Genomic DNA, 57,671 nt, shown 5'->3' with positions numbered 1-57,671 from the left:
GGACGCGCGGGTTCGCGCGGAGGACCTGCGCGGCGAGGGACGGCGGGAAGAACGTGAACACCTGCGGGTCGCCCGCGAGCACGAGCGCGGGCGCGCGCAGGGCCGGGACGTCGGCGAGCAGGTCCCAGGGGTCGTTGTCGTCGACGGTCGCGGCGACGGCGGCCGGGTCGGCGGCGTGCGCGGCGCGGAGCTTCTCGGCGCGGTCGCGCTCGTCCCAGTGCGGCTCGGCGGCGGCGAGCTCGTCCGCGGTGACGGCGAGGCCGGCGAGCTCGCCGGCGCGCACCTCCGCCCGCGACTCGGTCGCCAGCTGCAGCACGGGGTCGAGCAGCACCAGCCGGTCGGCCCAGCCGGCGTCGCGCGCCGCCGCCCGGACCGCCACGGCTCCGCCGAGGGAGTGGCCGACCACGAGGTCCCAGGTCCCGGACGGAGCGCGCAGGGCGAGCACGTCGTCGGCGTAGTCGTCGTGCCGGGACGACCCGCCGCGGGCGCCCGCACCGTGTCCGCGCAGATCCGGAGCGGTCACGCCCCAGCCGGCGCCGGTCAGCGCCTCGGCGACCCGCCACCAGGTGCCGGAGGCGCCGCCGAGGCCGTGCAGGAGGAGAGCCGCTCTCGTCTCCGGGGATCGCGTCGTCATCCGGCCAGGCTAGGGCGGATCAGTCGAGACTCGGGTCGCGCCCCGTGCGCTCGCCGGTCGCGAGAGCGCGGATCCCTGCCAGATCCTCCTCGTCGAGGGCGAAGCCGAGCACATCGAGGTTCTCCCGGATCCGCGCGGGCGTCACCGACTTCGGGATCACGACGACCCCGAGCTGCACGTGCCAGCGCAGCACGACCTGCGCGGGCGAGACGCCGTGCTTCGCGGCGATCGAGGCGAGCACGGGCTCGTCGAGCAGCCGGCCACGGGCCAGCGGCGACCAGGCCTGGGTCACGATGCCGTGCGCGGTGTCGAAGGCGCGCAGCTCGTCCTGGGGGAGCCGCGGGTGCAGCTCGACCTGGTTGATCGCGGGCACGACCTCGGTCTCGCCGAGCAGCCGCTCGAGGTGCTCGATCGCGAAGTTCGAGACGCCGATCGAGCGCGCCCGGCCCTCCTGACGGATCCGCTCGAGCGCGCGGTAGGTGTCGACGTAGCGGTCGCGGGAGGGGATCGGCCAGTGCACGAGGTAGAGGTCGACGTAGTCGGTGCCCAGGAGTTCGAGGCTGCGGTCGAAGGCCTCGAGCGTCTCGTCGAAGCCGTGGTCGTCGTTCCAGACCTTGGTGGTGACGAAGACCTGCTCGCGGGGGAGGCCGCTGGCGCGGATCCCCTCGCCGACGCCGCGCTCGTTGCCGTAGAGGGTCGCCGTGTCGATGTGCCGGTAGCCGGCCTCGAGCGCCGTGGCGACCGTGCGGGCCGCCTCGTCGTCGCCGATCTTGTAGACGCCGAGCCCGATCTGCGGGATCGCCCGCCCGTCGTTCAGGGGAACCAGGGGAACGCTCATCCCCCCATTCTTCCCCCTCCGCGAGATGCCACTTGTGCGCACGACACGCCGAGAAAGCCGGTCACAAGTGGCATCTCGCGGAGGGGGTCAGAGGTGCCGGGGGTCAGAGGTGCCAGTGCAGCTCGCCGTGCGGGCCGACGCGGACGGTGTCCTCGATCAGGGCGGCGAGGCCGGCGACGCCGAAGAGGAGGCGGCGGTCGTCCCGCGCGGCCTGGCTGGTGTGCACGAAGCGGCGGACGGCGAAGTAGTCGTCGTGTCCGGGCTGCAGTCCGTCGACGAGGCCCTGCTCGCCGAGGGCGCGCAGGCCACGGCCCGGCCGGCGGGCGGGCCCGAGACCGAGCCAGAGCGTGCCGGTCTCGAGCAGGACGACGGTGCTCGGCACGATCGCGCCGGCCCGCAGACGCCGGGCCGTGATCTGCCAGCCGAAGCCGAGGTGGTGCACCCGGATCGGATGCGGTCCGCGCCAGGCGTGCGAGGGGTCCTCCGCGCGGTAGTAGACCGGGCTGGGGCGGAACGAGCCCTGCCAGAGCGCCGCGGCCAGCTCGCCGGCCCACTCGGGCGTCTCGGGGTCGGCCCAGGGGTCGAGGACGTGCGCCTCCTCCGCCTCGCGCTGATGCTGGCGGACGAGTTCCTCCGCGTCGTCGCGCAGTGCCATCGGCAGCCCCTCCGTCCCGTGCGAGCCCCACCCTAAGGGGGACAGCCTGGGAGCCTTAAGGGAGCCGAGTCGGAGCCGAGTGGGAGACGCCTCCGCGCGAGGGCGTCGGAGGACCCCGACTCAGGTCGGCAGCTCCACCGGCTCGGTGTCCGGCAGCGGGCTCGCGTCGCGGCCGCGGAGGTCCGGGTGGAAGCGGCGGCCGAGCGCCGGGACGACGAAGCCGACGAAGGCGAACACCGCGGCGACCACGATCGCGGCCGTCGGGCCGGATCGGTCGATCTGCACACCCGCGATCGCCGAGCCGAGCGCCGCTCCGATCAGCTGCCCGGTGCCGACCCAGCCGTAGGCCTCCGCCGTGTCCGAGAACTTCACGCTCGCGGCCGTGATCGTGAAGAGCGCGGCCAGCGCCGGCGCGATGCCGACACCGGCCAGGAACAGCGTGATCGAGAGCCACCAGAAATCGGTCGAGAACGCCGCGAGGCCCATGCCGACGGTGACGATCAGCATCCGCCGCGCGGTCGCCCAGCGGCTGATCGGGATGTGACCGAGGGTGAGGCCGCCGAGCAGCGAGCCGGCCGCGAAGATCGCCAGGACGACGCCCGACTCCACCCCGCCCTCCCCGAAGACCGCCACGACGCCGGCTTCGACCGCGGCGCAGGCGCCGACCAGCAGGAAGCCGACCACGGTCGCGAGCAGCACCGGCGGCTTGGTCAGCACGACGCCGAGCTTCCGACGCGAGCGCGGGATGCGCACCCGGCCGACCTCGGGTGACGCGATGAACCAGATGCCGCCGCCGACGAGGAAGAACGCGGCGGTGAGGATGCCCGCGACGGTCGAGATCTGGATCGAGACGAACGTCGTCAGCACCGGGCCGAGCACCCAGATGATCTCCTGCGCCGACGCGTCGAGGGAGAACAGCGGGGTCAGCTGCGAGCTGGGCACCATCTTCGGGTAGATCGTCCGGACCGCCGGCTGCACGGGCGGCATGCTGAGGCCCGAGACGAAGCCGATGACGACGAACTGCCAGATCTCCAGCGGCAGCACCGCCATCGCGATGATCGCTGCCGCGCAGACGATGAGGGTGGCGGTGAGCACCCGCCGCATCCCGAGCCGGCCCATCAGGCGGCTGGTCAGCGGGCCGGCGATCGCCTGGCCGATCGACATCGACCCGAGCACCAGGCCGGCCGCGGCGTAGGAGTCGTGCACGCGCTCCACGTGCAGCAGGAAGGCGAGCGAGAGCATCCCGAACGGGAAGCGCGCGGTGAGCTGGGCCGCGATGATGCGACCCACGCCGGGGGTTCTCAGGAGTTCGGTGTAGCTGCCCACCGGACGACACTAGCGGCCCGCGGCGGCCGGTCGGCGTCGTCCGCCGAACCGGCCGGCGGCGGCCCCGGTCAGCCCGCGAGGACCTTCCGGATTCGCTGCAGCGAGACGCTCTCGACGGTGCCCAGGCTCTGCGCGAAGAAGCTGATCCGCAGCTCCTCGATCAGCCAGCGGGCGCGCACCAACCGCTCCGGCGCGTGCGGCGGCAGCGGGATCGTGCCGCCCGTGGAGCGGTAGAGCTCCTGCGCCGCCTGCACCTCGTTCAGCCAGACCCGGTCGCGGCCGACGTTCTCGCCGATCTTGCCGAAGCGCTCGGTGATGCCGGCGAGGTAGCGCGGCAGGTGCCGGAGCCGCTCGAGTCCCGTCGCGGAGACGAAGCCGGGGTGCACGAGCCCGGTCAGCTGCTCGCGGGCGTCGGTCAGCGCGGGGAGCAGCGCCATGCTCGTGGAGGCCTTGAGCGCCTTCTCGACGCCGCGCGCCGTGGTCAGGATCGTGGTGACGGTCTTCACGGTCTCGAACATCGAGTCCATCACGCTGCCCGAGACCCGGTCGCGCACCGCGTCGAACTCGGCGCGGAGGAAGAGCATCCCGTCCGGCTTCATCCGCCAGAGCACCGCGTCGACGCAGGCGAGCAGGCAGTCTCCGAACAGCGCCGTCGTGTTCTGGTACGGGCTCTGCGCGAGCACGAGCTTCTCGTTGGCGGTCAGGTACTGCTGCACGTAGGCGACGGGGCTGGGCGTCGCGAGCAGCAGCAGCCGGCGGACGCCGCGCGGGTGCTCGCGCGCCTGGTCCTCGGCGGTCGCGAGCAGGCGGATCGAGACGGAGTCGCCGTCGTCGATCATCGCCGGGTAGGCGCGGATCGTGTTGCCGCCCTGGCGGGTGTCGGTGACGCGGGGCAGCTCCGCCATGTCCCACGTCCTGATGCCGCGGCGCTCCAGGGCGTCGGGCACGCGCGCCTCGACGACCCGGGCGACCTCGTCGCGGACCCGGCCGCGCAGGCGCTCGGCCAGCGGCGCGAGCTCCTTGCCGGCGGCGACGGTCCGGCCGCGCTCGTCGGCGATCGCGAAGGTGACCCGGAGGTGCGCGGGGATGCGCTCGAGGTCGAAGTCGGAGGCGTCGATCACGACGCCGGCCTCGCGGCGGATCGCCCCGGCGAGGGTTGCGGCGAACGACTCCGTCGGCGGGTTCGGCACGTCCTGGGGGAGCGCGGCGGTGAGCTTGCGCGCCCAGTCGTTCGCCGGGACGACGTTCCGGCGCAGGTGCTTGGGCAGCGCCTTGATCATCGCGGTGACGAGCTCGGCGCGGAGCCCCGGCACCAGCCAGTCGAAGCCGAGCGGCGTGACGCGCGGCAGCAGCGCGAGCGGCACGTGCACGGTGACGCCGTCCTCCTCCGTGCCCGGCTCGAACCGGTAGGAGAGCCGGAAGCGCTGGTCGGCCTGGCGCCACTGGGTCGGGAAGGCGGTCTCGTCGATCTGCTCCGCATCCTCGGGCAGGAGGGTCTCCTGCGTCATGGTCAGCAGGTCGGGCTCGTCGTGCTGCGCGGTGCGCCACCAGGAGTCAAAGGAGCGCACCGAGGTGATGTCGCGCGGGACGCGGCGATCGTAGAAGTCGAAGACGGCCTCGTCGTCGACGAGCAGGTCGCGGCGGCGGGTGCGCTCCTCGAGGCGCTCGAGCTCGGCGCGCAGGGCCCGGTTCTTCCGGTCGAAGGCGTGCCGCGCGTCCCACTCGCCCTCGACGAGGGCGTGCCGGATGAACAGCTCGCGGGCGTAGCCGGCGTCGATCCGGGAGAACTGCACCCGTCGCCGGGCGATGATCGGCACGCCGTAGAGCGTGACCTTCTCGTAGGCGACGGCCGCGCCCTGCGCCTTCTCCCAGTGCGGCTCGCTGAACTGCCGCTTCACCAGGTCGCCCGCGATCGCCTCGGCCCAGGCCGGATCGATCGCGGCGTTGGAGCGGGCGAACAGCTTGCTGGTCTCGACCAGCTCGGCGCTCATCAGGGCGTCGGGCTGCTTCTTCGCCAGCGCGCTGCCGGGGAAGATCGAGAACTTCGCGTTGCGGGCGCCGACGTACTGGACGCTCTGGCGCTCGCGGTTCTTCGCCGCACGCTGCGCCTGCTGCGAGGTGGTGTCCTTGATGCCCAGGTGCGAGAGCAGGCCGGCGAGCAGGCTCCGGTGGATCCCGTCCGGGTCGACCTTCGGCTCGCCGAGCTCGAGCTTCAGCGGGCGGGCCAGCTGGCGCAGCTGGCGGAAGACGTCCTGCCACTCGCGCACGCGGAGGTAGTTGAGGTACTCGGCCTTGCAGAGCCGGCGGAAGGCGCTGGAGGAGAGCTCGGCCTGCTTCTCCTCCACGTAGTTCCAGAGGTTGAGCAGGGTGAGGAAGTCGCTGGTCGGGTCGACGAAGCGGGCGTGCTGCTGGTCGGCCTGCGCGCGGCGCTCCAGCGGCCGCTCCCGGACGTCCTGGATCGTCAGCCCGGCGACGATCGCCATCACCTCGCGGCTGACGTCGTGCTTGCGCGACTCGATCACCATCCGCCCGAAGCGCGGGTCGATCGGCAGCCGCGCGAGGTCCCGCCCGATCCTGGTCAGCTGAGGCGCCTTGTCGGCCCCCGTTCCCCGCGAGATGCCACTTGTGACGGGTTTCTTCGGCGTGTCGCCCTCATAAGTGGCATCTCGCGCGGGGGAGTCGGCGGGGGCGGCGGAGGAGCGGAGGGCGCCGAGCTCGGTGAGGAGGTCGAGGCCGTCCTTGATGCCGCGGGAGTCGGGCGGGGTGAGGAACGGGAAGCCGGCGATGTCGCCGAGGCCGAGCGAGATCATCTGCAGGATGACGGCGGCGAGGCCGGTGCGCAGGATCTCCGGATCGGTGAACTCGGGGCGGCGCTCGAAGTCCTCCTCCGAGTAGAGCCGGATCGCGATGCCCGCGCTGGTGCGGCCGGAGCGGCCGGAGCGCTGGTTCGCCGACGCCTGCGAGATCGCCTCGATCGGCAGGCGCTGCACCTTCGAGCGGGCGCTGTAGCGCGAGATGCGGGCGGTGCCGCCGTCGATGACGTAGCGGATGCCGGGCACGGTGAGGCTGGTCTCGGCGACGTTGGTCGCCAGGACGACCCGGCGGCGTACGCCCGGGGTGCGCCCGCGCTCGAAGACGCGGTGCTGGTCGGCGGCCGACAGCCGGCCGTAGAGGGGGAGGACCTCGGTGCCGGGGAGGTTCCGGCCGCGGATCGCGTCCTCGGCGTCGCGGATCTCGTTCTCACCGGAGAGGAAGACGAGGACGTCGCCCTGGTCCTCGCGGGCCAGCTCGGCCAGCGCGTCGGCGATGCCGGTCATCAGGTCGCGGCTGCCGCTCGTGGCGTCGGGGACGTCGGTGTCGTCCTCCTCCTCGGGCTCCTCGGCGACGAGCGGGCGGTAGCGGATCTCGACGGGGTAGGTGCGGCCGGAGACCTCGATGATCGGCGCGGGCTCGCCGGCGGCGTCCCGGAAGTGCTCGGCGAAGCTCTGCGGGTCGATCGTCGCGGACGTGATGATCAGCTTGAGATCCGGGCGGCGGGGCAGCAGCCGGTGCAGATAGCCGAGCAGGAAGTCGATGTTGAGGCTGCGCTCGTGCGCCTCGTCGATGATGATCGTGTCGTACCGGCTCAGCATCCGGTCGTGGTTCATCTCGTTGAGCAGGATGCCGTCGGTCATCAGCTTGATCCGGGTCGACGCGCTCGCCTTGTCGGTGAAGCGGACCTGGTAGCCGACGATCCCGCCGACCTCGTCGTCGAGCTCCTCCGCGATGCGCTCGGCGATGGTGCGGGCGGCGATGCGGCGGGGCTGGGTGTGCGCGATGCTCTCGCGGCCGAGCTCGAGGCAGATCTTGGGCAGCTGCGTCGTCTTGCCGGAGCCGGTGGCGCCGGCGACGATCACGACCTGGTGGTCGCGGATGGCGGCGGCGATGTCGTCCCTGCGCGCCGAGACGGGGAGTTCGGGAGGATACCGGATGCTGAGGACGTCTGACATGAGCCCTCCATCCTACGGCGCCGTGACATGATGCCCAGGTCTCCCGGCGGAATCCCGCGGGCGGCCACCCGCGCCGTGCGGGCCGAGCAGAGAGCCGAGTGTGAACACGCAGTCCCTCCTCGTGATCCTCAACATCGTCCTGCTGATCCTCGCGATCCGGGGAGTGCTGGCGAACGGGCGGCTGTCGAAGGTCGCGAAGGTCGGCTGGGTGGCGCTGATCGTGATCCTCCCGTTCGCGGGGAGCATCGCGTACCTGGTCTTCGGCCGGCGGGCGAGCGGCGGCGGGTCGTCGTCGGGGCCGCAGCGGCCGACCGGGTGGTTCTTCGAGCGCTGACGGCCGGCACTGCCGAATCGGGACGTGCTTAGTGCTAGCGGCGTCGGTTGATGTGCACCAGCAACTAACTGATCGCTAAACGGTAGGTGCGCCGCAACGCAAAATCGGCGTTTAAAACCGAAGATTCTTCAAATCGTGCAATTTATCGGCCTCGCTTTCAGGCAGGCGTCGGATGCAAGCCGGAAGCGGCGCGAGGAAAGCGCGGTGTTTGTTGTCAGGGGTGCAGACTCGTGAAATGCGCGTCATGAAGTGACGGTGCCTCATTATTCGCTGCATGTAGTGGGGGGCTCTCGCGTCCACGCAGGCGTCCGAGCTGACTTGAGCTATCTTCAGTAGTGAGCTCGGTGCTGGAAGCCATAGGATCGCGACATGGAGCCAATTGACCGTCTTCGAGCTGCCTTTCAGAACAGCAATGTCGTCATCGTCGCCGGGACAGGCGTGACTATGAGCGTATCTGGAGGAACCGCCACAAGCACTTGGGCTGGTCTGATCCAGAACGGGATTGACCAGATTGATGCTTCGGATCCCAATCGCGCCGCTCTGCTTCGAATGCAGATGGAAGTGGCTAAAGATGCGGACGACCTGATTGACGTCGCCCAGGCCGTGCGGCGTCGCATGGGTGAGAATTACGGGCGCTGGCTGGACCAGTCCATCGGTGCGATTCCCGTCAAGCAGCCCGCCGTAGCGAAGGCTCTCGGTGCGCTGAATGTGCCCATCCTCACCACAAATTATGACACGCTCCTCGAACAAGCTCTCGGAAAAACGACGGCTACATGGTCGTCGCCCGATTTGATGAGAAGAATCATCGTGGACGGATCTGGCTCAATCGGGCACCTGCACGGCGTTTATAACGAGCCGAACGACGTTGTCTTCTCTCAGTCTGACTACACGAGGGTGACAGAAAATGTGGATGCTCAAATGGTACAAAATTCAGCATTCACCATGAAGACTTTTCTGTTTGTCGGCTGTGGCTCAGGCTTGAATGACCCAAACTTTGACCCGATGATCGAAACTTTCTCCGCAAGGTTCACAGCTACGGCAAATACGCATTTTCGACTTTGCCTGGACGGCGAAGTGGACTCTAGTACTCTATTTGGTGCGGTCGTTGACATTGGTTACGGGCAGTCGCACGAGGACCTTTCAACGTTTCTACAGGGCCTTGCTTCAATGCCGCAGAATACGCGAATGGTCGACCCAATCGTGAGTAGTCGACTAAATCTTCTTAACAGGCTTCGGGATAACTCGACATTGTGGCGGGACGCCGATACTCTGCAGAAAAAATCACTCGCAGAACTCGTTGTCACACCAATCTTCCTCCCCGAACCCCACGATCAGTACGCGACCAATTCAGTAATTGACGCGGAAAAGGACCGCGTAGACCCCATTGATGTAAAGGAGCTCATCGATGCCGGAGGTATAGTAATAATCGCGGGTGAAGAAAACTCGGGAGTAAGCACAGCAGTAACCTGGCTTCTCGATGAGGCAATGAATCGGCGGCCTGGCGAGCATGCCGTCTTTGTCGAGGATCCGCTACTGCCGGGCATTCAGCCTGTCACGCGAAGCATCGACCGAATCTACCAGAACTGGGGATTTGCTCCGGATGAGGTGTCGGAACGGACGCGGGGCATTCTCGGCATTGACAATCTCAAGTTTGAAGGCAGCCAGAGATATAGCCGCGCTATCGATGACGTGAGTAAATCTGAACATCCTCTTATCGTTTTAGGCGTTCGTCAAGCTGATGCTCTCGAAGTAGTGAACTCGCTGTCGGAAAAAGGAGTACTGGGAGTTCGCGTCGTCTATCTTGGCCGCTTCAGTAGGGAGGAAGCGAAAGAGCTAGCGCGACGCGTGGCACCCGGTCGAGAGGACAACGTCGCGCGAACGGTGATGATCGTCGTGCGCAAAAAGAATCTTCCTCGAACTCCTTTCACTATAACGCTCCTAGTTGAGCTTGTGAGAAGTGGGACGCTCCTGCAAAAAGAAGACTCTGACATTGCCGTTCTCGATCAATATATCAACCTGCTGCTCGGAGCCGAGTTCCTTCGGACCCGCACCTATGTAGAAATGAGCTTCAGAAATAAGCGGGTCGTGCTCGAAACGCTTGCCAGGAAGCTTGTTGAAAACCGAGAAGACAAGGCACCGCAGTCCAGCGTGTTGCAGTGGATTACGGAACAGTTTGAAGAATTAGGCTGGGGTTTTGATGCTCTCGCCTGCCTGAATGACTTGATCGATCGTCGGATACTGTCGCGCGATGATGAAAACACTATTCGGTTTCAGCGCTCCGCGTACCTGGAGCTTATGGCTGGTACGGCTGCTCGAGATGACGAGACTTTCAGGATGCTCGTGTTCGAATCGCCGCTACAACTCGCAAGCATTGTCAGGACTTATGCTGCGATGACCAGGAATGACGAAGCCGTTCTTCATCTCGTTGAGGTTGAACTGGAGCGTATTGCTACCGCAACACCTGTCGGCTCCGTCTTCGGTAGCATTCGTCGATTGGATGCTCCTAAAAATCTATTCAGTGATCCCGTCGAGAGTAGCGAAACTTCCCACGAAGAGAAGCGCGATGCTGTGGAAAGAGCGGGAATTAGTAAGGCTTACTACGACGATTCGGACGACTCAGATACTCCGGCATTTCTTACTGCACGACTGGAGGATCTCTCAGAAGGTCGAATTGCAATGTTAGTGGTCGATCTGGCGAGTCGCGTGTTGCGGGATTCCGATGAGGTTCGTGACCAAGAGCTTAAGTCGAGGATCCTGAAGAAGCTCCTTGCGGCCTGGGCGGCCTTCACTGATCTCTACGAGGCCGAGCTTGCTGCCGCCCCTGACCTTGACGAAGCTTCTCGTGCATTTCATCCTGATGAGAATCCGTCTGAAGAAGATGTCGAAAAATTTAAGTCAGCGATTCTTCGCATCGTACCTTGCTTCATCACGCTTAGTGGCATTCGAGCCTGCCTGAGTTCCCCTAGTTTGGTTACGCGCCTAAGCGACATCGATACTGGCGACCTAGAGAATGGGTCCTACGCAGCGCTCATCAGGACTCTTACTTTGCATACGACGAGATCGGTAAAGTGGATTGACACCCTCAAGGACATCGACGAAAAAGCAATTAAGTCTTTCTTTGCAGCCTCGTTCCTCTCGTCGCTAGCGCGTTATTCCTACATAGTGGATGAGCGACTGAATGACGAACAGCGAGGGAAAATCCGCGAATTTCTTAGACGAGTGGTGAGCGAGCGGTACAACTTCCGAGACGTAACGCACCGGGTTGAAATTCTAAACTCCTTTGAAGATAAGCTGCGCAGGAGTCGGCTTGACGAGGGGCGCAAAGATAGGCCAATGGCCATTGACGTGTGACTGCAAAATCAGTATGCGTGAGTTGTGTCCTGACTGACAGACTGCTTTTGCGCGGACCGAGCGTATAACATTTCCGGATTGTGAAAAGAGAAGTCAGGCGGGCGGGCATTCGTTCGCTCGCTCGCAAATGTTCAGGCTGCAATGTACACATATTCGCCTGGGGCCGGGTGCATCGCCAGCTAACGCGCCGGCTTTAGTTTGGTGTGCCTGTAGAAGAAAGGCGAGCTCTCTGCAAGTACGGTAGTAGGTGTGGCGTTCAAACGGCCACCAGAAGGGGCAAGAGCGTACGTCTGACGGATTCAGGGACAGGCTTGGGGACGATTGGCACCGGCAGGAAGCTGTCAACGCCCCGGACGGCGGCGGGCGGCGCGTCTAGCGTGGAGGGCATGGCCGAACGACTTCGCTCCAGTGTCAGTCCGTACCTCCGCTCGCACGCCGACAACCCGGTGGACTGGTGGCCGTGGGGGGAGGAGGCGTTCGCCGAGGCGGTGCGCCGGGACGTGCCGGTGCTGGTGTCGATCGGGTACGCGACCTGCCACTGGTGCCACGTGATGGCGCGGGAGTCGTTCTCGGATCCGGTGCTGGCGGCGCGGCTCAACGACGGATTCGTGGCGGTCAAGGTGGATCGCGAGGAGCACCCGGACGTCGACACCGCGTATCTGACGGCGGCGAGTGCGTTCACGCGGAATCTGGGCTGGCCGCTGACGGTGTTCACGACTCCGGCCGGGGAGACCTTCTACGCGGGGACGTACTTCCCGCCGCGGGCCGTCGGCGGGGTGCCGGCGTTCTCGGACGTGCTCGACGCGGTGTCGGAGGCGTGGCGGCTGCGGCGCGACGAGGTGCAGACGACGGCGGGGTCGCTCAGCACCGCGCTGCGGGAGGCGACCGCGGTGGTGCCGTCGGGAGACGCGCTCCCGGACGACGCGGCGCTCGCGGCGGCCGTCGGGGCGCTCGCTGCCGAGGAGGACCGGGTGCACGGGGGATTCGGCGGGGCGCCGAAGTTCCCGGTGGCGCCGGTGCTCGGGTTCCTGGCGTCACGGGACGACGGCGCGGAGCTGGCCGAGCGGACGCTGCTGACGCTGGCGGGCTCGCCGCTGCGGGATCGCGACGGCGGCTTCTTCCGCTACGCCACCCGACAGGACTGGAGCGATCCGCACTACGAGCGGATGCTCTACGACAATGCGCAGCTGCTCGACGTAGCGGCGGTGCTGCTCGGGCGCGAGGGCACCGACCGGGAGGCGCTCGCCGGGGTGGCGGAGGGCGTCGCGTCGTTCCTGCTCGCGACGCTGCGGCGGCCGAGCGGCGGCTTCGCCAGTGCGCAGGACTCCGAGAGCGTCATCGACGGGCAGCGCTCGGAGGGCGGCTACTACCTCGCCGAGGACCGCACGGATCTGGCGCCCCCCGCGCTCGACGAGAAGGTCGTCACCGGCTGGAACGGGCTGGCGATCGGCGCACTCGCCCGGGCGGGGCGCGCGCTGGGCAGGGAGGACTGGATCGCGGCAGCGCGGGACGCCGCCGATCTGCTGCTCGAGCGGCACCTGGTCGACGGGCGCGTGAGCGTCCGCGCCTCGCTCGGCGACTCCGTCTCCGCCGCGCGCCCGGCGCTGGAGGACCTCGGCATGCTCGCCGGCGGGCTGCTGCAGCTGGCGCTCGCCGAGGGGACGCCCCGCTACGCGCTCGTCGCCCGGACGCTGCTCGACGGGGCGCTGGACGTGGCCCCGTCCTGGCCGCCGTTCGCGCTGCCCGGCGGCGGGGACCCGGCGCTCACCGCGCGCGGGCTGCTGCTGGCGGCCGACCCGTCCGAGGGTGCCTACCCCTCGGGGCTGTCCGCGGCGGCCGAGGCGGCCCACGGGCTGTACCTGCTGACGGGGGAGCGGCGCTACCGGGAGGCGGCGGAGGCCGTGGTCGCGGGCATCGGTCCGGGGGCGCTCGGGCAGCCGATGGGGTTCGGCGGAGTGCTCGCGCTCGCCGGGCGCCTCGCGCGCCCGGTCACGCAGCTGGTCGTCGTCGTCCCGGACGACGGTAGTCGGGCACCGCTGCAGCGCGGCGCCCGGGAGACCGGGCTGGGCGTGCTCGCGGTGGTGAGCGACGACGCGGCGGCCGAGTGGGCCCGCGCGGGCTTCGAGCTCTTCGAGGGCCGGACGTCGCGCGACGGCCTGCCGACGGCCTACTCCTGCGAGGCGTTCGTCTGCGCGCTGCCGACGACGGAGCTGCCGGAGGAGCTGCTCACGCGGCCGTGACGACGAGCGGGGCGTCGGGATCGGCGGCCCACTCGTTCAGCGAGCCGTCGTAGACGACCGCGGTGTCGACGCCGAGGACGGCGAGCGCGAGCGCGTCGGCCGTCGCGGCGATCCCGCCCGCGCAGTAGAGGACGATCCGCTCGGCCTGGAGCGTCTCGCCGAAGAGCGCCCGCAGCCGCTCCGGCGGGAGGAGCGTGTTGTCCTCGCGGTCGACCAGCCGCACGGCCGGGACGCTCACCGAGCCGGGGAGGTGGCCGAGGCGCGGCCGTCGCCCCTGCTCGCCGGTGAACTCCTTCGGCGGCACGGCGCAGACCAGGGCGCCCGGCTCCTCGCCGCGGACGACGCGCTCGACGCCGGCCTTGTCGATCCAGAGCGGGCGCTCGGGGCGCACGGTGATGCCCGAGGCCGCGCGCGGCTCCACGTGTCCGGTCTCGATCGGGCGCTCCTCTCGCCGCCAGGCGCTGAGTCCGCCGTCGAGCACCGCGACCGCGTCGTGCCCGGCGGCGCGCAGGAGCCACCACAGGCGCGACGCCCACTGGCCCACCGCGGAGTCGTAGACGACGACCACCGAGTCGTCGTCGATGCCGAGCGCGGCGGTCGCCGCGGCGAAGCGCTCGGGGGCGAGCCGGGTGAAGGGGAAGGCCGCCTCCGGATCCGAGAGCTGCGCGAGCAGGTCGCCGAACACCGCACCGGGCACGTGGCCCTCGAGGAGGTACTGCTCGTCGCCGCCGAGGTAGCCGGGCCGGCCGTCGAAGCCGGTCACCAGCAGGACGCTCGCGTCGACCACGACGAGGTGCTCGCGGCCGAGCTGGTCGGCCAGCCACTGGGTCGAGACGATCGGCCGGGCGAGGTAGGGGGCTGCAGTGCTGCTCACCCGCACCACGCTAGGCGCGACCCCCGACGCTCCGCAGGCCGGTGCGTCATCGTGGTTCATCCGGCGTCACAGTCCGCTCGGCGCGGCCGTCCCTCCGGCGGCACCGACCGACCCGCTCAGCACTCGATGACGTTGACCGCGAGGCCGCCCTCGCTGGTCTCCTTGTACTTCGAGGACATGTCGATGCCGGTCTGCCGCATCGTCTCGATCACGGTGTCGAGCGAGACCCGGTGCGTCCCGTCGCCGTGCAGCGCCAGCCGCGCCGCGCTGACCGCGGTCGACGCCGCGATCGCGTTGCGCTCGATGCACGGGATCTGCACCAGTCCGCCGACGGGGTCGCAGGTGAGCCCGAGGTGGTGCTCCATCGCGATCTCGGCCGCGTTCTCCACCTGCCGCGGGGTCCCGCCGAGCACCGCGCACAGCGCGCCCGCCGCCATCGCGCAGGCCGAGCCGACCTCGCCCTGGCAGCCGGCCTCCGCGCCCGAGATCGACGCGTTGGTCTTGCAGAGCGAGCCGATCGCCGTCGCGGTGAGCAGGAACCGCCGGATGCCCGCGCGGTCCGCCCCGGGCACGAAGCGGAGGTAGTGGTGCGCGACGGCCGGGATGATGCCCGCCGCCCCGTTCGTCGGCGCGGTGACGACGCGCCCGCCCGCCGCGTTCTCCTCGTTGACCGCGAGGGCGAACGCGTGCAGCCACTCCACCGAGGTCGCCCGCGCGCGGTCCAGCGGGTCGTCCTCGAAGGCCTCAAGCCGCCCGCGCAGGACGGAGGCGCGGCGCTGCACGCCCAGACCGCCGGGCAGGACGCCCTCGGTCGCCAGGCCGTGCTCGACGCAGGCGGCCATCGCGTCCCAGATCGCGTCGAGCCGCGCGTCGACGTCGAGGCCGGGGTGCAGCGCCCGCTCGTTCGCGGCGGCGATCTCGTCGATGCTCGAGCGGGTCCGGTCACAGGTCGCGAGCAGGTCGAGCGCGGAGACGAAGGGGTAGGGGTGCGGAGCGAGCGAGGCCAGCTCGGCGCGCTCGCCGGCCCGGCGGATGAAGCCGCCGCCGATCGAGTAGGAGGTCTCCTCCCACTCGGGCAGCGCCGCGTCGCCGAGCCAGACGCTGAACGTCAGGGCGTTGGGGTGCTCGGGGAGCCGGGTGCGCGGCTCGAAGGCGATGTCGTCGCGCGTCATCGGCAGGTGCGCCTCGCCCGCGAGCGCGATCGCGCCGTCCTCGTCGAGCCGAGCCCACGCGCCGCGGACCTCCGCCGGATCGCAGGTCTCCGGGTGCAGCCCGGACAGCCCGGCGACGATCGCGTCCGGGGTCCCGTGGCCGATGCCCGTGGAGCCGAGCGAGCCGTAGAGCGTGCAGACCACGCGGCTCACCCGGTCGAGCAGGCCGGCGTCGCGCAGCCGCTCGGCGAGGGCCAGGGCCGCCCGCATCGGGCCGACCGTGTGCGAGCTGGAGGGGCCGATCCCCACGCTGAACAGGTCGAAGGCGGAGACGTATGCACTCATCTCCCGAGACTACGCCTCGCGCACGGAAGGGGGCGGGCGCCCGATCGAGCGCCCGCCCCCTGTCGTGCCGAGTACCGGGACCGAGGTCCCGAGGGTCAGAACTCGCAGTGCACGTGGTCCGAGTGGCCCGCGTCGCCGGGGCCGAGCGTGAGCGTCGCGCCCATCTCGGCGCAGGCGTTCTGGATCGCCTGGTGGTCGGCGCCCTCGTAGACCCGCACGCCGTCGATCAGGTCGATGTCGACCGCGTCGCCGGTGTAGTGGCCGGAGCCGGTGGAGTGGTCCTCACCCGCGATGGAGGTGACCCGCAGGGTGTGGCCGTACTGCGTGTTCAGCTTCAGCAGCGCGTCGAGCATGGCCGGGTTCAGCGCGACCGAGGTCACACCGGCGTCGCCCTCGGGGCTCGTCTTGGCCGGCTGGCCGGCGGCCGTGTCGCGGATGTTCGCGAGCGAGGTGGAGGCGGCGTCCGAGCCCAGCTCGTAGAGCTCGATCCCCGGGTTGTCGAGGATCGCCTGCGCGGTCGCGGCGGCGTCGCCCGACGGGGGAGGCGTCGTACCGCCGCCGGTCCCGGCGACGAGCGCCTTCCAGGTGGCCGGTCCGACGATGCCGTCGGCGGTCAGTCCGGCACTGCCCTGGAAGCTCTGCACCGCGGCGGTGGTCGCCGCGCCGAACGCGCCGTCGACCGCGACGGACGCGCCGTTCGCGTTCAGCTGCGTCTGCAACGCGCTGACCGCGTCTCCGGAGGCGCCGCTCTGCACGGTCACCGTCAGCGCACCCCAGGTGGCCGCGCCGATCACGCCGTCGGCAGCGAGGCCCGCGCCGGACTGGAAGGAGGTGACCGCCGACTGCGTGCCGGCGCCGAACGCGCCGTCGACGGCGAGCGACTGGCCCGACGAGCGGAGCAGGTACTGCGCGGTGGTCACGTCCTCCCCGGTCGAGCCGGAGGCGAGGACGGGCCAGTCGGCCGCCTGAGCGCTGGTCGCGGTCCCGACGCTGACGCCGAGCGCGAGCAGCAGGGCGGTGACGATCGCGAGGGCGCGGGCGCCGAGGCTCCGTCGGCGCCGGTTCTCGGGGGCCGTCGTGGTGGTGCCGGTCGTGCCGACCTCTGTCGTGCTGATGTCCGTGGTGCTCATGATCCTCATCCCTCGCTCTCGACGGCCTCGCGCGCCAGGGTCTCCCACTGCGCGTAGGCGTCCGGGTAGGCGGAGACCTGGACGGCCTGCGCCGCCTCGGTCACCGACATCGACTCCCAGCCGGTGATGTCCGTCAGGCCGGTGTTCGTGGTGGGGCTGTTCGCCGCCCCGTAGAACGCCCTCGAGGCGTAGACCGGGTCGACGAGGTCGGCCGGGTCGCCCCAGCCCGCCGACGGGCGCTGCTGGAAGAGGCCGACCGAGTCGCGGTCGCCGCCGGAGAGGTTCCGCAGTCGCGACTCCTGCATCGCCGTGGCGATGGCGACGACCCAGCCGTACTCGGGGACGCCCGCCGTCTTGCCCTCGGCGATGATCGTGCGGACGTTCGCGAGCTGCTCCTCGCTGAGGGTCGCGAAGGTCTCGCCCGGCTGGCCCGGGTCGGGCGTGGTGCCCGAGCCGGCGCCGACGAGCGACTGCCAGGTCTGCGGACCGACGACGCCGTCGACCGTGAGCCCGGCCGCCGACTGGACGCTCTTCACGGCGGCGAGGGTCGCGGCGCCGAACGCGCCGTCGACCGTGAGGCTCGCGCCGACCTTGTTCAGCTGGACCTGGAGCGCGCTGACCGCCTCGCCGGAGTCGCCGGAGGACACCGTCGTGATCAGGGCGGCCCAGGTCTGCGCGCCGACGATGCCGTCGGCGGAGAGGCCGCGCGCGCTCTGGAAGGAGGTCACCGCGGCGGCGGTGGCGGGGCCGAAGACGCCGTCGGCGTCCACGGAGGCGCCGGCGGCGTTCAGCAGGTGCTGCACGGTCCGGGCGTTGGCGCTGTTCTCGCCCTCGGCGACGACGGGCCAGGCGGCGGCCGACGCGGCAGCGGCGCTGACCGGCGCCTCGGCCGCGAAGACGGCCGGGGCTGTGGCGACCGACCCGAAGGCGAGGGCGCCGCAGGCGATCCCTGCGATCAGGAGGCGCCTCGGGCGCTGGGCGATTGGAGTGGGACGGGTCGTTCTCATCGTTTCGTACACCTCTTCGTGGCCGCCGGGCGGCCGGATTCGTTGTCACGATCGGCGGAGTTCGCTTCTCCCTTGCCCGTCCTGCCTACTCCTGTCGCTGTCACGGATCCGGGGACACGGAGGGGTCGCCCAGAGAGCGCCCACGCGATGCGGAGGAGACTCCGCCGGGAGGGGGAGGTGCTCAGCGGACGGCAGGAGGATCCTTCGCCGCTGGGCTCCGACGTCCCGCGCCACGCGACACGCCCGGGTTGCACGGCTCCATCGGCACTGCTAGCTTCGGCGGGCGCGCCACCGGAGTGCGCACCCCCGACGCCCGGAAGGAGCAGCCCGTGACCGCGTCTCGATCGACCCGCGACGAGCTGCTCGTCGCCGATCGCCCCCGCGCCCTCGTCGGCGCGGTCGAGCTCGAACGCTCGAAGCGCGATCTCGCGAACCTCCAGCCCGGCGTCGTCCGGCACCCCTAGGCATCCGCCGCGGGCTCCCGGACGACGTCGTCTCGGGCCCTCGTGCGTCGGCACTCCTCTGCAGGGGAGGGGCCTCGCGGTCGGCTCGCGGCATCCCGCCGCCCCGAGCGCGTCCCACCCCGATCCCGGCGTCCGCCGGGCCTTTCACGAGAGGAAGGACCATGCAGAGAATCACCGAGCGGCTCGTCTCCTGGGCGAGCATCCTGGACGACAACGCGCGGCAGCAGGCGCTCACCGCGTCCGAGATGCCGTTCATCCACCCCCACCTGGCGCTGATGCCCGACGCCCACCTCGGACTCGGCGCGACGGTCGGCTCGGTCATCCCGACCCTCGGCGCGCTCATCCCGGCGGCCGTGGGCGTCGACATCGGCTGCGGCATGATCGCCGTCCGCACGCAGTTCTCCCGGAGCGACCTCGCCGGCCGCGACCTGGGCGAGCTGCGGCGGCAGATCGAGCGGGCGGTGCCGCTGTCGGCGGGCGCGGCGAACCGGAAGATCGTCGCGACCGCCGAGCCGCGGGTGGCCGAGCTGGAGGCGCTCGCCGTCGAGGCGGGCTTCGACCCGGCGCGCTCGGCGAAGCACTGGCGGCTGCAGGTCGGCTCGCTCGGCAGCGGCAACCACTTCATCGAGGTGAGCGTCGACGAGACGGACGCGGTCTGGCTGTTCCTGCACTCCGGCTCGCGGGGCGTGGGCAACCGGATCGCGACGGCGCACATCCGGGTCGCCCGCGAGTACTGCGAGCGGCACTGGATCGCGCTGCCGCACCCCGACCTCGCCTACCTGGTCGAGGGGACGGAGCAGTTCGACCGCTACGTCGCCGAGCTGCGCTGGGCGCAGCGGTTCGCCCTGCTCAACCGCGAGGAGATGATGGACCGGGTGATCCGCCAGCTCGCCGAGTGGAGCGGCGTCGCGGTCCAGGAGCGGGAGCGGATCAACTGCCACCACAACTTCACCGAGAAGGAGCGCCACTTCGGCCGCGACGTCTGGGTGAGCCGGAAGGGCGCAATCCAGGCCGACGCCGGACGGCCGGGGCTCATCCCCGGCTCGATGGGGACCGCCTCGTACGTGGTGGTCGGGCGCGGTGACGCGATGTCGCTGAACTCGTCGCCGCACGGCGCCGGCCGCGAGTACTCGCGGTCGGCGGCGCGGAAGGCCTTCAGCCGCGAGCAGCTGCGGGAGGCGATGGCCGGCATCGAGTACCGCGACACCGACGCCTTCCTCGACGAGATCCCGGCGGCCTACAAGCCGATCGACCGGGTGATGGCCGACGCGGCCGACCTCGTCGAGATCCGGCACACCCTCCGCCAGCTCGTCAACGTGAAGGGCGACTGACCCCCTCCGCGAGATGCCACTTGTGCACGCGACACGCCGTGGAAAGCGTGCACAAGTGGCATCTCGCGGGGGAGGCGGGGCGGTGTCAGCGCAGGGTCTTGCGGGAGGTGATCTGGCCGGTGTCGAAGCCGAGGAGGTGCAGGCCGCCGTGGAAGCGGGCGTGCTCGACCTTGAGGCAGCGGTCCATCACCACGGTGAGGCCCTTCGACTCGCCGTACTCGGCGGCCTCCTGGTTCCAGATGCCGAGCTGCACCCAGACCGTCGGCGCGCCGATGGCGACGACGTCGTCGATGACCGAGGGGATGTCGCTCGCCTTGCGGAAGACGTCGACGATGTCCGGCACGACGGGGAGGTCCGCGAGGCTCTTGTAGACCGGCTGCCCCAGGATCTCCTTCGCGTTGGGGTTCACGAAGTACAGCTCGTAGTCGCTCGACTGCTGCAGGTAGGTCGAGACGAAGTAGGAGGAGCGCGCCGGGTTCGGCGAGGCGCCGACGATCGCGACGGTCTTCGCGCGGCGGAGGATGTCGAGTCGCTTCTTCGCGTCCGGCCCGACCCAGGTGCGCTGCGACTTGAGCAGCTTCGCCAGGGGCGAGTTCGTCGGCACGGAGCAGCTGAGCCCGTTGGACAGGTGCGCGACGACGGTGTCGTCGGCCTCGGTGGTCGCGGCGGTGTCGGCAGCGGTGGCGGTGTCGCTCATGGTCAGACCTCCACGGTCGGGGAGTCGATGGTCACCGAGACGTCGTCGGGGAGCTCGGTCGGTGCGTCCGGCGTGCCGTGCTCCTCGACCGCGCGGGTGAGCGCCTGGTCGAGGTCGTAGATGATGTCGTCCGCGTCCTCGATGCCGACCGAGAGCCGGACGAGGCCCGGAAGCACCCCGGCGTGCAGCAGCTGCTGCTCGGTGAGCTGCGCATGCGTCGTCGAGGCGGGGTGGATCACCAGGGTCTTCGCGTCGCCGATGTTGGCGAGGTGGCTGGCGAGGTCGACCGACTCGATGAAGGTCTGGCCGACGGCGCGGCCGCCCTTGACGACGAAGCTGAACACCGAGCCGGGACCCTTGGGCAGGTACTTCTGCGCGCGCTCGTGGTGCGGGTGCGCGGGAAGGCCGGCCCAGTAGACCTCCTCGATCCGCGGGTCGGCGTCGAGCCACTCCGCGACGCGGCGCGCATTGTCGACGTGCGCCTGGATCCGGTAGGGCAGCGTCTCGACGCCCTGCGCGAGCAGGAAGGCCGAGTGCGGGGCGAGGACCGGGCCGATGTCGCGCAGCTGCTCGGCGCGCAGGCGGGTGAGGAAGCCGTACTCGCCGAAGTTGCCGTCCCAGGAGAGACCGCCGTAGGAGGCGACGGCGTCGTGCAGCAGCGGGAACTTCTCCTGCGAGTAGTGGAAGCGGCCCGACTCGACGACGACGCCGCCGAGCGTGGTGCCGTGCCCGCCGAGGAACTTGGTGGCCGAGTGGATGACGATGTCGGCGCCCCACTCGATCGGGCGGACGAGGTAGGGCGTCGCGACGGTCGAGTCGATGATCAGCGGGATGCCGGCGGCGTGCGCGACGGCGGCCAGACCCTCGATGTCGGCGATCTCGCCGGAGGGGTTCGCGATCGTCTCGGCGTAGAGCACCTTGGTCTTGTCGGTGATCGCGGCGGCGTAGTCGGCCGGGTCGCTCGACTGCACGAAGGTGGTCTCCACGCCGAAGCGCCGCAGCGTGACGTCGAGCTGGGTGATCGAGCCGCCGTAGAGGTTGGCGGAGGAGACGACGTGGTCGCCCGCGCCGACCAGCGCCGCGAAGGTGATGAACTGCGCCGACAGGCCGGAGGCGGTCGCGACGGCGCCGAGCCCGCCCTCGAGGCTCGCGACCCGCTCCTCGAACGAGGCGACGGTGGGGTTGGAGAGCCGGGAGTAGATGTTCCCGTACTTCTGCAGCGCGAACCGGGCCGCCGCGTCGGAGGTGTCGTCGAAGACGAACGCGCTCGTCTGGTAGATCGGCAGCGCTCGCGCGCCCGTCACCGGGTCGGGGATGTTGCCGGCGTGGATTGCCCGCGTCTTGAAGCCGTACTCGCGATCTGCCATGCGATCGACGCTAGCGGGCGCCGCCGACACCGGGCCGCCGGAGCGACGCATCCCGTAACAGTCCCAGGCGGCGACGCGCCGTCACAGCGTCGCGTGCACCGCCGCCAGCGACATCACGGCGATCGCGAACCACGAGGCGAGCGCGACGACCAGCGCCCGCCAGCCGGTCGTGAGCAGCGCCCGCAGCCGCACCCCGCTCCCGAGCGCGAACAGCGCCGCCGCCAGCAGCCAGGTCTGCGCCGTGTCCGCCGCGACCAGCACGCCCTCCGGCAGCGGCAGCAGAGTCCGCAGCAGCACCGCCGCGAGGAAGCCGACCACGAACAGCGGCACGACCGCGGGTCGCGGTCCGCCCTCGTCTCCGCCGCGTCGCGTCACGGCAGCGGCGACGGCCACCATCGGCGCCAGCATCACCACGCGGGTCAGCTTCACGACCACCGCGATCGCGAGGGCCGACGCCCCCGCGACCTGCGCCGTCGCGACCACCTGGCCGACGTCGTGCACCGACGCGCCGACCCAGTGCCCGAACTGCACGTCCGTGAGCCCGAGCGGGTAGCGCAGCGCCGGCAGCACCGCGATCGCGAGGGTGCCGCAGAGGGTGACCAGCGCGACCGGCACCGCCTGCTCCTCCTCCTTCGCCCGGGTCGCCCCGGCCATCGCGCCGACCGCCGAGGCCCCGCAGATCGAGAAGCCCGCGGCCAGCAGCAGCGGCTCGCGGCCGGGCAGGCGCAGTGCGCGCCCGAGTCCGTAGGTCAGCCCGAAGGTCGCGAGCACGATCGCGACGACGATCAGGATCGCGCCCCAGCCGAGCGAGGCGATGTCGACGAGCGAGAGCTTGAGCCCCAGCAGGACGATGCCGGCGCGCATCAGCGTGCGCGAGGAGAACTTGAGCCCCGGGGCCAGCCGGCCGCTCAGCAGCGGGCGAGCCGCCGGCAGCTGCGCGACCAGGATGCCGAGCGCCACGGCGGCCGTCAGCATCGGCACGGCGGGGATCGCCAGGTGCACCGCGAACGCCAGGACCGCCGCGGCCGCGCAGGCCGCGAGCCCGGGCCCGATCCGGGCGATCAGACCCACGAGGGCAACCACATGTGCGCCTGCCAGAACGAGAACGACGTCTGCTGCCCGGTCCAGAGCGGGTAGAAGTACGCGGTCAGGGCCGCCGCGAGCACCACGAAGATCAGCACGATCACGATGCCGCGCGTGCGTCTGCCGCGCTCGTCACCGCGCCTGCCGATCACCACCCCCGCCGTCAGGGCGAGCGCCAGCATCATGTACGGCTCGAAGACGACGCAGTAGAACTGGAAGACGGTGCGGTCCAGGTACAGCATCCAGGGCAGGTAGCCGGCGACGATGCCCATCAGCACGAAGCCGGCGCGCCACTCCCGGTAACGCGCGAGCCGGTAGAGCAGATAGACCAGCGCGAGCACGCCGGCGTACCAGATCAGCGGATTCGCGACCGAGGTGATCGCCTCGTCGCAGCGCACCGCCGCGCAGCCGTCGACCCCGGTCGCCTGGTCGACGAAGTACATGCTCGTCGGCCGCAGCATCAGCAGCCAGGTCAGCGGGTTGGCCTCGTAGGGGTGGGTGGCGCGCAGATTGATCGAGTAGTCGTACATCTGCACGTGGTAATGCCAGAGGCTCTGCGCCCAGTCGGGCACCCAGGCGAGCGCGCCGGTCCAGGCGTTGCCCGGCGCCTCCGTCGCCCACTGCCGCGCCCAGCCGCCCGAGGTGCGCAGCCAGCCGAGCCAGGTGCCGAGGTAGGCGATCAGCGCGATCGGCACGACCAAGAGGAAGGTGACCGGCCCCTGCTTGAGGATCGCGCCGCTGACCCAGAACGGCACGCCCGCGCGCCGGCGCAGCAGCGCATCGACGACGACCGCGTAGACGCCGTAGGCGGCGAGGAAGTAGATGCCCGTCCACTTCACGCCCGCGGCGAGGCCGAAGATCAGGCCGGCGGTCAGCAGCCAGGGCCGCCACCAGAGCACAGGCCCCCAGCTCGGCAGAGCGCCCGCGGCGACCTTCGCGGCCATCCGCTCCTCGGCCCAGCGCCGGTCGAGCAGGATCGCGGCGACACCGCAGAGGGCGACGAACATCAGGATGCCGTCGAGCAGCGAGACCCGCGACATCACGATCGCGTGGCCGTCGATCGCGAGCAGCAGGCCCGCGAGCGAGGCGAGGAAGGTGGAGCGGAAGAGCAGCTTCCCGATCACGATCACGAGGGCGACCGCGAGGATGCCGACGATCGCGGTGGCGAGGCGCCAGCCGACGCTGTCGTCCGCGCCGAGCAGGCCCATCCCGAGCCCGATGATCCACTTGCCCAGCGGCGGGTGCACCACGAAGGACGGCGCTCCGGTGAAGACGTCGACGGCGCCGGTGGCGAAGCCCGGGTCGGGGTTCTCGGGCCAGGCGCCCTCGAAGCCGAGGTTCCAGAGAGTCCAGGCGTCCTTGACGTAGAAGGTCTCGTCGAAGACCAGCGAGCGCGGGTGCCCGAGGTTCCAGAGGCGGAGCACGGCGGCGACCACGACGACGAGGATCGGCAGCCCCAGCTCCCACAGCCGGCGGCGCGCGGTGGTCGCGACGAGGCGGTCGTGCACGTCGTCGAACCAGGAGCCGCGGGGCAGGTCCGGCGCGCTCTCGCGCACGCCCCCCGGCGGGGCGCTCTCGACGGTGGCGTCGGCGGTGCTCCCGTCCGCGGGCCCGACCGGCACGGCGCGCGAGGCCCCCGCGGAGTCGAGGAGCAGGTCGTCGAAGTCGCGCTGCGGTCGGTCCGTCACCCGGCCATGCTAACGGCGCGCGGATCCGCCGCCGGGCCGGGTTCGGCCGTCGTCGCGCGCCGACTGGGAGGATGGACGGATGATCATCCTGGCCGGCACGCCCATCGGCAATCTCGGCGACGCGACGCGGAGGCTCGTCGAGGCTCTCGAGAGCACCCGGCACATCGCCGCCGAGGACACCCGCGTCACCATCCAGCTGCTCCGTGCCCTCGGGATCGAGAACCGCCCGCAGCTCTACGCCCTGCACGACCACAACGAGCGCGAGCGCTCCGCGGAGCTGGTCGAGCTCGCCCGCGAGGAGGACCTCCTCGTCCTCAGCGACGCCGGGATGCCGACCGTCTCGGACCCGGGCTACCACCTCGTCGAGACCGCCGTCGCCGCCGGCGTCCGCGTGACCGCTCTGCCCGGCCCGTCGGCCGTCCTGATGGCGCTCGCCGTCTCCGGCCTGCCGACCGACCGCTTCAGCTTCGAGGGCTTCCTGCCGCGCAAGCACGGCGAGCGGGTCACGCTGTTCCGCTCGCTCGTCGACGAGCGCCGGACGATGGTCTTCTTCGAGTCGCCGCACCGCATCGGCGACTCCCTGGCCGATCTCGTCGAGGCGATGGGCCCCGAGCGGCGGGTCGTGGTCTGCCGCGAGCTGACCAAGATGTTCGAGGAGGTCCGCCGCGGCACGGCGGCGGAGCTCGCCGAGTGGGCGGCCGACGGCCTCCGCGGCGAGATCTGCCTCGTGGTCGAGGGCGCCCCCGAGCGCGAGGCGTCCCTGGAGGACGGGCTCGCCGACGTGCTCGAGCGGGTCGCCGCCGGCGCGCGGCTCAAGGAGGCGTCGGCCGAGGTCGCGGAGATCACCGGCCTCTCCAAGCGCGCGCTCTACGAGGCGGCCCTCGCCTCCCGCCGGGGCTGAGCGCCGGGCGCGAGTCGGCCCCGGCACCGCTCCGTCACACAGCGGGAGGCCCCGGCGGCGAACCATAGGATGGTCGCCATGTCCGACGGCGCCTCCTTCTATCTCACGACCCCGATCTTCTACGTGAACGACGTCCCCCACATCGGGCACGCGTACACCGAGGTCGCCGCCGACGTCCTCACCCGCTGGCACCGCCAGGCGGGCGACGACACCTGGCTGCTGACCGGGACCGACGAGCACGGCCAGAAGATCCTGCGCACCGCCACCGCGAACGGGACGACCCCGCAGGAGTGGGCCGACCGGCTCGTGCAGAACTCGTGGAAGCCGCTGCTGTCGACGATCGACATCGCCAACGACGACTTCATCCGGACCACGGAGCAGCGCCACGAGGTCAACGTTCAGAAGTTCCTGCAGAAGCTCTACGACGAGGACGCGATCTACACCGGCGAGTACGAGGGCTACTACTGCGTCGGCTGCGAGGAGTACAAGCAGCTCTCCGACCTCGACGAGGGGACCGGCGAGTACGAGGGCCAGTTCGTCTGCAAGATCCACTCGAAGCCGGTCGAGCTGCTCAAGGAGAAGAACTACTTCTTCAAGATGAGCGAGTACACCGAGCGACTGCTCGCGCTCTACGAGGAGTGCCCCGATTTCGTGCAGCCCGAGTCGGCGCGCAACGAGGTCGTCAGCTTCGTGCGCCAGGGCCTCGCCGACCTCTCCATCTCGCGCTCGAGCTTCGACTGGGGCGTCAAGGTGCCCTGGGACGACTCGCACGTCGTCTACGTCTGGTTCGACGCGCTGCTCAACTACATCACCGCCGTCGGCTACGGCCAGGACGAGGCGGAGTTCGAGCGCCGCTGGCCGGCGACCCACATCGTCGGCAAGGACATCCTCCGCTTCCACGCGGTGATCTGGCCCGCGATGCTGATGGCCGCCGGGCTCGACGTCCCCAAGCAGGTCTTCGGCCACGGCTGGCTGCTGGTCGGCGGCGAGAAGATGTCGAAGTCGAAGCTCACCGGCATCGCGCCGGAGCAGATCACCGACACCTTCGGCTCGGACGCGTTCCGCTACTACTTCATGAGGGCGATCACCTTCGGACAGGACGGCTCCTTCTCCTGGGAGGATCTCGCGGCGCGGTACCAGGCGGAGCTCGCCAACGGCTTCGGCAACCTCGCCTCGCGGGTCATCGCGATGCTGCACCGCTACTACGACGGCGTCGTGCCCGAGCCCTCGGCACTGACCGAGGCGGAGGAGCGCGTGCAGGCGACGGTCGCGGAGGCGGCGGCCGCGGCCGACCGCTCGATCGAGACCCTCGCGATCCACGACGCGATCACCGCCGTCTGGACGATCGTCGACGAGCTCAACGGCTACATCACCGAGCAGGAGCCGTGGGCCCTGGCCAAGAGGGACGAGCGCGAGCGCCTCGGCACCGTGCTCTACACGGCGTCGGAGGGGCTGCGCGCCCTGGCGGTGCTGCTCTCGCCGGTCGTGCCCCGCGCGACCACCGCGCTCTGGGAGGCGCTCGGCGTCGAGGACGCCCTCGGCGCGCTCACCGCCCAGCCGCTGCGCGCGGCGGGGGAGTGGGGGCAGCTGCCCGTCGGCACCACCGTCGGCACCCTCGCGCCGCTCTTCCCCCGCATCGAGGTCCCGGAGTCCTGAGCCGGGGTCTCGATACGCCGCCTGCGGCGCCTACTCGACCAGCATGCTGGGCCGACACTTCGGCAACAGCCTGACCAGCATGCGAGGGCGTTCCCTGCGGGGGCGCTCTTCCATGCTGATCGAATAGCCCGCTGCGCGGGCGTATCGAGATCCACCGTCCGCAGGCGCGCACTCTCGAGATCCACCAGCCGGGGCCCCGCCGCCCCGCCCCGGTAGCCTGGAGCCATGACCGACAGCCAGCACGTCCGCGCCCGCGAGAACACGTCCGGCCGCGACCTGACGTACCCGCCGCTGCCCGAGGCGCTCGTCGTCCCCGTCTACGACAACCACACGCACCTCGAGATCAGCGACGGCCTCGAGCCGCTCGACTACCGCGAGCAGCTCGACCGCGCCTCCACGGTCGGCGTCCGGGGCGTCGTGCAGGTCGGCACCGATGTCGAGACCAGCCGCTGGTCGGCCGAGCGCGCCGCCTCCGAGCCGCGCATGCTCGCCGCCGTCGCGATCCACCCCAACGAGGCGCCGGCGCTCGAGGAGCGCGGCGAGCTCGACGACGCCCTCGCCGTGATCGCCGAGCTGGCCACCCAGCCGCGCGTGCGCGCCGTCGGTGAGACCGGCCTCGACTTCTACCGCACCGGCGAGAGCGGCCGCGCCGCCCAGTTCCGCTCGTTCGAGGAGCACATCCGCATCGCGAAGGAGACCGGCACCGCGCTGCAGATCCACGACCGCGACGCGCACCGCGAGGTGATGGAGACCCTCCGCCGCGTCGGCGCCCCCGAGCGCACCGTCTTCCACTGCTTCTCCGGCGACGCCGAGATGGCGCGGATGTGCGCGGAGGAGGGCTGGTACCTCTCCTTCGCCGGCACCGTCTCGTTCAAGAACGCCGAGTCGCTGCGCGAGGCGCTGGTCGCCACTCCCCGGCACCTGATCCTCGTCGAGACCGACGCGCCCTACCTCACTCCGGAGCCGTTCCGGGGCCGCCCGAACGCGCCCTACCTGATCCCGCACACCCTCCGCTCGATGGCCGCGACGCTGGAGACCGACGTCGGCCACCTCGCCGCCACGATCGCCTCGAACACCGAGCAGGTCTACGGCGAGTGGGGCGGCGAGGTCGGCTCGGAGCCGTCGGAGCCGGTCGGGCAGCTGGCATGACCGGCCGGCACGCGGCGGAGGCGGCGGCCGAGGAGGTCGCCGTCCCGAAGCTGCTCGGACCCGCCGAGATCCGCGATCTCGCCCAGCTGCTCGACGTCACGCCGACGAAGAAGCTCGGCCAGAACTTCGTGCACGACGCCAACACCGTCCGCCGCATCGTCAAGCTCGCCCGCGTGGAGCGGGGCGAGAGCGTCGTCGAGATCGGCCCGGGCCTCGGCTCGCTCACCCTCGGCCTGCTCGAGGCGGGCGCCGGGGTCGTCGCCGTCGAGATCGACGGCCGGCTCGCGGAGCAGCTGCCCCGCACGGTCCAGCTGATGGCGCCCGCCGCCGACCTCACCGTGATCCGCGCCGACGCGATGAAGGTGCTCGAGCTGCCGGGCGAACCCGTGCGGCTCGTCGCGAACCTCCCGTACAACATCTCGGTGCCGGTGCTGCTGCACTTCCTCGAGCACTTCCCGAGCATCCGCTCCGGAGTCGTGATGGTGCAGTCCGAGGTGGGCCTCCGCCTCGCGGCCGGCCCGGGCTCCAAGATCTACGGCGGCCCGAGCGTCAAGGCGTCCTGGTTCGGCTCGTTCACGACCGGCGGCACCGTGTCCCGGCAGATCTTCTGGCCGGTGCCCAACGTCGACAGCGTCCTCGTCTCGTTCGAGCGCGGCGAGGAGCCGGGCGACGAGACCCTGCGCCGCGCCGTCTTCGCGGTGGTCGACGCGGCGTTCGCGCAGCGGCGGAAGATGCTCCGCCAGTCGCTCAGCGCGCTCTTCGGCGACAGCACGGCCGCGATCGCCGCGCTCGAATCGGCCGGCGTGCCGCAGACGGCCCGCGGCGAGGAGCTCGACGTCGCGGCGTTCACCGCCCTCGGCCGGGCGCTCGACCCGGCGCGGGTGCCTGTGCGCGGCGGCGCGGTGCCGGCCGCGACGGGGGCCGAGGACGACGGCGAGAGCGCCGACGAGGATGCCGGCGAGGCCGTCGACGAGAGCGCTCCCGCCGCGGACGAGCGCGGCTCCGCCACCCTGTAGCGTGGTCGCATGGCCCATCGCGCGACGACGTCGAACCGGGTCCACGCGCGAGCGCCAGGCAAGATCAACGTCTACCTGAAGGTCGGTGCCGTCCGCGAGGACGGCTACCACGAGCTCGCGACGGCGTTCCAGTCGCTGTCGCTCTACGAGGACGTCCGCGCGAGCGACGCCCCCGACTTCTCGGTCGAGTTCTCCGGCTCGATCGACACCCGCGGCCTCGCCGTCGACGGGTCGAACCTCGCGATCAAGGCGGCGCGGGCCCTCGCCCGGGCGACCGGCTACCGCGGCGGCGTGCACCTCGAGATCGAGAAGAACGTGCCGATCGCCGGCGGGATGGGCGGCGGCTCGGCCGACGCCGCCGCGACGCTGCTGGCCTGCGACGCGCTCTGGGGCACCGCCTGCACCCGCGAGCAGCTGCTCGGCATCGCCGCCGGGCTCGGCGCGGACGTCCCGTTCTCCTTCACCGGCGGCACCGCGATCGGCGTCGGCCGCGGCGACGAGCTGAGCCCCGCGCTCGCGAAGGGCCGCTTCGAGTGGGTGCTCGTGCTCTCGGAGCAGGGCCTGTCGACCCCCGAGGTCTACCGCGAGCTGGACCGCCACCGCGAGCGGCACCTGCACGACTTCCGGCCGATCTCCGCGACGCCGAGCATCGAGCCGAACGTGCTGCAGGCTCTCCGGGCGGGCGATGCCGCGATGCTCGCCGACGCGATGCACAACGACCTGCAGGCGCCCGCCCTGCACCTGCAGCCCGGCCTCGCGCGGATCCTCGAGCGCGGCGAGGAGAGCGGCGCCCTCGGCGGCCTGGTCTCCGGCTCCGGCCCGACGGTCGCCTTCCTCCTGCCCGACGCCGACGCCGCGCTCGACCTGCAGCTCGAGCTGACGTCCGCCCGCCTGCGCGCCGTCCGCGTGTCCGGCCCGGTCCACGGCGCCCGCCTCCTCTCCACCTGAGGATGCCGTCGGGGCATGCTGGTCGAGTAGCCATGCTGGTCGAGTAGCCGCGCAGCGGCGTATCGAGACCCGCCCTGCTGGACACGGTGGATCTCGATACGCCCTCTGCGAGGGCTACTCGATCAGCATGAGTGGGGCACCGGCCTTCACCATGCTGGTCGAGTAGCCGCGCAGCGGCGTATCGAGACCCGGCGTCTGCTCAACGGTGGATCTCGATACGCCCTCTGCGAGGGCTACTCGATCAGCATGAGTGGGGCGCCGGCCTTCAACATGCTGGTCGAGTAGCCGCGCAGCGGCGTATCGAGACCCACCCGCCGTCCGCAGAGAACGCTCGATCTCGTGGCCTAGAGTGCCGCTCATGGCCCCCAGACGAGTAGCACTGTTCGCGATCCTCACCGGGCTCGTCTCGGCCGCCGTCACCCTCGCCACCGCCGAGCTCGTCGCCGTCTTCACGGGCGCCGGCGGCAGCCCGCTCGTCGCGGTCGGCGGCTTCGTGATCGACATCGTCCCGCCGGGCGTCAAGGACACGGTCATCGCCCTGTTCGGCACCGGCGACAAGCTCGTGCTCCTCGTCTCGCTCGGCATCGCGGTCGCCCTGCTCGCGATCGCCGCCGGGCTGCTCGAGTACCGCAAGACGCCGCTGGGCGTCCTGGTCCTCGCCGCCGTCGCGGGCCTCGGTGCGCTCGCGGCCGTCAGCCGGGAGGGCGCCTCCGGCATCGACGCCGCGCCGAGCGTGGTCGGCATGGTCGCCGGCGCGATGGTGCTGCGCGCCGCCTCCGCCCGCCTGCGCGCCTGGGACGAGGAGCCCGCCCAGGGCTCGACCGACCGCCGCTCCTTCCTCCGCCTGGTCGGCATCGCCGGTGCCGCCGCCGTCGTCGCGGGCGTGGGCGCGCGCGTCGTCACCGCCGCCGCCTCCGCCGTCACCGCGGTCCGCGAGGCCGTCGTGCTGCCGACCCCCGCCGCCACCGCCGCGCCGATCCCCGCGACCGGCGTCCTCGACGACATCGAGGGCATCAGCTCCTACGTCACTTCCAACGACGACTTCTACCGGATCGACACCGCGCTCTCCGTGCCCAGCGTCGACCCTGCGGACTGGTCGCTCAAGATCACCGGCATGGTCGAGGAGGAGATCACCCTCACCTGGGACGAGCTGCTCGCCCTCCCGCTGGAGGAGCACCTGGTCACCCTCTCCTGCGTCTCGAACGAGGTCGGCGGCGACCTGATCGGCACCGCGCTCTGGCTCGGCTACCCGATCCGCGAGCTCCTCGCCCGCGCCCGCCCGACCGCCGGCGCCGACATGGTGCTCTCCCGCAGCATCGACGGCTTCACCGCGTCCAGCCCGCTCGAGGTGCTGACGGACGAGGGCCGCGCGAGCCTGCTCGCCGTCGGCATGAACGGCCAGCCGCTCCCGGTCGAGCACGGCTTCCCGGTGCGGATGGTCGTCCCGGGCCTCTACGGCTACGTCTCGGCCACCAAGTGGGTCACCGAGCTCAAGGTCACCACCTTCGAGGACGACGTCGCCTACTGGTCGACGCGCGGCTGGACCGAGCGCGGCCCGATCAAGGTCGAGTCCCGGATCGACGTCCCGCGCCAGGGTCAGGCCGTCCCGTCCGGCACGGTCGCGGTCGCGGGCGTCGCCTGGGCCCCGCACACCGGCATCTCCAAGGTCGAGGTCCAGATCGACGGCGGTGCCTGGCAGCCCGCGCGCCTCGCCGAGGCCGTCACCGCCGACACCTGGATCCAGTGGGTCTACGAGTGGGACGCGATCGCCGGCGACCACGTCGTCCTGGTCCGCGCCACCGACTCCGAGGGCCTGGTGCAGACGCAGGACGAGGCGCCGCCCGCCCCGGACGGCGCGACCGGCTGGCACATGCGCACCGTGACGGTCGCCTGAGCACACCGCGTCCGCCCGTGGGGATCCGCGGAGGCGGCCCCCGGTAAACTCGGCCCCTATGGCACATCTCCTGGGCGCTGAGTCGCTCCGCCTCGAGTACCCCACGCGGGTCATCTTCGACGACGTCTCCCTCGGCATCGAGGAGGGCGACCGCATCGGCATCGTCGGCCGGAACGGCGACGGCAAGTCCACCCTCCTCCGCCTGCTCGCGCAGCGCATCGAGCCCGACGGCGGCCGGGTGACCCACCGCCGCGGCGTCACGCTCGGCATGCTCGACCAGGCCGACACCGTCGACGAGGAGCTCACCGTCGCCCAGGCCGTCGTCGGCGGCCTCGAGGAGCACGAGTGGGCCGGGGACGCGCGCACCCGCGACGTCATCGCCGGCTTGCTGCGCGACGTCCCCTGGGACGGCGTCGTCGGCGCGCTCTCGGGCGGCCAGCGCCGCCGCGTCGCGCTGGCCAAGCTGCTCGTCGGCGACTGGGACGTCGTCTTCCTCGACGAGCCCACCAACCACCTCGACGTCGAGGGCATCGCCTGGCTCGCCGAGCACCTCAAGCGCCGCTGGGCCGCGACCTCGGGCGGCCTCGCGGTCGTCACCCACGACCGGTGGTTCCTCGACGAGATCTGCACCGCGACCTGGGAGGTGCACGACCGCCTGGTCGAGCCCTTCGAGGGCGGTTATGCGGCCTACATCCTGCAGCGCGTCGAGCGCGACCGGATGGCCTCGACCATGGAGTCGAAGCGGCAGAACCTGATGAAGAAGGAGCTGGCCTGGCTCCGCCGCGGCGCTCCGGCCCGCACCGCCAAGCCGAAGTTCCGCATCGACGCGGCGAACCAGCTGATCGAGAACGAGCCGCCCGTCCGCGACTCCGTCTCGCTGTCGCAGCTCGCCGTCTCGCGGCTCGGCAAGGACGTCGTCGACCTGCTCGACGTCACCGTCCGCTACGGCGAGCGGACCGTGCTCAACCGGATCGAGTGGCGGATCGCTCCCGGCGAGCGCACCGGCGTCCTCGGCGTGAACGGCGCCGGCAAGTCGACCCTCCTCGGCCTCGTGGCCGGCAGCGTGCAGCCGACCAGCGGCAAGGTGAAGCGCGGCACCACGGTCCGCGTCGCGATCCTCGACCAGCAGCTGCGCGAGCTGACCGAGGTGCAGCACCAGCCGGTGCGCGAGATCATCGCCGAGCAGCGCACCAGCTACTCGATCGGCGGCAAGGAGATGACGCCGGGGCAGCTGCTCGAGCGCCTCGGCTTCTCCAGCGCCCAGCTGTCGACGCCGGTGAAGGACCTCTCCGGTGGCCAGCGCCGCCGGCTGCAGCTGCTGCTGATCCTGCTCAGCGAGCCCAACGTGCTGATCCTCGACGAGCCCACCAACGACCTCGACACCGACATGCTCGCCGCGATCGAGGACCTGCTCGACTCCTGGCCCGGCACGCTCCTCGTCGTCTCGCACGACCGCTACCTGCTCGAGCGGGTCACCGACCAGCAGTACGCCGTGATGGACGGCGCGTTCCGCCACCTGCCCGGCGGGGTGGAGCAGTACCTCGACCTGCGCCGCGCGCTGGAGAAGGGCGCGCCCGCGGGCGGCTCGACGGGCGTGTCCGCTCCGGCTCCGTCCGGCCTCGGCGGCGCCGAGCGGCGCACCGCCGAGAAGGAGGTGTCGGCGATCGACCGGCGCCTGCACAAGCTCACGCAGCTCTCCGCCGCGGTGCACGAGAAGATGGCGACCCACGACCCGGACGACTACGACGGCATCCTGGGCCTGAACGCGAAGCTGCGCGAGCACCAGGATGAGGCGGCCGGGCTCGAGCTGCGCTGGCTGGAGCTGTCGGAGCTGCTCGAGAGCTGAGCGCGGCGCAGAACATCAGCTGAGAGAGGGGTGCCTCCGCTGTCGGGGGAGGGACCCCCGTCTCAGCTGATGTTCTGCAGCGGAGTCAGCCGAAGTCGAGCGAGAGCTTGCGGAGCAGCTGCGCGAGCCGCTCCTGCTGCGCGTGCGTGAGGGCTCCGAGCAGCTCCTGCTCGGCGTCGACGAGGCGGGTGATCGCCGCGTCCACCCGCGACAGGCCGGACGGCGTCATCTGCACCAGCACGCCGCGGCCGTCGTTCGGATCGTCGAGGCGCTCGACGAGGTCGCGCTCGACGAGCCGGTCGATCCGGTTCGTCATCGTGCCGCTGGTGACCATCGTCGCCTGGAGCAGCTGCTTCGGGCTCATCCGGTAGGGCGCCCCCGCGCGGCGGAGCGCGGAGAGGACGTCGAACTCCCAGGTCTCGAGCTCCGAGCGGCCGAAGGCGCTGCCGCGCGCCCGCTCCAGCTGCTTGGCGAGCCGGCGCATCCGGGAGAAGACCTGCAAGGGAGTGAAGTCGAGGTCGGGCCGCTCGCGCACCCAGGCGTCGACGATGCCGTCCACCTCGTCATTCGCGCTCACCCGTCCATTCTGGCGGGTGCGCGCCCCGGGAGTCGCCGGGAGGCCCTCGGCGGGGACGCCACGGCGACGGCGGGTGCGGGCGGATGGCAGGATGGACGGCGCGCGAGAGCGCGGTCCGCCATGGTGTAACGGCAGCACGGCAGCCTTTGGAGCTGTCCGGTCCAGGTTCGAATCCTGGTGGCGGAGCTCGAGCACCGAGCACCGGTGCCGGACGGAGGAGCACGCGCACCATGGTCGACAGTACGCTCGCGGTGGTGATCCTGGCCGCCGGTCAGGGCACCCGGATGAAGTCCCGCACCCCCAAGGTCCTGCACCGCCTCGCCGGGCGCCCGCTGCTGGGGCACGTCCTCGACACGGCCGCCTCGCTCGACGCGGGCCACGTCGTCACCGTCGTGCGGCACGAGCGCGAGCGGGTCGCCGCCGCGGTCCTCGACCACTCGCCGGCGGCCCTCGTCGTCGATCAGGACGAGGTGCCCGGCACCGGCCGCGCCGTGGAGCTCGGCCTGGCCGCGCTGCCGGACGACTTCGACGGGACCGTCGTGGTGCTCAGCGCCGACGTCCCGCTGCTGGACGCCCCGACGCTGCGCCGCCTGGTCGACGAGCACCTCGCCGCGGCCAACGCCCTGACGATGCTGTCCTGCGTGCTCGAGGACCCGACCGGCTTCGGCCGGATCGTTCGCGGCACCGACGGCGGCTTCGCCTCGATCGTCGAGCAGAAGGACGCGAGCGACGCCGAGCTCGCGCTGACCGAGACCAACGCCGGCGTCTACGCCTTCGAGGCCGCCGCCCTGCGCGCCGTGATCGGCGCCATCGGCACCGACAACGCGCAGCAGGAGAAGTACCTCACCGACGCCGCCGCCGCGCTCAAGGCCGCCGGTCGCGCCATCGAGGCCGTCCCCGTGCAGGACCGCTGGCTCGTCGCCGGCATCAACGACCGCGCCCAGCTCGCCGACGCCGCGCTCGAGCTCAACGCCCGCATCGTCCGCCGCTGGCAGCTCGAGGGCGTCACGATCCAGGACCCGGCCACCACTTGGATCGACGTCGACGCGGTGCTCTCGCCCGACGTCGAGATCCTCCCCGGCACGCAGATCAAGGGGCCGACGGTCATCGCCTCCGGAGCGATCGTCGGGCCGGACACGACCCTCGACTCCTGCGAGGTGGGCGAGGACGCGGTGATCAAGCGCTCGGACGCGACGCTCGCCGTGATCGGCGCGCAGGCGCAGGTCGGCCCGTTCTCGTTCCTCCGCCCGGGCACCGTGCTCGGCGAGCGCGGCAAGATCGGCACCTACGTCGAGACCAAGAACGCGACGATCGGCGCCGGCTCGAAGGTGCCGCACCTCTCCTACGTCGGTGACGCGACGATCGGCGAGGAGTCCAACATCGGCGCCGGCTCGATCTTCGCCAACTACGACGGGGTGAACAAGGCGTCCTCCGTCGTGGGGTCGCACGTGCGCGCCGGGTCGCACAACGTCTTCGTCGCCCCCGTTAGAATCGGTGACGGAGCGTACACGGGCGCCGGCACGGTCATCCGCAAGGACATCCCCGCCGGAGCCCTCGGCATCACCGTCGCTCCGCAGCGCAACATGGCCGGATGGGTGCAGACCCATCGTCCGGGAACCGCGTCGGCCACCGCCGCCGAGGCCGCCCAGGCGTCGGAGCCCGAGGGCACCGACCGCGCGACCGGAGGAAGCGGAGCACAGTGACGGGCATCACCGCCAGCAACAAGAAGAGCCTGGTCCTGGTCTCGGGGAGGGCGCATCCGGCACTGGCGGAAGCGGTCGCCGACGAGCTGGGCACCGAGCTGGTCACCACCGAGGGGCGCACCTTCGCGAACGGCGAGCTCTACGTCCGCTACGGCGAGTCGGTCCGCGGCGGGGACGTCTTCGTCCTGCAGTCGCACACCTCGCCGATCAACGAGTGGCTCATGGAGCAGCTGATCATGGTGGACGCGCTCAAGCGCGCCTCGGCCAAGCGGATCACCGTGGTCGCGCCGTTCTACCCCTACGCGCGCCAGGACAAGAAGGGCCGCGGCCGCGAGCCGATCTCGGCCCGCCTGGTCGCCGACCTGTTCAAGGCCGCCGGTGCCGACCGCATCATGTCGGTCGACCTGCACGCCGCGCAGATCCAGGGCTTCTTCGACGGCCCCGTCGACCACCTCTTCGCGATGCCGGTGCTGCTCGAGCACTTCCGCGAGAAGCTCGACCCCTCGACCCTCACCGTCGTCTCGCCGGACATGGGCCGCGTCCGCGTCGCCGACATCTGGAGCGACAAGCTCGGCGTCCCGCTCGCGATCATCCACAAGCGCCGCGACCCCAAGGTCGCGAACCAGGTCTCGGTGCACGAGATCGTCGGAGAGGTCAGCGGCCGCGTCTGCCTCCTCGTCGACGACCTGATCGACACCGGCCGCACCATCGCCAAGGCCGCCGAGGCGCTCAAGGCCGCCGGCGCGATCGGCGTCGTCGTCGCCGCGACCCACGCCGTCTTCTCCGATCCGGCCCGCGAGCTGCTCAGCTCCGAGTTCATCGACTCGGTCGTCGTCACCGACACCCTGCCGCTGCCCGAGGAGAAGAAGTGGGACCGCCTGACGATCCTGCCGATCGCCCCGCTGCTCGCCCGCGCGATCCACGAGGTCTTCGACGACGGCTCCGTCACGTCCATGTTCGACGGCGACGCGTAGGCCGCACCACCTCGGAAGCCCGCTTCGCGGGCTGCTCGATCAGCAGCGGGAAGCTCGCGCTCGGCGCGGCACATGCTGGTCGAGTAGCCGCGGAGCGGCGTATCGAGACCCGCCGTCGCCCGCGGGGTCATCTGCAGGCCGGCGTCCGACGGTGGTGGATCTCGATACGCCCGCTGCGCGGGCTACTCGATCAGCATGGTGGGGCGGCTCGCGAGCGAGCGGCGCCGTGCTGCTGCATGCTGGTCGAGTAGCCGCGGAGCGGCGTATCGAGACCCGGCGTTGCCAGTAGGGGTGGTCTGCAGGCCGGCGTCTGACGGTGGTGGATCTACTTGGAAGAGACGCCCGCAGACATGCTGGTCGAGTAGCCCCGCAGGGGCGTATCGAGACCCACCACCGCATGCACGACGGTCTCTTCCCCGCCCTGCGCTGGCGCCGAAGGCGCCCCCTCCGCTCGATTCGCCCGCTGCCCGGGCTACTCGATCAGCATGGGGGCGCGGCCTCGTCCTCGGGTCCGCTGCTGTCAGCGGCCTTCGGCCCGCCGGGAAGAGGCCCGACGCCCTAGCATGAGTGAATGCGCATGCATGGTGATCAGACCCGGACGGGGGGTCTGCTGCGCGCCTCCGAGCTGTCGCGGGCGTCGATCGCCGGGGCCGCGCTCTTCCTGGTCTGGTCGCCCGCCGCGCACGAGGCCGGCTGGTGGCTGCTGCTCGGTCTCGGGCTCGCGGCGGCGATGGCCGTCGTCGGAGCAGTCGCCGACTCCGGCCGCGAGGTGCACGACGGACCGACGGGGGAGTGGCTCGGGCTCGCCGGCCGCGCGCTCGCGGCGTCCGCGCTCGCACTGACCGCCGCCGACTCGATCGTCGGCGCGAGCGCGCGCCCGGTGGCCGTGCTCCTGATCGTCGGCACCACCCTTTTCGTGCTCCGCGGCGGTGCCGTCCCGCCCGGCCTCGCGCGCCTGCTCCTGGGGCTCGTGCTGCTCCTCCTGCTGGCCTCGGCCGTGATCGTCGCCCTCGCGGACCCTGTCGCGACCCCGTCCGAGACGGTGATCGGCGGTGCGGAGGGGGCCGGTACAGCGGCCGCCCTGCTGCTCGTCCTCTTCGCTCCGGCCTCGCCCGGCGAGACGCCGACGCTCGGCCGCTCGCTGCTCGGGATCGGCGTCACGACCCTCGTGGCAGCCGTGATCGGCGTCGGGCTTCTCCTGCTCGTCGGTCCGCAGGAGCTCGCCGATGTCCCGGCCTCGCTCTCCGCGGTCGCAGCCGGGACCCCCGCCGCCGCCCTCGTCGGCATCGCGGCCGTGCTCGCCGCCCTCCTCGCGCTCGTCGCCCTGACCCGGCTGGACGCCTCGGCGCTGGTCCGGCTCGCGGACGCGGGAGAGATCCCCGGCCCCTTCGCCCATCGCAACCGCCGCACGGGCGTGCCCGCGGCCGGTCAGCTCGCCGTCTGCCTGGTGTCGGTTCTCGCCGTGGTCGTCCTCGACGCCGACGCCCTGCTCGCCTTCGCGGTCGCGGCCTCGCTGATCGCGCTGATCCTGCGCCGGCTGGACCGCGGAGTCGCCGGTGCGCGGTGGCCCGCGATCGTCTCCGCGGCGGGCGCGCTCGTCCTCCTGCTCGCGCTGCCCTCGGCGACGGCTGCGGCGGTCGCCGTCCTGCTCGCGCTGCTGCTCATCGTCCGCGCCTTCCGGCGCTAGCGGCCTCTACGCGAGCGCGGCGGCCTCGACCGGCCGGCTCGGCAGCGACAGCGCGAGCGGATCCGCCCGCACCCGCCCGAGTCCCGAGCGGACGGCGCCGAGAGCGACCGCCTGATCGCCGAGGGTCGACGGCAGGATCCGCGGTGCCGGGGCGTGCACCTCGCCCACCAGGCGCTCCGAGACCGCGGCGAGCAGAGGGCCGGCCGAGGCGGCCAGAGCCCCGCCGACCACGATCAGGGAGACGTCGAGCAGGTTGGCGACGGTCGCGGTGATGGCGGTGAGGCGGTCGGTCAGCCGCGCGACGACGGCGGAGGCCAGCGGATCGCCCGCGTCGGCCGCGGCCAGCACCTCGGCGGCACCGGGCTGCGCCACGGCGTCGAGGAGCGACGCCGGCCGGCCCGCAACGGCCAGCGCCTCGCGGGCCCAGGTCCGCGCGAGGGCCGCGATGCCCTCCGCCGAGCCGACGCCCTCGACCAGGTCGAGGTAGCGCATCTCGCCGGTGAGGCCGCGGGCGCCGCGCAGCAGCGAGCCGCCGAGCACGATCCCGCCGCCGAGCCGCTCGCCGGAGAGCAGCGCCAGGTAGTCGTCGCAGCCGATCGCCGCGCCGCGCCAGCCCTCGGCCAGCGCGGCGAGGTTCGCGTCGTTGTCGACCACCGGCGACCAGCCGCGGCCGGAGTAGTGGTCCACGAGCCCGGGGTTCATCGCGCCCCAGAAGCCGTTGTCGCCTGCGGGGGAGTGGCCGAGCGCGTCGACGGGAGCCGGGACGCCGAGGGTCAGCGCGAGGACCTCGTCGTGGGTCACGCCGGCGAGGAGGAGGGCGCGGTCGAGCACCCGATCGATGTCGGCGACGCGGCGCTCGTGCAGGAGGTCCTCGACGCGCTCGTGATCGACGGCCTCGACGTGCCGCACGAGGGTCTCGCCGAGCAGGTCGGCGACGAAGACGCCGACGCTGTGCTGTCCGGCATCCACGCCCACGACGACGCCCGCGCGGCGGCGGAGTGCGTACCGGCGCGCAGGCCGACCCTTGACGTAGTCGCCGGCCGCGCGCTGGTTCTCCAGCTCCTCCAGCCAGCCGAGCTCGATCAGGTCGTCGCAGACGGCGATGACGGTGGAGCGGGTGAGGCCGGTGCGCTCGATCAGAGCGGAGGCGGTCACCGCCTCGCTGGTCCAGGCGCGCTCGAGCACGTCGAGCGCGCTGCGCCGGCGCTGGAACGAGCCGGTGCTCACGGAGAGCCTGCTCTCGGACATCGAGTCCCCCTTCCCCTTGACCTCGGCCGGATCGGCTGCAACAGTACATCGCGTACTAGATCTACTACCTAGATTTAGTCACTGAAGCAACTTATCCGCAACCCGGGAGACGACGACGTGCCCCTCACCACCACCGCCCTCAGCCGGCGCACCCTGCTCACCGCGGCGGGTGCCGGCGCCGCCGCGCTCGGCCTCGCCGCCTGCGCCTCCCCCTCCGGTTCGGGCGGGGTCACCGAGATCACCTTCTTCCAGTCCAAGCCCGAGGTGATCGGCTACTTCGACGAGGTCATCGACCGCTTCCACGCCGCGCAGTCGCGGGTGCGGGTCGTGCACGACTTCTCCTCCAACCTCTCGGCCGGCTTCGTCCGCACCAACCCGCCGGACCTCGGCTGCCTGAACTACAACTTCGAGGTCGCGCGGTTCGTCGAGCGGGGCGCCCTGAGCGACCTGTCCGACATGGCCGAGGCGAAGCGGATCAACCCCGACCTGCAGCCGCTGATCGAGCAGACCGCGTCCTACCCGGGCCGCACCAGCGTGCTGCCCTACTCGCTGATGATGTCGGCGGTGCTCTACAACCGCGAGATCTTCGCCGCGCAGAACCTCGAGGTGCCGACCACCTGGACCGAGTTCCTCGCGGTCTGCGACGCGCTGACGGCCGCGGGCATCACTCCGATCTACGGCACCTACAAGGACCCGTGGACCGTCGCGCAGGGGCTGTTCGATTACTCCGTCGGCGGCACCGTCGACCTCGAGTCCTTCTTCTCGCAGCTGAAGGAGCAGGGCGCCGACGTCGGCCCCTCCTCGCCGGTCTCGTTCGAGAAGGACTTCGCCGCTCCCGTCGAGCAGATGGTGCAGCTCGCCGGCTACGCGCAGCCGAACGCCGCCAGCCGCGCCTACGGCGACGGCAACCTCGCCTTCTCGAACGGCGAGGCGGCGATGTACTTCCAGGGCCCGTGGGCGCTGAGCGAGATCGCGAAGACCGCCCCGGACCTCTCGATCGGCGCCTTCCCGCTGCCGATGACGGACGATCCGGACGAGCGCCGCGTGCGAGTGAACGTCGACCTCGCGCTTTGGATCCCGGAGGCCTCGACCAAGAAGGCGGCGGCGCGCGAGTTCCTCTCCTTCCTGATGCAGCCGGAGATCATCGACGCCTACAACGCCGACAACAACGCCTTCGGCGTCACCACCGACGCCCCCGCCGTCACCCAGCCCACCCTCGTCGAGCTCCAGGAGTTCTACGACCGGGCGGCGTTCAGCCTCGGTGCCTCGCAGCTCGTGCCGCAGAACATCCCGCTGCAGAACTACGTCCAGGGCGTCGCCCTCGGCTCCGACCCCGCCGCGACGCTCCGCACGATCGACGCCGACTGGGCGCGCATCGCGTTCCGCTCCTAGACCTCCCCGACCACCTCTCAGAGACGAGACACCATGGCCCTCTCCGCCCCCGCCCGCCCGGAGGAGCGCAGCGTCGCGACTCCCCGCGCGGCCGTCGCCCCGCGCCGGAAGCCGCGCACCGACCGCACCTTCCTGCTCTACCTGCTCCCCGCGCTCGTGCTCTTCACGCTCGCGATCACCCTGCCCGCCCTGATGGGGATCTTCTTCAGCTTCACCGACTCGATCGGCTTCGGCGAGTGGAGCTTCATCGGACTGACGAACTACGTCGCGCTGTTCTCCGACCCGGCGATCCTCGCCTCCTACGGCTTCACCGTGGGGCTCGCGCTGGTGACCGTGCTCCTGGTCAACGTCGTCGCGTTCCTCCTGGCGATCGCGCTCACCTCGCAGATCCGCGGCAAGGTCGCGCTGCGGGCCGTGTTCGTGCTGCCGATGGTCGTCTCGGGCATCATCATCGCGTTCGTCTTCAACTTCCTCTTCTCCAACTCGCTGCCCGCCTTCGCGCAGTCGGTCGGAGCGACGCCGCTGGCGAGCAGCATCCTCGCGGATCCGAACCTCGCCTGGCTCGCGATCGTGATCGTGACCGCCTGGCAGGCCGTGCCCTCCGCGCTGCTGATCTACATCGCCGGCGTGCTCTCGATCCCCGGCGACGTCTACGAGGCCGCGTCGCTCGACGGCGCCTCCAGCTGGGGGCAGCTGCGCTCGATCACGCTGCCGCTCGTCGCGGGCTACGTCGTGATCAACCTCGTGATCGGCTTCAAGAACTTCCTGAACTCCTACGACATCATCGTCGGCCTGACCGACGGCGGCCCCGGAACCTCGACCCGCAGCGTCGCGATGACGATCTTCTCCGGCTTCACCAGCGGCGACTACGCCTACCAGATGGCCAACGCCACGATCTTCTTCCTCATCGCGCTCGTGATCGCGCTCGTACAGCTGCGCGTCTCGCGCGGAAAGGCGGCCTTCTGATGACCAGCCAGGTCCCCCTCGCCCCGTCCCTCCCCGGCACCCGCGCCGCCGTCGACGCCGACGCCCGTCGCGGGGGGAAGCGGCGGCGCTCGAGCCTCCTGCTCACCCTCGTCCTCGTGGTCTGCGCCCTCTCGGTGATCGGCCCGCTGTGGGTGACGCTGACGATGGCCTTCAAGACCGGCGCCCAGGCGGTGGACGGCAACGCCTTCTCGATCCCGCTGCCGTTCTCGGTCGACGGGTTCGTCCAGGCCTGGAACCTGACCGACTTCCCCCGCGGCTTCGCCGTCTCGGTGTTCGTCTCGGCGATCACGGTCGGCGGCACCATCGTCCTCTCGGCCCTCGCCGCGTTCGCGATCTCGCGGAACTGGAGCAAGCGCTTCTACCGCTGGTCGTTCTTCTACCTGCTCGCGGCGATGTTCCTGCCGTTCCCGGTGCTCGCGCTGTCGCAGGTCTCGCTCACCGGACTCGTCGGGCTCGACAACCCGCTCGGCGTCGCGATCCTGCACGTGATGTTCCAGCTGAGCTTCAGCGTGATGCTCTTCACCGCGTTCCTCCGCTCGCTGCCCGAGGAGCTCGAGGAGAGCGCCCGGCTCGACGGCGCGACCACCAATCAGGTCTTCTGGCGGCTCGTCTTCCCGCTGCTCGCCCCGATGAGCGCGACGGTCGGCATCTTCGCCTTCCTCGCCTCCTGGAACGACTTCATGATGCCGTCGCTGATCACCTCGGATCCGTCGCTGCAGACGCTCCCGGTGCTGCAGAAGATCTTCCAGACCCAGTTCAGCAACGACTACAACGTCGCCTTCGCCTCCTACCTGATGGCGATGGCCCCGGCGATCATCGTCTACCTGTTCACCCAGCGCTGGGTGATGTCCGGCGTGACTCAAGGCGCCATCAAGTAGGGCTCGCGGGCCTCGGGGCGGCCGTCTGCGTTGCAGGAGCCGCCGCCGGACATGCTGGTCGAGTAGCCCCGCAGGGGCGTATCGAGACCCACGTTCACCCAGAGGCAGGCCTGAGGGGTGGATCTCGATACGCCCGCTGCGCGGGCTACTCGATCAGCATGAACGCGGCGCCCGCCCCCCCCGCGAGAACCGGACCACACACCACGCACACGAAGAACGGAAGGACACCCGTGACGGACACGGTACTCAGCAGGAGCGGCACGACCGAGGACGCCCAGTGGTGGCGGCAGGCGGCCGTCTACCAGATCTACCCGCGGAGCTTCGCGGACGCGAACGGCGACGGGATCGGCGACCTCGCCGGCATCCTCGAGCGGATCCCGTACCTGCGGGAGCTGGGGATCGACGCGGTCTGGCTCAGCCCGTTCTACCCGTCGGCGCTGGCGGACGGCGGCTACGACGTGGCCGACTACCGCGACGTCGACCCGCGGATCGGCACCTTGGCCGAGTTCGACGAGATGACGGACCGGCTGCACGAGAGCGGCATCCGCGTGATCGTCGACATCGTGCCCAACCACTCCTCCGACCTGCACCCGTGGTTCCAGGAGGCGCTCGCCGCCCCGAAGGGCTCGCCCGCCCGGGAGCGCTACGTCTTCCGCGACGGCCGCGGCGAGGGCGGCGCCCTGCCGCCGAGTGACTGGGAGTCCGTCTTCGGCGGCCCCGCCTGGGAGCCGGTCGGCGACGGCCAGTGGTACCTGCACCTCTTCGCGAAGGAGCAGCCCGACTGGAACTGGGCCGACCGCGAGATCCGCGACGACTTCCTCGAGACCCTCCGCTTCTGGTCCGACCGCGGCGTCGACGGCTTCCGGATCGACGTGGCGCACTCGCTGGTCAAGGACCTCACCGAGCCGCTCCCCGCCGCGGCGGAGATCGACGGCCAGCGGATCGACGGCAGCCACCCGTACTGGGACCGCGACGAGGTGCACGAGGTCTACGCCGAGTGGCGCGCCCTCTTCGACTCCTACGACCCGCCGCGCACCGCCGTCGCGGAGGCCTGGGTCGACGCCTCCCGCCGCGCCCGGTACGCCAGCCCGGAAGGGCTCGGCCAGGCCTTCAACTTCGACCTGCTCGAGGCCGACCTCGACGCGGAGGAGTTCCGCCGGCTGATCACCTTCAACCTCGAGCTGGCCGCCGAGTCTGGCTCCTCGACGACGTGGGTGCTGTCCAACCACGACGTCGTCCGGCACGCGACGCGCTACGGGCTCCCGCAGAAGGGCGGGGCCGAGACCGCGCCCGCGAAGCAGTGGCTGCTCAGCGGGGGAGCGGAGCCGGTGCTCGACCGCGCCCTGGGGCTCCGCCGCGCCCGCGCCGCGACCCTCCTGCTGCTGGCGCTGCCCGGCTCGGCGTACCTCTACCAGGGCGAGGAGCTCGGCCTGCACGAGGTCGCCGGGATCCCGGACGCCGACCGCCAGGACCCGACGTTCTTCCGCAGCGGCGGCACCGACGTCGGCCGCGACGGGTGTCGCGTCCCGCTGCCCTGGGAGTCGACCGGCGACTCCTTCGGGTTCGGACCCGGCGGTGCGCACCTGCCCCAGCCCGTCTGGTTCGCCGACTCCTCCGTCGAGGCGGAGGAGCTCGCCGAGGACTCGACGCTCGCGCTCTACCGCCGAGCCCTCGCGCTCCGGCACCAGCTGCAGACCGACGAGAGCCTGGAGTGGCGGGACGCGCAGCCCGGCGTGCTGCACTTCGCGCGCCCGAACGGCTGGCACTCGGTGACCAACCTCGGCGAGGAGCCGGTCGAGCTCCCCGAGGGCGAGGTGCTGCTCGCGAGCGCGCCGCTGGAGGGGCGCCTGCTGCCGCCGGCCACGACCGTCTGGCTGCGCTGACCCGGCGACCCGTCGCTCCGCACGACGAAGGCGCCCCCGCCCGCGGGATCCGAGGATCCGACGGGCGGGGGCGCCTTCTGCGTGTGCACCCGTGGGCGCGTCAGCGGGTCAGTGCGTGGACGGGTCCTGCTCGACCTCGGTGCGGTCGCCCGACCACAGCGTGTGGAAGGTGCCGTCCTTGTCGACGCGCTGGTAGGTGTGCGCGCCGAAGAAGTCGCGCTGGCCCTGCACGAGGGCGGCGGGCAGGCGCTCGGAGGCGAGCGAGTCGTAGTACGACAGCGCGGCGCCGAAGCCGGGGATCGGCACGCCCGAGAGTGCGGCGGTGGAGACGATGCGGCGCCAGGCGGCCTCGCCGTTGGCGACGGCCTCGGCGAAGTACGGGTCCTCGAGCAGCGTCGTGATCTCCGCGTTCTCGGCGTAGGCGTCGACGATGCGGTTGAGGAACTGGGCGCGGATGATGCAGCCCGCGCGCCAGAGCTTCGCGACGGCGCCCTTGTCGATCTCCCAGCCGTACTTCTCCGCGCCGGCGATGATCGCGTCGAAGCCCTGCGAGTAGGCGACGACCTTCGAGGCGTAGAGGGCGGCGCGGACGTCGTCCTCGAAGCCGTCGTAGAGGGCGACGGGCGTCGGGCGCGAGGTGACGCGCTTCTGCACGGCGGCGCGCTGCGCGGGCTTGGAGGAGACGGCGCGGGCGAAGACGGCCTCGGCGATGCCGCCGACGGGCACGCCCAGATCGAGCGCGTTCTGCACGGTCCAGACGCCGGTGCCCTTGGAGCCGGCCTGGTCGAGCACGATGTCGAGGAACGGCTTGCCGGTGTCGGCGTCGACCTGGCGGAGCACCTCGGCGGTGATCTCGATGAGGTACGACTCGAGGTCGCCCTTGTTCCAGGCGTCGAAGACGTCGGCGATGGCGGCGGGCTCGTGGCCGCCGACGATGCGGAGCAGGTCGTACGCCTCGGCGATGAGCTGCATGTCGGCGTACTCGATGCCGTTGTGGATCATCTTCACGAAGTGGCCGGCGCCGTCGGTGCCGATGTGGGTGACGCAGGGCTCGCCCTCGGCGACCGCGGCGATCGAGGCGAGGATCGGGCCGAGCGTCTTGTACGACTCGACCGAGCCGCCGGGCATGATCGACGGGCCCTTGAGCGCGCCCTCCTCGCCGCCGGAGATGCCGGTGCCGACGAAGTGGATGCCGGTCTCGCGGACGGCCTTCTCGCGACGGATGGTGTCGGTGAACAGTGCGTTGCCGCCGTCGACGATGATGTCGCCGGGCTCGAACGCGGCGGTCAGCTGCTCGATCACGGCGTCGGTGCCGCGGCCGGCCTGGACCATGATGATCGCGGTGCGCGGGGTCTTCAGCGAGGCGGCGAAGGCCTCGATGGTCTCCGAGGCGACGAAGCCGGCCTCGGGGTGCTCGGTGATCAGCGTCTCGGTGCGCCCGTACGAGCGGTTGTAGACGGCGACGGTGTTGCCCTCGCGGCTGGCGAGGTTGCGGGCCAGGTTCGAGCCCATCACCGCCAGACCGACGACTCCGATGTTGGCTGTGGCGGTGGGCTGGTCAGACACGGTTCTCCTCGACGTACACGTTCAGGGTTGACGGCTTCAAGGCTAGCGCCGGGCCCCTGCGCGGAGCCCGGCCCGGCGTGCACGGAGGTCGAACCTCCGGAGCACGGCCGTTCACCGGTTCAGGCGCCGTGGCCCTCGGGGACGACCTCGCCGGGGATGGGCGGGCCGGGCGGGGTGCCGTCGCCGAACGGGCGGCCGCCGAGCTCCTCGCGGTGCGAGGGGACGAGCCAGCCGGAGAGGTCCGGGCCCTTCGGCACGACGCCGGTCGGGTTGATGTCGCGCTGCACCTCGTAGTAGTGCGACTTGATGTGCTGGAAGTCGATCGTGTCGCCGAAGCCCGGAGTCGCGAACAGGTCGCGGGCGTAGCCCCAGAGGGCGGGCATCGCCGAGAGCAGGTTCCGGTTGGCCTTGAAGTGGCTGTAGTAGACGGCGTCGAAGCGGGCGAGCGTCGTGAAGAGGCGGACATCGGCCTCGGTGATCGTGTCGCCGACGAGGTAGCGCTGGGTGCTCAGGCGCTCCTCCAGCCAGTCGAGGCGGGCCCAGAGCGCGTCGTACGCCCGCTCGTACGACTTCTGCGAGCCCGCGAAGCCGCACTTGTAGACGCCGTTGTTGACGTCCTGGAAGACCAGCTCCGCGACCTCGTCGATCTCGTCGCGGTGCTTCTCCGGGTACAGGTCCGGGGCCCCGTCGCGGTGGAACTCCGTCCACTCCCGCGAGAAGTCCAGCGTCATCACCGGGTAGTCGTTGGTGACGACCTGACCGGTGGGGATGTCGACGATCGCCGGCACCGTGATGCCGCGCGGGTAGTCGGGGAAGCGGGCGAGGAACGCGTCCTGCAGGCGCGGGATGCCGAGCACCGGGTCGACGCCGCCCGGGTCGAGATCGAAGGTCCAGCTGCGCTTGTCGTGCGTCGGTCCGCAGATCCCCATCGACAGCGCGTCCTCGAGGCCGAGCAGGCGGCGGACGATCACGGCGCGGTTCGCCCACGGGCAGGCGCGCGAGACGACCAGCCGGTAGCGGCCCGCCTCCACCGGGTAGCCGTCGCGGCCGTCCGCGGTGATGCGAGTCGGGATGTAGTTGGTGTCCCGGTGGAAGCCGTTCTTCTCGACGTAGGAGCCGAAGTCGTCAGAAGTCATGCCCGCACGCTAGCCAGCCCGGCTGGGGGCGCGGTAGGGGCGCCCGCGGGTGGCGGCTCGGCCGCGCGGCCGGTAGGGTGGGCAGCTGAACTTCGGCGAGGGATGCCCCGTGCATCCGTGATCGACGCGGTGGAACCAGGTGGAGCTCCGGAAGGAGCGCCGCGGACCTTTCCTCACGCAGACACGCGTTCGAGTCGAAACCCCGTCCGCGGCCCCAGGCCGGGACCCGAGCAGGCGGCGCACGGCGCCGTCCAGGAGAACACCATGGCAGAACTCACCAACAAGGTCGTCGCCGAGGTCCGTACCTCGTTCGGCAAGGGAGCGGCCCGCAAGATCCGCGCCCAGAACAAGATCCCCGCGGTCCTCTACGGCCACGGCACCGACCCGGTGCACGTCACGCTCCCCGGTCACCAGATCCTCCTGCTGACCCGCAAGGCGAACGCGATCCTCGAGCTCGACATCGAGGGCGTCGCCCAGACGTCGCTGGTCAAGGACATCCAGCGCGACCCGGTCCGCCAGATCATCGAGCACATCGACCTCGCGGTCATCCGTCTCGGCGAGAAGGTCTCGGTCGACATCCCCGTGCACGTCGAGGGCGAGGCCGCTCCCGGCACGCTCGTCTCCACCGAGGCGAACACGCTCTCGCTCGAGGTCGACGCCACGAAGATCCCGCAGAACGTCGTCGTCTCGGTCGAGGGCCTCGAGGCCGGCACGCAGATCACCGCTGCCGACGTCACCCTCCCCGAGGGCGCGACGCTGCTCACCGACCCCGAGGCGCTCATCGTGAACGTCACCGAGGAGGTCGAGCAGGACCTGGGCGAGGAGGGCGAGCCCACCACGCCGGCCGAGCCCACCGAGGCCGCCGAGTAGTCGGAGCACCACCCGCACGGACGGGCCCGCCGCGATCGCGAGCGGGCCCGTTCCGCGTCCGGGGGGCTGCGCCCCGCGGAAGACGTCGCTGCTGAGCGCATCGAGAAGAGGGAACGAGATGGGCGAGACCTGGCTGGTCGTCGGACTGGGCAACCCGGGCGCGCAGTACGCGCGCAACCGGCACAACGTGGGGCAGATGGTGCTCGACGAACTCGCGACCCGGATCGGCGGCTCCTTCCGCCGGCACAACCGAGCGAACGCCGTGGTCGCCGAGGGCTTCCTCCGCCCCGGCGGGCCGAAGCTGATCCTCGGCAAGCCGAACAGCTTCATGAACCTCTCGGGCGGCCCGACCGCGCAGCTGCTCGACTTCTACTCCCTCGCCCCCGAGCGCCTGATCGTCGTGCACGACGAGCTCGACATCCCCTTCGACACCCTGCGCCTGAAGAACGGCGGCGGCCACGGCGGCCACAACGGCATCCGCGACATCCTCGCCGCGACCGACGGCGCCGACTTCCTCCGCGTGCGCGTCGGCATCGGCCGCCCGCCCGGCCGCCAGCCCGCCGCCGACTTCGTCCTCAAGGACTTCGCCGGCCCCGAGCGCGAGAACCTGCCGATCCTGATCGCCGACGCCGCCGACGCCGTCGAGCTGATCGCCGACGCCGGCCTCCAGGCCGCCCAGCTGAAGGTCCACACGACCTCGTAGCGCGCCCTGCGCGGATCCCGATACGGGGCGCTGCGCGGCTCATGCCGGTCGAATAGCCCCGGAGGGGCGTATCGAGACCCGCCGTCCTCAGCACCGCGGATCTCGATACGGCCGCTGCGCGCCCTACTCGATCAGCATGCAGTGGGCGCCCGGCAGACGGCGATGTCCCCCCCCCATGCTGGTCGAGTAGCCCCGAAGGGGCGCATCGAGACCCACCACCACCAGCAGGTCGGGTCTGCAGACTCGCGTTCTGACGGTGGTGGATCTCGATACGCCCGCTCCGCGGGCTACTCGATCAGCATGCAGTGGGCGCCCGGCGGCCGGCGATGTCCCCCGTCCACCATGCTGGTCGAGTAGCCCCGCAGGGGCGTATCGAGACCTGCCGTCCGCAGCGCGGCGGCCGCACCCGCGCTACCGTGGGCCGACCGACGCGAAGGAGCAGCCGTGAGCGAGTCGTTCTTCCGCGAGGTCGAGCCGCGCGCCTACGACGAGGACGACCTCCTCCCGCCGTTCGAGCTGCCCGCCTGGACCGGCCCGCCCTGGCACCGCATCCCGGGGACGGTGCTCCTGGAGCACGAGCTCGGCCGCTCCGCCACGACCGTCGTCTCGCTCGATCTCGCCCGCTGCTACGACGAGGGCGTCCTGCTGCGCTTGAGCGTCCGGATCGCCGACCCCGGCCGCCGCGCCCGCCGGCGCGTCTTCGAGTACCTCGAGCGCGCGCACGGCCGCGGGCAGCTTGACGAGCGCTTCGCCCCCGACGGTCTGCGCTGGGGCGTCTCCTTCGCCGACGGCCGCACCGTCACCACCCAGGACGAGTCCCCGTGGGCCTCGACAGCCGACGTGTTCGAGGCGCACGTCGACGGCCCCGTCCTCGAGGGCGACGGCCGCCCCGACGTGAACCGCGACACCTGGTCCCGCGACTTCTGGCTCTGGCCCCTCCCGCCCCTCCCCACCCTCCGCGTCGCCGTCGAGTGGCCCGCCCGCGCCGTCCCCGAGACAGTCACCACCCTCCCCGCGTCCCCCTTCCACACCGCCGCCCACCGCACCCGCCCCCTCTTCCCCTCCACCTGACCGCCCCGCCGACCCGTCACACCCGGTTGTCCCAACTCCTCCCCAGCGACCATCCCCGACGAATCAACGGGGCCTCTCTCACGAACGCCGGATCGATCCGTCAGAAACGGTCCCCTCAACCGCTCCCGGACAACCACCCCTGACGGATCGAGCACCACCACCCGGCAGACCAGCCGACCACTCTCGAGGCGCTCTCGAAATCGCGTGCCAAGCGATTTCGAGCAGCCGAACGTAGGACGCGCTGCGGTACGCACCCCATCGCGAAGCCGACCGCGCCGCGCCGGGCAGGGACCGGCGCGGACCGACGTCCGACACCGCACGGTGTCGGACGTCGGCAGTAAACTCGGTCGGTGCCTCTCAACCGGATCATCTCGGCGCTCTCGCGCGCCTCCACGTTCGACGACGCTCTCGCGTTCGCGATCCGCGACGCCGATTTCTCCGTGGCCGACGGCCTCCGCGTCCCCCTGCTGGCGGGCCTCCTGGAGCGCCGCGCCGAGGCCGACCGTGCGCAGGCCGCGCTCGTCGTCACCGCGACCGGCCGCGACTCCGAGAACATCCGCGCGTCGCTCAGCTGCGTGCTGCCGGACGCCGAGGTCGTCGAGTTCCCGGCCTGGGAGACGCTGCCGCACGAGCGCCTCAGCCCGAGCGCCGAGATCGTGGGCCGCCGCCTCGACGCTCTGCGCCGGATGAAGACCTGGACCGGCGAGAAGCCGCTCGTCGTCGTCGCCTCGGTGCGCGCCGCGCTGCAGCCGGTCGCCGACAACCTCGCCGACATCGCGCCGATCCGCCTGGTCAAGGGCGGCCGCGGCTACGACCTCGGCCGGATCTCGTCCGAGCTGGTCGACCTCGCCTACTCGCGCGTCGACATGGTCACCCGGCGCGGCGAGTTCGCGGTCCGCGGCGGCATCCTCGACGTGTTCCCCGCCGTGGCCGAGCACCCCAGCCGCATCGACTTCTTCGGCGACGAGGTCGACTCCATCCGCGGCTTCTCCGTCGCCGACCAGCGCTCGCTGCCGGGGGAGGCCGACTCCGTCGTGCTGCCGCCGAGCCGCGAGCTGCTGCTCGTGCCGGCCGTCCGCCAGCGCGCGCGCGAGATGCTGCACGAGTTCCCGAGCCTCTCCGCGATGCTCGCGAAGATCGCCGAGGGTATCCCGGTCGAGGGGATGGAGTCGCTCGCCCCCGCGCTGCTGGAGCGCCTCGTCCCGATCTCGCACTACCTCCCGGCCGGCGCCGCGGTGGCCGTGCTCGCTCCGGAGCGGGTCGCCACGCGCGCGATCAGCCTCGCGGAGACGAACCGCGAGTTCCTCCAGGCCGCGTGGAGCGCCGCGACCGCCGGCGCCGAGGCCCCGATCGACCTCGCGTCCGGCGAGTTCATCTCGCTCGGCGCCCTCCGCGACGCCGTGAAGTTCAGCGCCCCCGGCGCCGAGACCGCCGACCACCCGTGGTGGACGATGAGCACCTTCCGCCAGGGTCCCGCCGCCGGCGAGGCCGAGGTGCTGCCGGAGGACCTCGGGATCGACGAGATCCTCGCCGTCCGTGTCGACGGCGAGCCCGTGCCCGGCTTCGGCGGCGCGGTCGAGGGCGCGCTCGCGCACGTGCGCGCCCGCCTTGCGGACGGCTGGAGCGTGGTGCTGACCGCCCCCGGCACCGGCACGGTCGAGCGCACCGACCAGGTGCTCGCCGAGCACGAGGTCGCCGCGCGCATCGTCCCCGACCTGCCGGCCGAGCTCGAGCCCGGTCTCGCCTACGTGCTCCAGGCCAACGTCGACCACGGCTTCGAGGTCGACGGCGCGAAGGTCGCCCTGCTCACCGACACCGAGTTCTACGGCCGCACCGTCGGCTACGACTCGCGCGCCGTGAAGAAGCTCGCCTCGCGCCGCAAGAACGTCGTCGACCCGCTGCAGCTCAGCCCCGGCGACTTCGTCGTGCACGCCACCCACGGCATCGGCCGCTTCGTCGAGCTCTCGCAGCGCGAGGTCTCCAGCGGCGGGCGCAACGCCGTGAAGACCCGGCGCGAGTACCTCGTCCTCGAGTACGCGCCCAGCAAGCGCGGCTTCCCGGGCGACAAGCTGCTGGTCCCGACCGACCAGCTCGACCTCCTCTCCCGCTACGTCGGCGGCGAGGCGCCCGCGCTGAGCAAGATGGGCGGCAGCGACTGGGCGCAGGCCAAGAGCAAGGCGCGCCGCGCGGTCCGCGACATCGCGGTCGAGCTGGTCAAGCTGTACTCCGCCCGGATGGCCTCGCGCGGGCACTCGTTCCCGCCGGACACCCCGTGGCAGCGCGAGCTGGAGGAGGCGTTCCCGTTCGCGGAGACGCCCGACCAGCTGACCGTCATCGACGAGGTCAAGGCCGACATGGAGCGGCCGATCCCGATGGACCGCCTGCTCTCCGGCGACGTCGGCTTCGGCAAGACCGAGGTCGCCGTGCGCGCCGCGTTCAAGGCGATCCAGGACGGCAAGCAGGTCGCGATGCTCGTCCCGACGACGCTGCTCGTGCGCCAGCACCTCGAGACGTTCCAGGAGCGCTTCGCCGGCTTCCCGGTGCACCTGCGCGCGCTCAGCCGCTTCCAGAGCGCCAAGGAGTCGAAGGAGACGATCGAGGGCCTCGCCGACGGCACCGTCGACATGGTCATCGCGACCCACCGCCTCCTCAGCGACAACATCGTCTTCAAGGACCTCGGCCTCCTCGTGATCGACGAGGAGCAGCGCTTCGGCGTCGAGCACAAGGAGAAGCTGAAGGCGCTGAAGAAGAACGTCGACATCCTCTCGATGAGCGCGACGCCCATCCCGCGCACGCTCGAGATGGCGGTCACCGGCATCCGCGAGATGTCCACGCTCGCGACGCCGCCGGAGGAACGCCACCCGATCCTCACCTTCGTCGGCCCGTATTCCGAGAAGCAGGTGTCGGCCGCGATCCGGCGCGAGCTGCTGCGCGAGGGCCAGGTGTTCTTCGTGCACAACCGCGTCTCAACGATCAACCGGGTCGCCGCGCAGCTCGCCGAGCTGGTGCCGGAGGCGCGCATCGCCGTCGCGCACGGCAAGCTCAGCGAGTCGCAGCTCGAGCGGATCATCGTCGACTTCTGGGAGCGCAAGTTCGACGTGCTCGTCTCGACGACCATCGTCGAGACCGGCCTGGACATCCCGAACGCGAATACGCTGATCGTGGACCGCGCCGACAAGTACGGCCTCTCGCAGCTGCACCAGCTGCGCGGTCGCGTCGGCCGTGGCCGCGAGCGCGCCTACGCCTACCTCCTCTACGACGAGATGAAGCCGCTGTCGGAGACCGCGCACGACCGCCTGCAGACCCTCGCCGCGAACTCCGACCTCGGCGGCGGCATGCAGATCGCGCTGAAGGACCTCGAGATCCGCGGCGCGGGCAACCTGCTCGGCGGCGAGCAGTCCGGCCACATCCAGGGCGTCGGCTTCGATCTGTACCTGCGGATGATCGGCGAGGCCGTCGACGGCTTCCGCGGCGAGGTCGCGGAGGGCCAGACCGAGCTGCGACTCGAGCTGCCGGTCGACGCGCGGATCCCGGAGGAGTACGTCGACAGCGAGCGTCTGCGCCTGGAGGCGTACCAGAAGCTGTCCGCGGCGACCTCGCCGACCGCGAAGGAGGGCAGCGTCGACCTCGTCGTCGAGGAGCTGACCGACCGCTACGGCGAGCTGCCCGAGGCGGTGGAGAACCTCGTCCTGGTCTCGCGGCTGCGGATGCGCGCCCAGCGCGCCGGCCTCAGCGACGTGGTCGCGATGGGCTCGAACGTCCGCGTCGCGCCGGCGCATCTCGCCGACTCGATCCAGGTGCGCCTGCGCCGGATGTACCCGACCGCGAAGTACCTGCAGCAGGCGAACGCCGTGGTCGTGCCGATGCCGGTGCTCGACGGCGTCCCGCTCGGCGACCGCGCGCTGATCGACTGGGTCGCGAACCTGCTCGACGCGCTCTTCCCCGAGCCCGCCGCCGTCGCGAGCTGACCCTCCGGCGCCCTCTGAATCGGCGGCGCCACTGTTCCGGTCGCCGCCCGACGACACCGACACCGACGACATCGACCCCCGAACGAAGGATGATCATGACCGCCTCCGACGAGCACTCCGCCCCGCCGCGCATCCCCGGCCCCGACGAGCCGAGCATCCCCGAGCTCGAGGAGGACGAGACGATCGCCCCCCGCCCCGAGGAGGAGGCCGCCGACCTCGATCGCGCGACCCCCGACCTCGCCCCGCACCCCGAGGGCTAGCCCTCCCCGCGAGATGCCACTTGTGCACGCGACACGCCGTGAAAGGCGTGCACAAGTGGCATCTCGCGGCGGGGATCAGGACGCGAAGTGGGCGCGGACCTCGGCCTGCCAGCGGGTGCGGTCCTCGGCGGAGATGAAGGCGGCGTCGAAGGAGTTGAGCGCGAGGCGCTCCAGCTGGGCGTCGTCCATCCCGAGCTCCTCGACCAGCGCGCGGTAGTTCGCATCGACGTAGCCGCCGAAGTACGGCGGGTCGTCGCTGGAGACCGTGACGATCAGCCCGGCGTGAAGCATCGCCGGCAGCGGGTGGTCCTTCATCGTGTCGACGGCGCGCAGTGCCACGTTCGACAGCGGGCAGACAGTGATCGGCACGCCCTGCACGCGGAGCATCGCCACGACGGCCGGATCCTCCATCGCGCGGATGCCGTGGTCGATCCGCTCCACCTTCAGCAGCTCGAGCGTCTCGGCGACCGTCTCCGGGCCGCCCTCCTCGCCCGCGTGCGCGACCAGGTGCAGGCCCTCCGCCGCAGCCCGCGCGTAGACGTCGATGAAGAGCTCCGGCCCGAAGCCGACCTCGTTCGAGTCGAGGCCGACCCCGATGATGTGGTCGCGGTAGGGGAGGATCGCGGTCAGCATCTCGTCCGCCGCGTCGGCGCCGAGGTCGCGCAGGAAGCACATGATCAGGTCGGTCGAGATGCCGTGCGTCTCCTCGCTCCGCCCGAGCGCACGGGTGAGCCCGGCCATCACGACGTCGAGCGGCACGCCGTTGCCGAGGTGCGTCTGCGGATCGAAGAAGATCTCCGCGCGGCGGACGTTGGCGAGCTTCGCGCGGTCGAGGTACCCGGTGGCCAGCTCGAAGAAGTCGCGCTCCGTCTTCAGGACCGTGAGGTTCGAGTAGTGCAGCTCCAGGAAGGACGCGAGGTCCTCGAAGGCGTAGCGCGCGCGCAGGGCGTCGAGATCCTCGGTCGGCAGCGCGATGCCGTTGCGGCGCGCCATCTCGACGATGTGCTCGGGCTCGATCGTGCCCTCGATGTGGATGTGCAGCTCGGCGCTCGGCGGCGCTCCGCGATCGAGGGCGGTGCCGGTGGCGGGAGGAGTGAGGGTCACGGTGGCGTTCCTGTTCCGGGCCGCGGTCGCGCCCCGCGGTCACCGTAGTCGGCGCGTGTTACGCGCCGATGACCGGCGGATGTGCGGCCCGCGACGACGCCCGCCCGACCGGCCGAGACCGCGCACCACCGCCGTAGCTCGCGCACCCGCTGAGAGGATGAGGTCATGCCGTTGCTCGCTCCCCGCCGCCGTTCCGCGTCCGAGCCGGGCCCCGCGCCGATGGTCCGCCTGCGCGACGCGGCCGTCGGCGCGGGGGAGACGGAGCTGCTCGCGCCGCTCTCGCTCGAGGTCGAGCCCGGGGAGATCGTGGCGGTCACCGGTCCGAACGGCAGCGGCAAGACGACACTGCTGCGCCTGATCGCCGGCCTCACTCCGCCGACCGCCGGCACCGTCGAGGTCGCCGGGCGCGCCGTGGCGGAGCGCGACCGCGAGCACCGCCGCCGCGTGGCCGCCCTCGTCGGCACGCCGCCCTTCGAGCGCGACCTCACCCTCGAGGAGCATCTCGCGATGGTCGCCCTCTCCTGGGGAGCGACGCTCGCCGACTCTCGCAGGACCGCCCTCGCCGGTCTGCACGACCTCGGACTCGGCGCCCTCGCGCGCCGCTTCCCGCACGAGCTCTCCTCCGGGCAGACCCAGCTCCTCTCCCTGGCGCTCGTCCTCGCGCGGCCCGGCGAGGTGCTGCTGCTGGACGAGCCGGAGCAGCGCCTCGACGTCGACCGCGTGCCCCTCGTGATCGAGGTCCTCCGCGAGGCCGCTCGCGGTCGCGCGGTGCTGATCGCGACGCACAGCCCGGTGCTGACGGCCGCGCTGGCCACCCGCGTCGTCGAGCTGGGCGGCCGATGACGGCCGGGCGCGCCGGGTTCGACCGCCGCGACGTCGACCGACTCCGTGCCGTCCACGCCCTGCACCGCGACCGCGCGGCAGCCGAGCACCGCGGCGGCGCCTACACCGGCTACCTCGCGACGATGATCCTGCTCGTCGTCGTTCTGCCCGTGCTCCGCGCCGCGGTCCTCCTCGCCGCGGAGCCCGATCCCGCCCTCGCGACCCTCGATCCGGCGTCCGTCGTCGGGATCGCCGCCGCGCTGCTCCTGCCCGCGGCCGTGCTGCTCGGCCGGGTCCGCGGTCCCGCTGTCGGCGAGCCGCACACCTCCGCCGTGCTGCTCGCCACCGATCTGCCGCGCCGCCTCGTGCTGCGCCGGCCCGTTCTGATCGCGGGAGCGGCCACGGTGCTCGCGAGCGCCGTGACCGCACTGCTCGTCGCGCTCGCGGCGGGAGGGGCGCCGCTCGTCGCCGTCTCCGCCGGAGCGTCGTTCGGGGTGTTCCTCGCCGTCGCCTGGCTCGCCGGCCAATGCCTCCCGGGGCGGGGAGCGGCGCTGCTCACCGGGGCGCTGCTCGTCGTGGCGCTGCTTCCGGCCGGGCCCGGGGCGCTCCTCGCCGACCCGCTGACGACCTCCGCCTCGCTGCCGACCGCCGCCGCGCTGCCGACCCTCGCCGTGCTGGCACTCGCGGCCGTCCCGCGCCTGCTCGATGCGGCCCGCGGCGCAGTCGTCGTGACCCAGTCGCGGCAGTGGCGCTCGGCCCGGAGCAGGGGAGCGATCGGCGAGGTCGCCGACGCGCTCGAGGGCTACCGCGCCCGGCCCGGCCGCTTCCGCCGCGTCGACGCCGTCCGCGTCGCCCCGTTCGCCCTCGCCGTGCCGCTCCGCGACGCGATCGGCGCGCTGCGCACACCCGGCCGCTCCGTCGCCGGAGT

The 57,671-nt window shown here is 71.4% G+C and carries 44 protein-coding genes and 1 tRNA gene (2 of these 45 cut by a window edge); 27 read left to right on the top strand and 18 right to left on the bottom strand.

Translation table 11 applies throughout. The annotated features are described in order from the left end of the window. The 5 genes from EDF22_RS12055 to hrpA all read right to left on the bottom strand — a co-directional run. Positions 1-634, bottom strand: the 5' portion of a protein-coding gene (locus EDF22_RS12055) for an alpha/beta fold hydrolase (RefSeq protein WP_123705165.1). Its footprint begins 104 nt before the window's first position; only the first 634 of its 738 coding nucleotides appear in the window; it begins with the start codon at positions 632-634; its stop codon lies off the left edge, out of view. 19 nt (positions 635-653) lie between these two features. Then, complete coding sequence (locus EDF22_RS12050) at positions 654-1,472, bottom strand: aldo/keto reductase (RefSeq protein ID WP_123705164.1); 819 nt, start codon at positions 1,470-1,472, stop codon at positions 654-656. A gap of 103 nt (positions 1,473-1,575) precedes the next feature. Further along, positions 1,576-2,127, bottom strand: a complete 552-nt coding sequence (locus tag EDF22_RS12045) for a hypothetical protein (protein WP_123447651.1) — start codon at positions 2,125-2,127, stop codon at positions 1,576-1,578. Between the two features lie 120 nt (positions 2,128-2,247). Further along, a complete protein-coding gene (locus tag EDF22_RS12040) occupies positions 2,248-3,453 on the bottom strand; it encodes an MFS transporter (protein ID WP_123705163.1) in 1,206 nt (401 codons plus the stop codon). Between the two features lie 68 nt (positions 3,454-3,521). Beyond that, complete coding sequence (hrpA, locus tag EDF22_RS12035) at positions 3,522-7,442, bottom strand: ATP-dependent RNA helicase HrpA (RefSeq protein ID WP_123705162.1); 3,921 nt, start codon at positions 7,440-7,442, stop codon at positions 3,522-3,524. 100 nt (positions 7,443-7,542) lie between these two features. Between hrpA and EDF22_RS12030 the strand changes: the two genes are divergently transcribed. From EDF22_RS12030 to EDF22_RS12020, 3 genes are all read left to right on the top strand, one after another. Next, positions 7,543-7,776 carry a PLD nuclease N-terminal domain-containing protein gene (locus EDF22_RS12030; protein WP_123705161.1) on the top strand — a complete coding sequence of 78 codons (234 nt, stop codon included), beginning with the start codon at positions 7,543-7,545 and terminating at the stop codon, positions 7,774-7,776. Positions 7,777-8,145: 369 nt separating this feature from the next. Then, a complete protein-coding gene (locus EDF22_RS12025; protein ID WP_123705160.1) occupies positions 8,146-11,127 on the top strand; it encodes an SIR2 family protein in 2,982 nt (993 codons plus the stop codon). A 386-nt stretch (positions 11,128-11,513) separates the two neighbouring features. Then, positions 11,514-13,367, top strand: coding sequence for a thioredoxin domain-containing protein (locus EDF22_RS12020; protein WP_123705159.1), 1,854 nt, complete (start codon positions 11,514-11,516; stop codon positions 13,365-13,367). Here EDF22_RS12020 and EDF22_RS12015 read toward each other — a convergent pair. From EDF22_RS12015 to EDF22_RS21440, 4 genes are all read right to left on the bottom strand, one after another. Further along, complete coding sequence (locus EDF22_RS12015) at positions 13,354-14,241, bottom strand: sulfurtransferase (RefSeq protein WP_185038884.1); 888 nt, start codon at positions 14,239-14,241, stop codon at positions 13,354-13,356. The two genes, EDF22_RS12020 and EDF22_RS12015, sit on opposite strands and share 14 nt — an antisense overlap. 116 nt (positions 14,242-14,357) lie before the next feature. Beyond that, positions 14,358-15,737: an L-serine ammonia-lyase gene (locus EDF22_RS12010; RefSeq protein WP_123705157.1), complete on the bottom strand. Its 1,380-nt coding sequence runs from the start codon at positions 15,735-15,737 to the stop codon at positions 14,358-14,360. Positions 15,738-15,832: 95 nt separating this feature from the next. Beyond that, positions 15,833-16,867: a peptidoglycan-binding protein gene (locus EDF22_RS12005; protein ID WP_185038882.1), complete on the bottom strand. Its 1,035-nt coding sequence runs from the start codon at positions 16,865-16,867 to the stop codon at positions 15,833-15,835. 5 nt (positions 16,868-16,872) lie between these two features. After that, positions 16,873-17,874, bottom strand: a complete 1,002-nt coding sequence (locus tag EDF22_RS21440; RefSeq protein ID WP_123705155.1) for a peptidoglycan-binding protein — start codon at positions 17,872-17,874, stop codon at positions 16,873-16,875. A gap of 329 nt (positions 17,875-18,203) precedes the next feature. Here EDF22_RS21440 and EDF22_RS21305 point away from each other — a divergent pair, with 329 nt between their 5' ends. Together EDF22_RS21305 and EDF22_RS11995 are read left to right on the top strand one after the other, a co-directional pair. Beyond that, entirely contained in the window at positions 18,204-18,338 is a 135-nt protein-coding gene (locus EDF22_RS21305) for a hypothetical protein (RefSeq protein WP_260303438.1), read from the top strand. Between the two features lie 161 nt (positions 18,339-18,499). After that, on the top strand, positions 18,500-19,669 hold the full coding sequence (locus EDF22_RS11995) for an RtcB family protein (protein ID WP_123705154.1): 1,170 nt from the start codon (positions 18,500-18,502) through the stop codon (positions 19,667-19,669). Positions 19,670-19,754: 85 nt separating this feature from the next. Here EDF22_RS11995 and EDF22_RS11990 read toward each other — a convergent pair whose 3' ends face one another. The 4 genes from EDF22_RS11990 to EDF22_RS11975 form a co-directional block, all read right to left on the bottom strand. Next, positions 19,755-20,366 carry a CoA-binding protein gene (locus EDF22_RS11990; RefSeq protein ID WP_123705153.1) on the bottom strand — a complete coding sequence of 204 codons (612 nt, stop codon included), beginning with the start codon at positions 20,364-20,366 and terminating at the stop codon, positions 19,755-19,757. 2 nt (positions 20,367-20,368) lie between these two features. Continuing rightward, on the bottom strand, positions 20,369-21,733 hold the full coding sequence (locus EDF22_RS11985) for an O-acetylhomoserine aminocarboxypropyltransferase/cysteine synthase family protein (protein ID WP_123447641.1): 1,365 nt from the start codon (positions 21,731-21,733) through the stop codon (positions 20,369-20,371). A gap of 81 nt (positions 21,734-21,814) precedes the next feature. After that, the gene (locus EDF22_RS11980; protein WP_123705152.1) at positions 21,815-22,816 is read right to left on the bottom strand and encodes a YeiH family protein; all 1,002 of its coding nucleotides are present in this window, start codon (positions 22,814-22,816) and stop codon (positions 21,815-21,817) included. Then, the gene (locus EDF22_RS11975; protein WP_260303437.1) at positions 22,795-24,504 is read right to left on the bottom strand and encodes a dolichyl-phosphate-mannose--protein mannosyltransferase; all 1,710 of its coding nucleotides are present in this window, start codon (positions 24,502-24,504) and stop codon (positions 22,795-22,797) included. The genes EDF22_RS11980 and EDF22_RS11975 overlap by 22 nt, the downstream gene beginning before the upstream one ends. Before the next feature lie 79 nt (positions 24,505-24,583). On the opposite strand from EDF22_RS11975, the gene rsmI reads away from it, so the two are divergent. The 7 genes from rsmI (at position 24,584) to EDF22_RS11940 (ending at position 33,914) form a co-directional block, all read left to right on the top strand. Then, a complete protein-coding gene (gene rsmI / locus EDF22_RS11970; protein WP_123447639.1) occupies positions 24,584-25,405 on the top strand; it encodes a 16S rRNA (cytidine(1402)-2'-O)-methyltransferase in 822 nt (273 codons plus the stop codon). A 78-nt stretch (positions 25,406-25,483) separates the two neighbouring features. Further along, a complete protein-coding gene (metG, locus tag EDF22_RS11965) occupies positions 25,484-27,061 on the top strand; it encodes a methionine--tRNA ligase (RefSeq protein ID WP_123705151.1) in 1,578 nt (525 codons plus the stop codon). A gap of 225 nt (positions 27,062-27,286) precedes the next feature. Then, entirely contained in the window at positions 27,287-28,210 is a 924-nt protein-coding gene (locus EDF22_RS11960; RefSeq protein WP_123705150.1) for a TatD family hydrolase, read from the top strand. Further along, positions 28,207-29,226, top strand: a complete 1,020-nt coding sequence (gene rsmA, locus EDF22_RS11955; RefSeq protein ID WP_185038880.1) for a 16S rRNA (adenine(1518)-N(6)/adenine(1519)-N(6))-dimethyltransferase RsmA — start codon at positions 28,207-28,209, stop codon at positions 29,224-29,226. Before EDF22_RS11960 ends, rsmA begins: the two co-directional genes overlap by 4 nt. A gap of 9 nt (positions 29,227-29,235) precedes the next feature. Continuing rightward, positions 29,236-30,174 (top strand): 4-(cytidine 5'-diphospho)-2-C-methyl-D-erythritol kinase, encoded by a 939-nt coding sequence (locus EDF22_RS11950; protein ID WP_123705149.1) that lies wholly within the window; start codon positions 29,236-29,238, stop codon positions 30,172-30,174. Positions 30,175-30,532: 358 nt separating this feature from the next. After that, a complete protein-coding gene (locus tag EDF22_RS11945) occupies positions 30,533-32,068 on the top strand; it encodes a molybdopterin-dependent oxidoreductase (protein ID WP_123705148.1) in 1,536 nt (511 codons plus the stop codon). Between the two features lie 58 nt (positions 32,069-32,126). Further along, positions 32,127-33,914 (top strand): ABC-F family ATP-binding cassette domain-containing protein, encoded by a 1,788-nt coding sequence (locus tag EDF22_RS11940; protein ID WP_123705147.1) that lies wholly within the window; start codon positions 32,127-32,129, stop codon positions 33,912-33,914. 85 nt (positions 33,915-33,999) lie between these two features. Here EDF22_RS11940 and EDF22_RS11935 read toward each other — a convergent pair whose 3' ends face one another. Next, positions 34,000-34,491, bottom strand: coding sequence for a MarR family winged helix-turn-helix transcriptional regulator (locus EDF22_RS11935; protein WP_123447633.1), 492 nt, complete (start codon positions 34,489-34,491; stop codon positions 34,000-34,002). A 114-nt stretch (positions 34,492-34,605) separates the two neighbouring features. Here EDF22_RS11935 and EDF22_RS11930 point away from each other — a divergent pair. The 4 genes from EDF22_RS11930 to EDF22_RS11915 all read left to right on the top strand — a co-directional run bounded on the left by EDF22_RS11930 (position 34,606) and on the right by EDF22_RS11915 (position 38,855). Then, positions 34,606-34,677, top strand: a tRNA-Gln gene (locus EDF22_RS11930). A gap of 44 nt (positions 34,678-34,721) precedes the next feature. Then, entirely contained in the window at positions 34,722-36,194 is a 1,473-nt protein-coding gene (gene glmU, locus EDF22_RS11925) for a bifunctional UDP-N-acetylglucosamine diphosphorylase/glucosamine-1-phosphate N-acetyltransferase GlmU (RefSeq protein ID WP_123705146.1), read from the top strand. Then, positions 36,191-37,168 carry a ribose-phosphate diphosphokinase gene (locus EDF22_RS11920; protein WP_123447631.1) on the top strand — a complete coding sequence of 326 codons (978 nt, stop codon included), beginning with the start codon at positions 36,191-36,193 and terminating at the stop codon, positions 37,166-37,168. The genes glmU and EDF22_RS11920 overlap by 4 nt, the downstream gene beginning before the upstream one ends. 571 nt (positions 37,169-37,739) lie before the next feature. Beyond that, on the top strand, positions 37,740-38,855 hold the full coding sequence (locus tag EDF22_RS11915; protein ID WP_123705145.1) for a hypothetical protein: 1,116 nt from the start codon (positions 37,740-37,742) through the stop codon (positions 38,853-38,855). A 6-nt stretch (positions 38,856-38,861) separates the two neighbouring features. Here EDF22_RS11915 and EDF22_RS11910 read toward each other — a convergent pair whose 3' ends face one another. Next, positions 38,862-40,103, bottom strand: a complete 1,242-nt coding sequence (locus tag EDF22_RS11910; protein ID WP_123705144.1) for an ROK family protein — start codon at positions 40,101-40,103, stop codon at positions 38,862-38,864. Between the two features lie 117 nt (positions 40,104-40,220). Between EDF22_RS11910 and EDF22_RS11905 the strand changes: the two genes are divergently transcribed. The 4 genes from EDF22_RS11905 to EDF22_RS11890 all read left to right on the top strand — a co-directional run bounded on the left by EDF22_RS11905 (position 40,221) and on the right by EDF22_RS11890 (position 45,243). Continuing rightward, complete coding sequence (locus tag EDF22_RS11905; protein ID WP_123705143.1) at positions 40,221-41,495, top strand: ABC transporter substrate-binding protein; 1,275 nt, start codon at positions 40,221-40,223, stop codon at positions 41,493-41,495. A gap of 33 nt (positions 41,496-41,528) precedes the next feature. After that, on the top strand, positions 41,529-42,461 hold the full coding sequence (locus tag EDF22_RS11900; protein WP_123705142.1) for a carbohydrate ABC transporter permease: 933 nt from the start codon (positions 41,529-41,531) through the stop codon (positions 42,459-42,461). Next, complete coding sequence (locus tag EDF22_RS11895; RefSeq protein ID WP_123705141.1) at positions 42,461-43,360, top strand: carbohydrate ABC transporter permease; 900 nt, start codon at positions 42,461-42,463, stop codon at positions 43,358-43,360. Before EDF22_RS11900 ends, EDF22_RS11895 begins: the two co-directional genes overlap by 1 nt. A 230-nt stretch (positions 43,361-43,590) precedes the next feature. After that, entirely contained in the window at positions 43,591-45,243 is a 1,653-nt protein-coding gene (locus EDF22_RS11890) for a glycoside hydrolase family 13 protein (RefSeq protein WP_260303436.1), read from the top strand. A gap of 108 nt (positions 45,244-45,351) precedes the next feature. Here EDF22_RS11890 and gndA read toward each other — a convergent pair whose 3' ends face one another. Beyond that, the gene (gndA, locus tag EDF22_RS11885) at positions 45,352-46,809 is read right to left on the bottom strand and encodes an NADP-dependent phosphogluconate dehydrogenase (RefSeq protein WP_123705139.1); all 1,458 of its coding nucleotides are present in this window, start codon (positions 46,807-46,809) and stop codon (positions 45,352-45,354) included. Positions 46,810-46,928: 119 nt separating this feature from the next. Then, a complete protein-coding gene (locus tag EDF22_RS11880) occupies positions 46,929-47,945 on the bottom strand; it encodes a glutathione S-transferase family protein (protein ID WP_123705138.1) in 1,017 nt (338 codons plus the stop codon). Between the two features lie 264 nt (positions 47,946-48,209). Between EDF22_RS11880 and EDF22_RS11875 the strand changes: the two genes are divergently transcribed. The 5 genes from EDF22_RS11875 (at position 48,210) to EDF22_RS20830 (ending at position 54,817) form a co-directional block, all read left to right on the top strand. Next, the gene (locus EDF22_RS11875) at positions 48,210-48,815 is read left to right on the top strand and encodes a 50S ribosomal protein L25/general stress protein Ctc (RefSeq protein WP_123705137.1); all 606 of its coding nucleotides are present in this window, start codon (positions 48,210-48,212) and stop codon (positions 48,813-48,815) included. 118 nt (positions 48,816-48,933) lie between these two features. Beyond that, entirely contained in the window at positions 48,934-49,518 is a 585-nt protein-coding gene (pth, locus tag EDF22_RS11870; RefSeq protein WP_123705136.1) for an aminoacyl-tRNA hydrolase, read from the top strand. A 444-nt stretch (positions 49,519-49,962) separates the two neighbouring features. Next, positions 49,963-50,589, top strand: coding sequence for a hypothetical protein (locus EDF22_RS11865; protein ID WP_123705135.1), 627 nt, complete (start codon positions 49,963-49,965; stop codon positions 50,587-50,589). A gap of 350 nt (positions 50,590-50,939) precedes the next feature. After that, on the top strand, positions 50,940-54,557 hold the full coding sequence (mfd, locus tag EDF22_RS11860; protein WP_123705134.1) for a transcription-repair coupling factor: 3,618 nt from the start codon (positions 50,940-50,942) through the stop codon (positions 54,555-54,557). A gap of 95 nt (positions 54,558-54,652) precedes the next feature. Continuing rightward, positions 54,653-54,817 (top strand): hypothetical protein, encoded by a 165-nt coding sequence (locus EDF22_RS20830; RefSeq protein WP_185038878.1) that lies wholly within the window; start codon positions 54,653-54,655, stop codon positions 54,815-54,817. A gap of 75 nt (positions 54,818-54,892) precedes the next feature. On the opposite strand, the gene EDF22_RS11855 is transcribed toward EDF22_RS20830, so the two are convergent. Then, on the bottom strand, positions 54,893-55,921 hold the full coding sequence (locus EDF22_RS11855) for an adenosine deaminase (protein ID WP_123705133.1): 1,029 nt from the start codon (positions 55,919-55,921) through the stop codon (positions 54,893-54,895). 165 nt (positions 55,922-56,086) lie between these two features. Here EDF22_RS11855 and EDF22_RS11850 point away from each other — a divergent pair, with 165 nt between their 5' ends. Both EDF22_RS11850 and EDF22_RS21300 read left to right on the top strand, forming a co-directional pair. Continuing rightward, positions 56,087-56,764: an ABC transporter ATP-binding protein gene (locus EDF22_RS11850; protein ID WP_260303435.1), complete on the top strand. Its 678-nt coding sequence runs from the start codon at positions 56,087-56,089 to the stop codon at positions 56,762-56,764. Continuing rightward, positions 56,761-57,671, top strand: the 5' portion of a protein-coding gene (locus tag EDF22_RS21300) for a hypothetical protein (protein ID WP_260303434.1). Its footprint extends 541 nt past the window's final position; 911 of the gene's 1,452 nt are visible here — the first part of the coding sequence; the start codon lies at positions 56,761-56,763; its stop codon lies off the right edge, out of view. Before EDF22_RS11850 ends, EDF22_RS21300 begins: the two co-directional genes overlap by 4 nt.

It is taken from the genome of Rathayibacter sp. PhB127, assembly GCF_003751665.1.
GTDB lineage: Bacteria > Actinomycetota > Actinomycetes > Actinomycetales > Microbacteriaceae > Rathayibacter > Rathayibacter festucae.
The sequence above is the reverse complement of the archived record's forward strand: the minus strand, read 5'-3'. Positions and strand labels throughout refer to the sequence as shown.

Bases quoted from the DNA above. Each gene is read 5' to 3' on its own strand.
- EDF22_RS12010 (WP_123705157.1), bottom strand. From the start codon at position 15,737: ATGAGTGCATACGTCTCCGCCTTCGACCTGTTCAGCGTGGGGATCGGC.
- metG (WP_123705151.1), top strand. From the start codon at position 25,484: ATGTCCGACGGCGCCTCCTTCTATCTCACGACCCCGATCTTCTACGTG.
- pth (WP_123705136.1), top strand. From the start codon at position 48,934: ATGGGCGAGACCTGGCTGGTCGTCGGACTGGGCAACCCGGGCGCGCAG.
- EDF22_RS12050 (WP_123705164.1), bottom strand. From the start codon at position 1,472: ATGAGCGTTCCCCTGGTTCCCCTGAACGACGGGCGGGCGATCCCGCAG.
- EDF22_RS11875 (WP_123705137.1), top strand. From the start codon at position 48,210: ATGGCAGAACTCACCAACAAGGTCGTCGCCGAGGTCCGTACCTCGTTC.
- rsmI (WP_123447639.1), top strand. From the start codon at position 24,584: ATGATCATCCTGGCCGGCACGCCCATCGGCAATCTCGGCGACGCGACG.
- EDF22_RS11915 (WP_123705145.1), top strand. From the start codon at position 37,740: ATGCGCATGCATGGTGATCAGACCCGGACGGGGGGTCTGCTGCGCGCC.
- EDF22_RS11940 (WP_123705147.1), top strand. From the start codon at position 32,127: ATGGCACATCTCCTGGGCGCTGAGTCGCTCCGCCTCGAGTACCCCACG.
- EDF22_RS12025 (WP_123705160.1), top strand. From the start codon at position 8,146: ATGGAGCCAATTGACCGTCTTCGAGCTGCCTTTCAGAACAGCAATGTC.
- EDF22_RS11880 (WP_123705138.1), bottom strand. From the start codon at position 47,945: ATGACTTCTGACGACTTCGGCTCCTACGTCGAGAAGAACGGCTTCCAC.
- EDF22_RS11960 (WP_123705150.1), top strand. From the start codon at position 27,287: ATGACCGACAGCCAGCACGTCCGCGCCCGCGAGAACACGTCCGGCCGC.
- EDF22_RS11900 (WP_123705142.1), top strand. From the start codon at position 41,529: ATGGCCCTCTCCGCCCCCGCCCGCCCGGAGGAGCGCAGCGTCGCGACT.
- EDF22_RS12045 (WP_123447651.1), bottom strand. From the start codon at position 2,127: ATGGCACTGCGCGACGACGCGGAGGAACTCGTCCGCCAGCATCAGCGC.
- EDF22_RS12020 (WP_123705159.1), top strand. From the start codon at position 11,514: ATGGCCGAACGACTTCGCTCCAGTGTCAGTCCGTACCTCCGCTCGCAC.
- hrpA (WP_123705162.1), bottom strand. From the start codon at position 7,442: ATGTCAGACGTCCTCAGCATCCGGTATCCTCCCGAACTCCCCGTCTCG.
- EDF22_RS21440 (WP_123705155.1), bottom strand. From the start codon at position 17,874: ATGAGAACGACCCGTCCCACTCCAATCGCCCAGCGCCCGAGGCGCCTC.
- EDF22_RS11990 (WP_123705153.1), bottom strand. From the start codon at position 20,366: ATGAGCGACACCGCCACCGCTGCCGACACCGCCGCGACCACCGAGGCC.
- EDF22_RS11850 (WP_260303435.1), top strand. From the start codon at position 56,087: ATGCCGTTGCTCGCTCCCCGCCGCCGTTCCGCGTCCGAGCCGGGCCCC.
- EDF22_RS11945 (WP_123705148.1), top strand. From the start codon at position 30,533: ATGGCCCCCAGACGAGTAGCACTGTTCGCGATCCTCACCGGGCTCGTC.
- EDF22_RS11995 (WP_123705154.1), top strand. From the start codon at position 18,500: ATGCAGAGAATCACCGAGCGGCTCGTCTCCTGGGCGAGCATCCTGGAC.
- EDF22_RS11985 (WP_123447641.1), bottom strand. From the start codon at position 21,733: ATGGCAGATCGCGAGTACGGCTTCAAGACGCGGGCAATCCACGCCGGC.
- rsmA (WP_185038880.1), top strand. From the start codon at position 28,207: ATGACCGGCCGGCACGCGGCGGAGGCGGCGGCCGAGGAGGTCGCCGTC.
- EDF22_RS11950 (WP_123705149.1), top strand. From the start codon at position 29,236: ATGGCCCATCGCGCGACGACGTCGAACCGGGTCCACGCGCGAGCGCCA.
- glmU (WP_123705146.1), top strand. From the start codon at position 34,722: ATGGTCGACAGTACGCTCGCGGTGGTGATCCTGGCCGCCGGTCAGGGC.
- EDF22_RS11910 (WP_123705144.1), bottom strand. From the start codon at position 40,103: ATGTCCGAGAGCAGGCTCTCCGTGAGCACCGGCTCGTTCCAGCGCCGG.
- EDF22_RS12005 (WP_185038882.1), bottom strand. From the start codon at position 16,867: ATGAGCACCACGGACATCAGCACGACAGAGGTCGGCACGACCGGCACC.
- EDF22_RS11895 (WP_123705141.1), top strand. From the start codon at position 42,461: ATGACCAGCCAGGTCCCCCTCGCCCCGTCCCTCCCCGGCACCCGCGCC.
- EDF22_RS20830 (WP_185038878.1), top strand. From the start codon at position 54,653: ATGACCGCCTCCGACGAGCACTCCGCCCCGCCGCGCATCCCCGGCCCC.